Source organism: Pseudodesulfovibrio sp., assembly GCF_028692895.1.
In the GTDB taxonomy this organism is placed as follows: domain Bacteria; phylum Desulfobacterota; class Desulfovibrionia; order Desulfovibrionales; family Desulfovibrionaceae; genus Pseudodesulfovibrio.
Genome location: NZ_JAQUWN010000030.1, coordinates 1 through 41,004 on the forward strand (window position 1 = coordinate 1; position 41,004 = coordinate 41,004).

At 64.7% G+C, this 41,004-nt stretch carries 35 protein-coding genes and 2 tRNA genes; 16 read left to right on the top strand and 21 right to left on the bottom strand.

Annotation, left to right across the window (positions count from 1 at the left end; all coding sequences use genetic code 11):
- Window positions 1-458 precede the first annotated feature (458 nt).
- The 3 genes from PHP91_RS09190 (at window position 459) to nhaB (ending at window position 4,563) form a co-directional block, all read left to right on the top strand.
- Window positions 459-923 carry a universal stress protein gene (locus PHP91_RS09190; protein ID WP_300139805.1) on the top strand — a complete coding sequence of 155 codons (465 nt, stop codon included), beginning with the start codon at window positions 459-461 and terminating at the stop codon, window positions 921-923.
- A 47-nt stretch (window positions 924-970) separates the two neighbouring features.
- Window positions 971-2,770, top strand: a complete 1,800-nt coding sequence (locus tag PHP91_RS09195) for an SLC13 family permease (RefSeq protein ID WP_300139807.1) — start codon at window positions 971-973, stop codon at window positions 2,768-2,770.
- A 170-nt stretch (window positions 2,771-2,940) separates the two neighbouring features.
- Window positions 2,941-4,563, top strand: coding sequence for a sodium/proton antiporter NhaB (nhaB, locus tag PHP91_RS09200; protein ID WP_300139809.1), 1,623 nt, complete (start codon window positions 2,941-2,943; stop codon window positions 4,561-4,563).
- Between the two features lie 111 nt (window positions 4,564-4,674).
- Here the strand turns inward: nhaB and PHP91_RS09205 are convergent, their stop codons facing one another.
- The 10 genes from PHP91_RS09205 to PHP91_RS09250 form a co-directional block, all read right to left on the bottom strand.
- Window positions 4,675-5,853, bottom strand: a complete 1,179-nt coding sequence (locus tag PHP91_RS09205) for an ATP-grasp domain-containing protein (protein ID WP_300139811.1) — start codon at window positions 5,851-5,853, stop codon at window positions 4,675-4,677.
- A gap of 119 nt (window positions 5,854-5,972) precedes the next feature.
- Window positions 5,973-6,066, bottom strand: a tRNA-Ser gene (locus PHP91_RS09210).
- A gap of 84 nt (window positions 6,067-6,150) precedes the next feature.
- Window positions 6,151-7,650, bottom strand: a complete 1,500-nt coding sequence (gene der, locus PHP91_RS09215) for a ribosome biogenesis GTPase Der (RefSeq protein ID WP_300139813.1) — start codon at window positions 7,648-7,650, stop codon at window positions 6,151-6,153.
- A gap of 123 nt (window positions 7,651-7,773) precedes the next feature.
- The gene (locus PHP91_RS09220; protein WP_300139815.1) at window positions 7,774-10,092 is read right to left on the bottom strand and encodes a methyl-accepting chemotaxis protein; all 2,319 of its coding nucleotides are present in this window, start codon (window positions 10,090-10,092) and stop codon (window positions 7,774-7,776) included.
- Window positions 10,093-10,365: 273 nt separating this feature from the next.
- Window positions 10,366-12,687 carry a methyl-accepting chemotaxis protein gene (locus PHP91_RS09225; RefSeq protein WP_300139817.1) on the bottom strand — a complete coding sequence of 774 codons (2,322 nt, stop codon included), beginning with the start codon at window positions 12,685-12,687 and terminating at the stop codon, window positions 10,366-10,368.
- A gap of 182 nt (window positions 12,688-12,869) precedes the next feature.
- Window positions 12,870-13,907, bottom strand: a complete 1,038-nt coding sequence (gene mtnA / locus PHP91_RS09230) for an S-methyl-5-thioribose-1-phosphate isomerase (RefSeq protein ID WP_300139818.1) — start codon at window positions 13,905-13,907, stop codon at window positions 12,870-12,872.
- 50 nt (window positions 13,908-13,957) lie between these two features.
- Window positions 13,958-15,391, bottom strand: coding sequence for an Asp-tRNA(Asn)/Glu-tRNA(Gln) amidotransferase subunit GatB (gene gatB, locus PHP91_RS09235; RefSeq protein WP_300139820.1), 1,434 nt, complete (start codon window positions 15,389-15,391; stop codon window positions 13,958-13,960).
- A gap of 14 nt (window positions 15,392-15,405) precedes the next feature.
- On the bottom strand, window positions 15,406-16,047 hold the full coding sequence (locus tag PHP91_RS09240) for a DUF4254 domain-containing protein (protein ID WP_300139822.1): 642 nt from the start codon (window positions 16,045-16,047) through the stop codon (window positions 15,406-15,408).
- The gene (locus tag PHP91_RS09245; protein ID WP_300139824.1) at window positions 16,040-17,368 is read right to left on the bottom strand and encodes an MltA domain-containing protein; all 1,329 of its coding nucleotides are present in this window, start codon (window positions 17,366-17,368) and stop codon (window positions 16,040-16,042) included. The genes PHP91_RS09240 and PHP91_RS09245 overlap by 8 nt, the downstream gene beginning before the upstream one ends.
- Window positions 17,369-17,382: 14 nt before the next feature.
- Complete coding sequence (locus tag PHP91_RS09250) at window positions 17,383-19,152, bottom strand: hypothetical protein (protein ID WP_300139826.1); 1,770 nt, start codon at window positions 19,150-19,152, stop codon at window positions 17,383-17,385.
- Between the two features lie 217 nt (window positions 19,153-19,369).
- Here PHP91_RS09250 and PHP91_RS09255 point away from each other — a divergent pair, with 217 nt between their 5' ends.
- Together PHP91_RS09255 and flgM are read left to right on the top strand one after the other, a co-directional pair.
- Window positions 19,370-19,780 carry a DVU0524 family FlgM-associated protein gene (locus PHP91_RS09255; RefSeq protein WP_300139827.1) on the top strand — a complete coding sequence of 137 codons (411 nt, stop codon included), beginning with the start codon at window positions 19,370-19,372 and terminating at the stop codon, window positions 19,778-19,780.
- Between the two features lie 27 nt (window positions 19,781-19,807).
- A complete protein-coding gene (gene flgM / locus PHP91_RS09260) occupies window positions 19,808-20,119 on the top strand; it encodes a flagellar biosynthesis anti-sigma factor FlgM (RefSeq protein WP_300139829.1) in 312 nt (103 codons plus the stop codon).
- A 29-nt stretch (window positions 20,120-20,148) separates the two neighbouring features.
- On the opposite strand, the gene fliW is transcribed toward flgM, so the two are convergent.
- The 11 genes from fliW to PHP91_RS09315 form a co-directional block, all read right to left on the bottom strand.
- Window positions 20,149-20,595, bottom strand: a complete 447-nt coding sequence (gene fliW / locus PHP91_RS09265; protein WP_300139831.1) for a flagellar assembly protein FliW — start codon at window positions 20,593-20,595, stop codon at window positions 20,149-20,151.
- Window positions 20,568-20,810 carry a carbon storage regulator CsrA gene (gene csrA / locus PHP91_RS09270; RefSeq protein WP_300139866.1) on the bottom strand — a complete coding sequence of 81 codons (243 nt, stop codon included), beginning with the start codon at window positions 20,808-20,810 and terminating at the stop codon, window positions 20,568-20,570. The genes fliW and csrA overlap by 28 nt, the downstream gene beginning before the upstream one ends.
- 97 nt (window positions 20,811-20,907) lie before the next feature.
- A complete protein-coding gene (gene flgL, locus PHP91_RS09275; RefSeq protein ID WP_300139833.1) occupies window positions 20,908-22,575 on the bottom strand; it encodes a flagellar hook-associated protein FlgL in 1,668 nt (555 codons plus the stop codon).
- A gap of 17 nt (window positions 22,576-22,592) precedes the next feature.
- A complete protein-coding gene (gene flgK / locus PHP91_RS09280) occupies window positions 22,593-24,728 on the bottom strand; it encodes a flagellar hook-associated protein FlgK (RefSeq protein ID WP_300139835.1) in 2,136 nt (711 codons plus the stop codon).
- Window positions 24,729-25,211: a flagellar export chaperone FlgN gene (gene flgN / locus PHP91_RS09285; protein ID WP_300139837.1), complete on the bottom strand. Its 483-nt coding sequence runs from the start codon at window positions 25,209-25,211 to the stop codon at window positions 24,729-24,731. It lies immediately after the preceding gene.
- Window positions 25,212-25,282: 71 nt separating this feature from the next.
- Window positions 25,283-26,002, bottom strand: coding sequence for a rod-binding protein (locus PHP91_RS09290; RefSeq protein WP_300139839.1), 720 nt, complete (start codon window positions 26,000-26,002; stop codon window positions 25,283-25,285).
- Window position 26,003: 1 nt separating this feature from the next.
- Complete coding sequence (locus tag PHP91_RS09295; protein WP_300139841.1) at window positions 26,004-27,161, bottom strand: flagellar basal body P-ring protein FlgI; 1,158 nt, start codon at window positions 27,159-27,161, stop codon at window positions 26,004-26,006.
- 44 nt (window positions 27,162-27,205) lie between these two features.
- Window positions 27,206-27,901: a flagellar basal body L-ring protein FlgH gene (locus tag PHP91_RS09300; protein ID WP_300139842.1), complete on the bottom strand. Its 696-nt coding sequence runs from the start codon at window positions 27,899-27,901 to the stop codon at window positions 27,206-27,208.
- Between the two features lie 16 nt (window positions 27,902-27,917).
- The gene (gene flgA / locus PHP91_RS09305; RefSeq protein WP_300139844.1) at window positions 27,918-28,922 is read right to left on the bottom strand and encodes a flagellar basal body P-ring formation chaperone FlgA; all 1,005 of its coding nucleotides are present in this window, start codon (window positions 28,920-28,922) and stop codon (window positions 27,918-27,920) included.
- Between the two features lie 29 nt (window positions 28,923-28,951).
- The gene (gene flgG / locus PHP91_RS09310; protein ID WP_300139846.1) at window positions 28,952-29,734 is read right to left on the bottom strand and encodes a flagellar basal-body rod protein FlgG; all 783 of its coding nucleotides are present in this window, start codon (window positions 29,732-29,734) and stop codon (window positions 28,952-28,954) included.
- A gap of 17 nt (window positions 29,735-29,751) precedes the next feature.
- The gene (locus tag PHP91_RS09315) at window positions 29,752-30,534 is read right to left on the bottom strand and encodes a flagellar hook-basal body protein (protein WP_300139848.1); all 783 of its coding nucleotides are present in this window, start codon (window positions 30,532-30,534) and stop codon (window positions 29,752-29,754) included.
- A gap of 132 nt (window positions 30,535-30,666) precedes the next feature.
- Here PHP91_RS09315 and PHP91_RS09320 point away from each other — a divergent pair.
- The 11 genes from PHP91_RS09320 to pnp form a co-directional block, all read left to right on the top strand.
- Window positions 30,667-30,742 (top strand) — tRNA-Gly (locus tag PHP91_RS09320).
- 95 nt (window positions 30,743-30,837) lie between these two features.
- A complete protein-coding gene (rimP, locus tag PHP91_RS09325) occupies window positions 30,838-31,296 on the top strand; it encodes a ribosome maturation factor RimP (protein WP_300139850.1) in 459 nt (152 codons plus the stop codon).
- 84 nt (window positions 31,297-31,380) lie between these two features.
- Window positions 31,381-32,748: a transcription termination factor NusA gene (gene nusA / locus PHP91_RS09330; RefSeq protein ID WP_300139852.1), complete on the top strand. Its 1,368-nt coding sequence runs from the start codon at window positions 31,381-31,383 to the stop codon at window positions 32,746-32,748.
- 49 nt (window positions 32,749-32,797) lie between these two features.
- Window positions 32,798-33,016: a YlxR family protein gene (locus PHP91_RS09335; RefSeq protein WP_300139868.1), complete on the top strand. Its 219-nt coding sequence runs from the start codon at window positions 32,798-32,800 to the stop codon at window positions 33,014-33,016.
- Window positions 33,013-35,901: a translation initiation factor IF-2 gene (gene infB, locus PHP91_RS09340; protein WP_300139854.1), complete on the top strand. Its 2,889-nt coding sequence runs from the start codon at window positions 33,013-33,015 to the stop codon at window positions 35,899-35,901. The genes PHP91_RS09335 and infB overlap by 4 nt, the downstream gene beginning before the upstream one ends.
- Before the next feature lie 73 nt (window positions 35,902-35,974).
- Window positions 35,975-36,268, top strand: a complete 294-nt coding sequence (locus tag PHP91_RS09345) for a DUF503 domain-containing protein (protein ID WP_300139856.1) — start codon at window positions 35,975-35,977, stop codon at window positions 36,266-36,268.
- A gap of 10 nt (window positions 36,269-36,278) precedes the next feature.
- Entirely contained in the window at window positions 36,279-36,620 is a 342-nt protein-coding gene (gene rbfA / locus PHP91_RS09350; protein WP_300139858.1) for a 30S ribosome-binding factor RbfA, read from the top strand.
- Complete coding sequence (locus PHP91_RS09355; protein ID WP_300139860.1) at window positions 36,595-37,563, top strand: bifunctional oligoribonuclease/PAP phosphatase NrnA; 969 nt, start codon at window positions 36,595-36,597, stop codon at window positions 37,561-37,563. The genes rbfA and PHP91_RS09355 overlap by 26 nt, the downstream gene beginning before the upstream one ends.
- Window positions 37,564-38,502: a tRNA pseudouridine(55) synthase TruB gene (gene truB, locus PHP91_RS09360; protein ID WP_300139861.1), complete on the top strand. Its 939-nt coding sequence runs from the start codon at window positions 37,564-37,566 to the stop codon at window positions 38,500-38,502.
- A 54-nt stretch (window positions 38,503-38,556) separates the two neighbouring features.
- Window positions 38,557-38,826 (top strand): 30S ribosomal protein S15, encoded by a 270-nt coding sequence (rpsO, locus tag PHP91_RS09365; RefSeq protein ID WP_300139863.1) that lies wholly within the window; start codon window positions 38,557-38,559, stop codon window positions 38,824-38,826.
- 241 nt (window positions 38,827-39,067) lie between these two features.
- The coding region (pnp, locus tag PHP91_RS09370; protein WP_300139865.1) for a polyribonucleotide nucleotidyltransferase at window positions 39,068-41,004 on the top strand (1,937 nt) is incomplete at its 3' end.

Sequence of the window (41,004 nt, forward strand, 5' to 3'; positions counted from 1 at the left end):
TCCTCCCTGTTCCGCCCCCGATTTCCTGAGTGCCACCCCAAAAAGCCCTTATTCTGCCTCGCGAGCCGAATCTGCCGTTGCAGAGTGCATCACACAAAAATGTCGACAAGCGTGAATCTACGTGGCCATCCCCTTCTCCGTCCGGACAATCGTTGCAGACTGCATCACGAAGCACTGCAACCGAAGTGAAAAAATATTACTAATTCAATAAATACGGCATATTGCAAACCACATGAAAATTGGCATGTGTTTTGATTCGCAAGCCCAATGTCGGAAGGGTGGCATCGCCATCTCCAACCTCAAACAAGGAGTGAGACATGACCCTCTTCAGCGCATTGAGAAAAGTGGTCGACAACCATTACGAAACGCAGGCCGCGGCAAACTGCAACACATGCAACGTGGCCGCCTGGGTGGTCTGCCATGAACATCATCTTATGGAACAATCGGGAGGGAATCCGATGATGACTCTTTTCAAGCGGTTGGGCGCCTCCCGCCGGGAAAAGGCTCCCGCGCCCGCTCTCCGCGCCGCCGCGAAACCCAAGGTTTGCCCAGAAGGCCATCAGTGCAAGATCCTGATCGTCTGCAAGGGCGTCAATTTCTCTCGCGGCATGGCCGACTACGCCGTGAACATCGGCAAGAAGACCCGCAGTTCGCTGGTGGCCCTGAACGTGGACGAGTCCGGCAAGGACTTCGCCGGGTTCACCACCGAGGCGAAGCGCAACATCGAGTACTTCTCCCGCAAGGCGGCCGAGGCGGGCCTGAGCTTCAGCCACGAGATTCAGCAGGGGGACGAGGAAACCATCGTCGCCCGGATGCACGAGAGCGACTCCCGGTTCCGCTACGTGATGGACGACTCCGCCGTGGTGTCCCGCAACAGGGGAAGCATCCCGGTTTACACCCGGGCGACGCTGCACGCCAAATAGGGCGTCGCCCGAAGCAGAACCGATCCCCGGATTCACAAGGACTTCACATGACCCCTGAAATCATTATGGTGATGGCCGTCCTGGTCTTCGCCGTGCTCCTCTTCATCTTCGAGTGGGTCCGGGTGGACGTCGTGGGCATCATCATGATGGTGCTCCTTCCGCTGCTCGGCCTGGTAACCCCCAAACAGGCCATCAGCGGCCTGAGCAGCAACGCCGTCGTCTCCATCATCGCCGTCATCATCATCGGCGCGGGGCTCGACAAGACCGGCGTCATGAACTCCATGGCCCGCGTCATCCTCCGTTTTGCAGGCAAGAGCGAAACCCGGATAATGACGCTCATCGCGGGCACCGTGGCCTTCATCTCGGGCTTCATGCAGAACATCGGCGCGGCCGCGCTCTTCCTGCCCGCGGCCAAACGCATCGGCAACCAGACGGGCGTCCCGGTGGGCCGCCTGCTCATGCCCATGGGATTCTGCGCCATCATCGGCGGCTGCCTGACCCTGGTGGGCTCCAGCCCGCTCATCCTGCTCAACGACCTGATGGTCGTGGGCGGCAAGAAATACGAGGCCTTCGGCCTCTTCGGGGTCACGCCCATCGGCGTCCTGCTGGTCGTCTCCGCACTGGTCTACTTCATCCTGTTCGGCCGGTTCATCCTCCCGAACCGTGCGGAGGACGAGATGTCCGGCCCCATGTCCTCCATCCTGAGCAGCACCTACAACAACGTCGGCTCCCTCTTCGAGCTGTACGTGCCCGAGGGCTGGACCAACGCTGAAACCCTGAAGTCCCTGGACCTGCGCCCCATCTACTTCTGCACCCTGGTGGCCATAGCGCGCGACGGTGGCAAGACCCATGTCTTCGCCCCCACGGCCGAGGATACCATCCAGCCCGGCGACCACATCGTGGTGGTCGGCCCGCAGGAGTTCGTGGAGCACATGGCCGAGGACATGGGCTGGGAACTCCAGCCCGAGCTGGCCACCTTCGCCGAGGAGCTCTCGCCCAACAACGCGGGAATCATGGAGGGCATCGTCACCCCGCGTTCCGAGCTGATGGGCAAGACCCTGGGCGAGCTGCGCGTACGCCAGCGCTTCCAGGTCTCCCCCCTGGCCATCTTCCGGGGCGAGAAAATCTTCGTCAGCGGACTGAACGACATCGTCATCGAGTCCGGCGACGCCCTGCTGCTGCACGGCCGCTGGGAAATGTTCCACATGCTCAAGGGATTGCCCGACCTCGTCTTCACCGAGACGGTCAAGGGCGAACTGCTGCGCACCGAAAAGGCCAAGATGGCCCTGCTCTGGCTGGCCATCTCACTGGCCATGATCCTCGGCCTCCACGTCCAACTCTCCATCGCGCTGCTCACCGGCGCGCTGGGCATGATCCTGACCAAGGTCCTGACCATCGACGAGGCCTACCAGTCCGTGGACTGGATGACCGTATTCCTCCTGGGCGGCCTGATCCCCCTGGGCATGGCCTTCGAAAACACGGGCGCGGCCAAATACATCGCGGACACCATCATGGCCGCCTTGGGCTCTCCCACTCCCGTGATTCTGCTTATCGTTATAGGAATTCTGACTTCTTTTTTCACTTTAGTGGCTTCCAATGTGGGGGCCACGGTGCTATTGGTTCCCTTGTCCATGAATATGGCCCTCAATGCGGGCGTGGACCCACGCGTGGCGGCCCTGACCGTGGCTGTGGCGGCATCGAATACTTTCGTCCTGCCAACCCATCAGGTCAACGCGCTGATTATGCGCCCGGGAGGATATCGGACCATTGACTATGTCAGGAGCGGAGCGGGCATGACCATCATCTACATGGTCGTGATGATCACCGCGCTGATGATTTTCTACTAGCTCCAAGCAGGGCGTCGAGCCAGACCCGGCGCCCTTTTGGGGGATTCTGAGCCACCGATTTTCAATCCACCCACAACCGAATATTCCATCGACGCGACGCCTCGGCCCGGGAAGCAATCCTCCCGACCCGCCGCCATGAGGCGGTTTCGTCGTATCCAAGGAGACCGTGAATGAAAACGCCGCTTTCCCGAACCTTCATGGAGACGTTTCTCGGGAGCGCCCCCGGTTGGTACAAACTGACCATCATCGGATTCCTCGTAATCAACCCCGTACTCATGCTGACGGCCGGAACCTTTGTCGCGGGTTGGGCCCTTATCGCAGAGTTCATCTTCACGCTGGCCATGGCGCTCAAATGCTACCCGCTTCCGGCGGGCGGCCTGCTGGCCTTCGAGGCCATCGTCATGGGCTTGACCACGCCCGAAACCGTCTATCATGAAGCCCTGAAGAACTTCGAGGTCATCCTGCTCCTGATCTTCATGGTCGCGGGCATTTACTTCATGAAGGACTTCCTGCAGTTCACCTTCACCCGCATCCTGGTGCGGATTCAGTCCAAGAAGGTGATCTCCCTGCTCTTCTGCCTCGCGGGCGCTTTCCTCTCCGCCTTCCTGGACGCCCTGACCGTCACCGCGGTCATCATGGCGGTGGCCTTCGGGTTCTACAACGTCTACCACCGCTTCGTGTCCGGCTCCGCCCAGACCGACGCCCACGACCTCATCTCCGACGACGCCGTCAAGGAAGCCAACCGCAACGAACTGCTCCAGTTCCGGGGCTTCCTGCGCAACCTGATGATGCACGGCGCGGTGGGCACGGCCCTGGGCGGCGTGTGCACCCTGGTCGGCGAACCGCAGAACCTGCTGGTGGGCAGCGAGATGGGCTGGCACTTCGTGCCCTTCTTCCTGCACGCCGCGCCCGTGACCCTGCCCGTGCTGGCCATCGGCCTGCTGACCTGCCTGCTCGTGGAGCAGTTCCACATGTTCGGCTACGGCTACCAACTGCCCGGCAACATCCGCTCCTACCTGCTGGAGACCGCCATTGAAATGGAAAAGAAAGGCGGCAGCAAGGCCAAGCTGAAGCTGGCCCTCCAGATGCTGACCGGCATCTGGCTCATCCTGGCCCTGGCCTTCCACCTCGCGGCCGTCGGCCTCATCGGCCTGTCGGTCATCGTCCTGCTGACGGCCTTCACCGGCATCACCGAGGAGCATCAGCTCGGCCACGCCTTCATGGAGGCCCTGCCCTTCACCGCCCTGCTGGTGGTCTTCTTCTCCATCGTGGCCGTGATCCACTCCCAGGAGCTCTTCCACCCGATCATCAGCTTCGTGCTGAGCCTGCAGGGGCACGACCAGTTGGCGGCCTACTACATCGCCAACGGCCTGCTCTCCTCCATCTCGGACAACGTCTTCGTGGCCACGGTCTACATCTCGGAGACCAAGCTGCACTTCATCCAGGTCCTGAACGCCATTCCCGGCATCGGCATGACCGGCCAGGAACTGATGAGCAAGATGACCGACCCGCACCTGGCGCGGGCGGACGTCCTGGCCACCCTGCCCCCGGCCGTTGCCCAGCAGGTGTACGAGACCATGCATCACTTCGACAAGCTGGCCGTGGCCATCAACACGGGCACCAACATTCCGTCCGTGGCCACCCCCAACGGCCAGGCCGCGTTCCTCTTCCTGCTCACCAGCGCGCTCGCCCCGGTCATCCGCCTCTCCTACGGCCGGATGGTCATGCTGGCGCTGCCCTACACCATCACCATGTCCCTGACGGGCCTGTTCGCGGTCTACGCCTTCCTGTAGGCCCCGGTCCGCAACACAAACGCCAAGGGCCCCCGGACGATTGTCCGGGGGCCCTTCCTTTGGTCAGAATCTCAAGCGGGACGATGCGGGCCGCACGCCCTCGCCGCCCGCTTACGCCATTTTCAGATACACCCCGAAGTCCGCCGGGAGCAGGCGTTTCAGCTCGTCCAGGTTCTCCCGGTCCACCTCCGCGAAGACGAACGCGAAGACCGGATACTCCCGGTAGTCGATCCTGCGCAGCTCCAGCGGATTGCTGAAGGCCGACAGGAAGGCCGCATAGTCCACGGACGCGACGTTCGCGCGGTCCACGGACGCGTCGATGTCGCCGATGACCATGGCGTAGACCTTGCCCTGGCGCGCGGCGCAAATGGCGCGCCAGTCCGGGGCCTTCCCCTCCATGAAGCAGGTGTACGGATTGACTCCGTAGGCGTGCCACGCCAGGTCGGTGACGCACCAGCCGGCGAAACGCATGGGGTTGACCTCGATGACCCCGACATTGCCGCTCCCGTCCACGCGCACCTCGATGTGGAGGGGAAAATTCCGCAGATTCGCCCGGTTGCCGATCTGTTGCAACAGTTCAAGGAACCGGTCGTGATGCTCGGCGATGATCTCGGACGAGGTGAAGTAGCAGCGGTCGCCCACGTCGTCGCTCGACGCGAAGAGGTGGCTGAAGATGTTGAGGATGACCGGGGCCCCGGCCGCGTCGAAGTAGGCGTCCACGGCGAACTCCTCGCCCTCGATGCACTGCTCGATGATGAAGTTGTCCAGCTTGAGCACCTCGGCGGGATACATGGACCGGATGCGTCCGACTTCCTCCCGGACGGCCCGGACGGCCTTGCGGAACCCGTCAACGGACTCCACCATGTGCACCCCCAGGCTGAAGAACCCCACGCAGGGCTTCAGCACGCACGGGATCGGCACCTCCGCCGGGTCGACGTCCCCCAGGTCCTCGAAGCGCACGGTGCGGTAGCGGAAATCCGGCCACAGGTCCCGGACCAGGTCCCGGAACGCAGCCTTGTCCTTGAACAGCCCGATCCTGTCCGGCAGGTCGCCCCCGTCCAAATGGGCCTTCACCCATTCAATGGCGTTTTCGGAGTTGGAATAGACCGGCTGGACGGGATTCTCCCGGTACAACCGGATGAACGCCTCTTCCGGGCGGACGTTCAAGCCCTGCCCACTCTCCCGGCCCGCGGCTTCCCGCGCGACCTCGTTGTCCAGGACCGGCACGCCCATCTTCACAAGCGTCTCCAGCAACAGATCGGAAACATACGGCTTCTCAAGAATAACCATCACTCACTCCACGACCTTTTCAGCGCCCGGCAGGCCGATTGGGGACCGGATGCGCCAACGGGAAACAACGGTGTCGAACGAAGAAGGGGTTGCAGTTTTCACTGCAACCCCTTGATCTCTGGCGGAGAAGGAGGGATTTGAACCCTCGATACGGCTCTACACCGTATACACGCTTAGCAGGCGTGCGCCTTCGGCCAACTCGGCCACTTCTCCTGGATTGCCGCCGGACGAAAACCGTTCCGGCAGGCGAAAAAATGCCCTACCTTTTCGACCCGTTCTTGTCAATGAATCCGGGCGCTATTTCTCCTTTTTCTCGGCTTCGGCGTCGGCGCGGCGGCGCTTGCTCTTGAGCGCCTTGTACTTGAGCTCGTGGCGGCGCGTCTTGGCCCCGCCGATGCGCTCCCGGCCCGGGCCGCGCTTGCCGATGCCGGAGATGCCCCGGCTCTTCTCCCACTCCTTCTTGTCGTGGCTGGAGCGGAAGACCACGTTCACCGGCGCGGTCTTTATCCCGAGCATCTTGCGGAACTGGTTCTCCAGGTAGCGCGCGTAGGACTCCTTGACCAGCGTCTCGTCGTTGCAGAAGAAAACGAAGGTCGGAATGGGCTCGTCCGCCTGGGTGACGTAGAAGAACTTGGCCCGGCGGCGCTTGACCACCGGGGGCTGGAGCTTCTCCAGCACGGCGGCCAGGGAGCGGTTGAGGATGCCGGTGCCCACGCGGACCTCGCACTCCTTGCTCATGGCCTCGGCCATGGGCAGGAGCTTGCCGACGCCCACGCCCTTCATGGCCGAGGTCATGACCACGGGCACATGGGGCACGATCCTGAGTTCGTGCTCGAAGGCCTCCAGGGCCTTGCGGGTCTCGCCCCTGGGGATGAGGTCCGCCTTGTTCACCACCACGATGAACGGCACCTTCTCCTTGGCCAGAAATTCGATGAGCCGCTTGTCCTGCCGCCCCACGCCCAGGGTTATGTCGATGACCAGCACCGTCACGTCGGACCGCTTGGAGTTCTTGAGGGCGCGGATGACGCTGATTTTCTCCAGGTGGTCCTGGATGTTGGCCCGCTTGCGCACGCCGGCCGTGTCCACGAAGGTGTAGCGCTTGCCGCCCTTTTCGAAGGTGACGTCGATACTGTCGCGGGTGGTCCCGGCCACGTCGCTGACGATGAGCCGGTCCTTGCCGATCAGGGCGTTGACCAGGGAAGACTTGCCCGCGTTGGGGCGGCCGAGCATGGTCAGGCGCAGGCCGCGCTCCATTTCGTCCTCCGCGTCCGTGGGCAGCCCCAGGTCGACCACGAAGCGGCGGACCGCGTAGCGCACCTCGGCCAGGTTGTGGCCGTGGGCCGCGGAAACCGGCAGCATCTCGATGCCCAAGGCGTGGAAGTCCGCGAGCATGTGCGACTCGAACTCGCTGCCGTCCACCTTGTTGACCAGCATCAGGAGCGGCTTGCCGGACTTGCGCACGAACTCGGCCGCCTGCTGGTCCAGGGTGGTCAGCCCCTCCTTGCCGTCCACCACGAAAATGATGGCGTTGGCCTCCTCGATGGCCTCGCGGGCCTGCTCGAAGATCTCGTCCTCGAAGTCCTTGCTCAGCTCGGGCGTGGCCTCGGACTCCAGGACCATGCCGCCTGTGTCCACCAGGTCGAAGTGGACGCCGTCCATCTGGCACTCGCCGTAGATGCGGTCGCGCGTCACCCCCGGCATGTCGTGGGTGATGGAACGCGACTTGCGCAGCAGGCGGTTGAACAGGGTGGACTTGCCCACGTTGGGGCGTCCGACAAGTGCGACGATGGGCAGCATGATTCCGGCTCCGGCGGTTAATGGTCTGCGGGCGGCAAAAACCCGCGCTTCCCCGTGGGGGGAGGCGCGGGCTTACCGTAACTCAGGACAAATGTCGAGTCCACAGCCAGGCCCGCGTCGGGCCTAGCTGGTCATGTCCTCGATGACGCCGTTCAGGCGCGAGGCCATGGAGGAAACCTCCTGGATGGCCTGGGCCGCCTCGTTCATGACCAGGGAAGTCTCCGAGGAGATGCGGCTGATCTCCTCGGTGGCCCGGTTGATCTGCTCGCTGGTGGCGGACTGTTCCTCGGCCGCCGTGGCGATGGCCCGGACCTGGTCGGCCGCGTTGTCCACGTAGCCCACGATCTCCTTGAGCGCCCGGCCGGACTCGTTAGCCAGCTCGGTGCTGCGCTCAACGGACGTGGCGGCCGTTTCGGTGGCGGCCACGTTGTCCCTGGTCATGGCCTGGATCTTGCCGATGGCGCTCCCCACCTCGCTGGTGGCGGCCATGGTCTTCTCGGCCAGCTTGCGCACCTCGTCGGCCACCACGGCGAACCCGCGCCCGGCCTCGCCCGCGCGGGCGGCCTCGATGGCCGCGTTGAGGGCCAGCAGGTTGGTCTGGTCCGCAATGTCGGTGATGACCTCCAGGACCTTGCCGATGTCCGCGGCCTGGCTGCCCAGTTCCTCCATGGAGCGCTTGAGGCTGGCGGCCTGGGACTGCACGTCGGCCACGGCCTCGATGACCTGGCCAACGACCCTCTCGCCCGACTGGGCGTTGGACCGGGCCGTGTCCGCGTCCTCGGTGGCCAGGCTCGCGTTGCGCGCCACCTCCAGCACCGTGGAGTTCATCTGCTCCATGGCCACCGAGGTCTCGGCCGCGCGCTGCTTCTGGGCGTCGGAGCCCTGGCTGGCCCGCTGAATCTGGGCGGCCAGTTGCTCGGCCGCGCCGGACAGGTACTGGGAAATCTCCTCCGCCTCGCCCGCCGCCTTGGAGATGCGCGCATTCTGCTCCTCGATCCGCTTCTGCTGGGCGCGAATTTCGGTGACGTCCGCAATGATCGTCAGCGAACCCAGCAGGTTGTCGTCCATGTCATAGAATGGCGTGGACGCCACCTGGGCGTGGACGGTCCGGCCGCCGGGCAGCGGAATCTCCACCTCGCCCCGGGTGGCGGCCTGCTCGGAAAGGGCCTTGTCGGAAAGGGTCTTGCGGCTGTCGTCGCCATAGAAGAACCGGCCGGAGAGCTGGCCCACGTGGGATTCCGGATCGCCCTTCTTGTCCAGGAGCTCGCACATCTGCCGGTTGGTCCAGGTGATGAGATGATCCGGGCCGAGCACGACGCAGGGGAAGGTCAGTCCCTTGAGCACGCCCTGGGCGAAGCCGAGCTTGTTCTTGAGTTCGCCGACCATGAGCTCGATCTGATGGGCCAAGGTCTTGAACTCGAACCGGTAGGAGCCGTCAAGCCGGGCGTTGAGGTCGCCGGAGGCCACCACCGTGGCGTAGTCGAGAATGCCCTTGACCGGAGTGGTGACGATGCGGCGCACCAGGACCACCACGATGCAGATCAGCAGGACGGCGGCCAGCCCGCCGCCCACGGCCAGGATGTTGCGCTGCTGGAGCGCGGCCGCGATCAGGTCGTCCTCATAGGCGCTGACCACGACGATCCACCCGGTCTCCGGCTGGGTGTCGAAGGTCATGACCTTGTCCCGCCCCTGCCAGACGTAGTCGTACTCGCCCTTGCCCCGCTCGATGGCCGCCCTGACGAAGGCCTCCTTGCCGAGGTCCTTCATGAGCAGCCCCTTGTCCACGGCGTGGGCGATGATCCGGCCCTTCTTGTCCAGCATGTAGGGATAGCCGTTTTCGGCCACCCGGAACGGGTCGATGAACTGCTGGGTGAACGACGACCACTTGGGAAAGAGCCCCACGCCGCCAAGAACGTTGCCCTGGCCGTCGACCACGGCGTTGGCCGCGGCGAAAATCTGGATGCCGCCGCCGCTCTTGGAAACGAGGATGTCGTCGGAGACGAAGGTCTTGACCTTGCCCGCCACCACGTCCTTGACATACTGGCGACTGCTGCGGTCCGCACCGATGAGGTCCTTGCCCTTGTCGTTCCAGCCCGCCACGACCTTGCCGTTGCGGTCAAAGGCGAACGCCGCCCAATAGGCGGAGGTCGAATCAAGCAGCCCCCTGAAGAGAGCGGATGCGGACGCCGGGTCGCCGCCCTGCAGCGCGTCCACCACGGACGGCTGGGCCGCGAGCACCTGCACCAGGTTGCGCGACTGCTCCACGTACTGGTTCAGCCCGACCACGATCTGCTCGGTGACGGTGGACATGGCGGCCTTTTCCTCGCGGAAGACCACAGCCTTGGTGTCCTTGATGATCCACAGGATTCCGGCTCCCATGGACAAAAAAACGACCACGGCGACCAGCGCGGTGATCACCGTGTTGACACTTTTCATCTGCATGTGAATTCACCTGATCCCCTCTCCGCATCCGCACAGGGTCTCCTCCGAAACCGCAAACGGATGCGGACAGCTGTCCCGCTTCTTCCTCCCAGCCATACTGCCAAACTACCTTTTTGTATAACCCGAGAGGAATAAAAGAGTAAAGCGATTCCCGCAGCGATCAACGGGGATGCGCCGGGAGCGGCAATGCGAAAGGCCCGCGCCCTCCCCGGAGGGAGCGCGCGGGCCCGTTCATGCGCAATGGATATGGCCTTTTCGGAGGGCCGGGCCGGGTCAGCGGGTCATGTCCTCGATGACCGTGTTCAGCCGCGTGGCCATGGATGCGACCTCCTGGATGGCCTTGGCCGCCTCGTTCATGACCTGGGAGGTCTCCATGGAGATGCGGTTGATCTCCTCCGTGGCGTGGTTGATCTCGTCGCTGGTGGCGGACTGCTCCTCGGCGGCCGTGGCGATGCCGCGCACCTGGTCGGCGGCGTTCTCCACAAGGGCGACGATGTCGCCAAGGGCCCTGCCCGACGCATTGGCCAGCTCGGTGCTTCGGCCAACAGAAGCGGCCGCCGCATCCGTGGCGGCCACGTTGTCCCGGGTCATGACCTGAATCTTGCCGATGGCCTGGCCCACCTCGCTGGTGGCGGCCATGGTCTTCTCGGCCAGCTTGCGCACCTCGTCGGCCACCACGGCGAACCCGCGTCCGGCCTCGCCCGCACGGGCGGCCTCGATGGCCGCGTTGAGGGCCAGGAGGTTGGTCTGGTCAGCGATGTCGGAGATGACCTCCAGGACCTTGCCGATGTCCGCGGCCTGGCTGCCCAGATCCTCCATGGAGTGTTTGAGGCTTGCCGCCTGGGACTGCACGTCCGCCACGGCGCCGATGACCTGGCCTACGATGGACTCGCCGTTCTGGGCGTTGGCCCTGGCCGTGTCCGCGTCCGTCGCGGCCTGGCCCGCGTTGCGCGCCACTTCCAGCACCGTGGCGTTCATCTCCTCCATGGCCACGGAGGTCTCGCCCACGCGCGCACGCTGGTCCTCGGAGCCACGGCTGGCCTGCTCGATCTGGGTCGCCAGGCCCTCGGCCGCGCTGGAGAGGCGGCGGGAGATTTCCCCCGCCTCCTTGGCGGCGTTGGAGATGCGCCGGTGCTGCTCCTCGATCCGCTTGTGCTGCTCGCGAATCTCGGTGACGTCGGCCAGGATGGTCAGGGCCCCCAGCGGCCTGCCGTCCATGTCGTAGAACGGCGTGGAGGCGACCTGCACGTTCAGCGCGCGGCCGCCGCGCAGGGGAATCTCCACTTCGTCCTTCTTGGCCTTCTGCCCGGCGAGGACCTCGTCCGAGATGGTCCGCCGCCCGGCGTCGCCATAGAAGAACTCGCCGGAGTACTCCCCTGTCATGTCCCCGGGGTCGCCCCGCTTGCCCAGCAGGTCGCACATCTCCTGGTTGGTCCAGGTGATGCGGCGGTCCGGACCGAGCAGGATGCAGGGAAAGGTCAGCCCCTTGAGCACGCCCTCGGAAAATCCGAGTTTGGCCTTGAGTTCCCCGACCATGGCGGCGATCCGTTCGGAGAGCTCCTTGAACTCGAAATGATAGTCGCCCGACAGCTTCGCGGTCAGGTCGCCTTCGGCCACGCGGGTGGCGTAGCCGAGGATGCCCTTGACCGGAGAAAGGATGACCCGGCGCACCATGACCACCAGGACGGCAACGAGCAGCAGGGCCACCGCCAGGCCGCCCACGGCCAGGATGTTGCGCTGCTGCATGGCGGCCGCCTTCAGGTCGTCCTCATAGGCGCTGACCGCCACCACCCACCCGGTGTCCCGCTGGGTTTTGAAGGTCATGACCTTGTTGCGCCCGTCCCACGCGTACTCGTAGACCCCGTGCTTGCGGGCCAACGCCTCGCGCGTGAAGGCCTCGCCGCCGACGTCCTTCAGCCGCAGGTTCTCGTCCACGGCGTGGGCGATGAACCGTCCCCGCTGGTCCAGCATGAAGGGATAGCCGTGCTCCGCCACCCGGAAGGGATCGACGAACCGTTGCGTGAACTTCGACCAATTGGGAAAGATTCCCACGCCGCCGATCACCGCGCCGTTGGCGTCGAGGATGGCGTTGGAGGCCGCGAAGACCAGCAGGCCATCGCCGCTCTCGGACTTCAGTATCTCATTGGAGATATAGGTCTTCGCCCCGCCCCGGAGCGCTTCCTTGACGTACTGGCGGGAGCCGCGATCCGCCCCGGCGAGGCTCTGGCCCTGGTTGTTCCAGCCCGCCACGACCTTGCCGTCGCGGTCAAAGGCTAACGCGGCCCAGTAATCGTCCCCCGACGACGCCAGCAGGTGCTTGAAGAAACCGCTGGCGGCCGCCGGGTCCCCGCCTTCGATGGCATCGGCCACCTCGGGCTGCACGGCGAGCATCCGGACCATGTTGCGCGTCTGCTCCACATACTGGTCCAGGCTGACCACGATCTGCTTGGTCATGTTTTCCATGGACGCCTTTTCCCCATGGAACACGACGTCACCGGTGTCGCCGATGATCCACAGGATGCCGCCCCCCATTGCCAGAAAGACGACCGCCGCAACCAATGCGGTGATAACTGTATTGACGCTCTTGATCCTCAATTGAATTCTCCGTGGTTCATCATGACTACAAGCCTCGACTCAAACAACAGCCGCGACGTCCCGCCGTAGGACGAACGTGCGGCCCGGTCCCCCGGAACGCATGTTCCGGGAACGGACCCGATACAAAAAACAGGCGAAACCGCAAACGCGATTTCGCCTGACCAGCCACTATGCAATGAGAGTTAGGCGAACAGTTTCCTGATGGACTCCGAATAAGGCGGATAGAGCACGCCCTTCTCCGTGATGATGCCCGCGATGAGCTCTGCCGGGGTGGGATCGAAGGCGAGGTTGTAGACCTCAACGCCTTCGGGCGGGATGCGGTGGTCGCCGATGTGCGTCACCTCGCGCGGGTCGCGGTCCTCGATGGGCACGTCGTCGCCCGTGGGCGTCTCGGGATCGATGGTGTAGACCGGGGCGGCCACGTAGAAGGGCACGCCGAACCGCTTGGCGATGATGGCCACGCCGAAGGTGCCGATCTTGTTCACCGCGTCGCCGTTGGCGGCGATGCGGTCCGCGCCGACAACCACCTTGTCCACCAGGCCGCGCTTCATGAGCAGGGCGCAGGCGTTGTCGCAGGCCACCTTGACCGGGATGCCGTCCTTGTGCAGCTCGTAGGCGGTCAGCCGCGCGCCCTGCAGAAACGGCCGGGTCTCGTTGGCGATGACCGAAATCTTCTTGCCCTGGTCGATGGCCCCCCGGATCACGCCCAGGGCCGTGCCGTAACCGGCCGTGGCCAGGGCGCCCGCGTTGCAGTGGGTCATCACCGTGTCGCCGTCGTCCAGCAGCTCGCCGCCGAACTTGCCGATCAGCTCGCACATGCGGATGTCGCCCGCATGAATCTCCTTGGCCCGCTCAAGCCAGACTCCGCACAGCTCGTCCAGAGAGACGTCGCCCGCCTCGCGCCAGACCCGGCGCATCTCGCGCACGGCCCAGCGCAGGTTCACGGCCGTGGGCCGGGCGTCGTGAATCTGGTCCAGCTTGGCTTCCAGGTTGGCCTTCCAGTCCCCGTCCATGCCCTGCGTCTCGCGGCCCGCCAGGTAGCAGCCGTAGGCCGCGGTCACGCCGATGGCGGGCGCGCCGCGCACGACCATGACCACCAGGGCGTAGCAGATCTGGTCCGTGGTCCTGCACTCGAACCAGTCCTCGCGGTTGGGCAGGTAGCGCTGGTCCAGCAGGACGAGCGCATCTTTTTCCGGGGAATACTGGATATGTTCGGTCATGTGAAAGTCTCCGGGGACAGGGAACCACATCCGGGCCCCCCGGTCATTGCTTATGAAAGTTTTTCCTGAATCAGCCTGGTGACGATGCCGGGGTTGGCCTGACCCTTGGAGAGGCGCATGACCTGGCCCATGAAGAAGCCCATGAGCTTGGTCTTGCCGCCCTTGTAGGCCTCGACCTCGGACGGGTTGTCGGCCAGGACCTTGTCCACCATGGCCTCCAGCTCGCCGGTGTCGGACACCTGGACCATTCCCTTGGCCTCGACGTAGGCGGCCGGTTCGTCGCCGGACTCGCACAGATCGCGGAAGGCGTCCTTGCCGATCTTGACCGAGATGGTGCCGTCGTCCACCAGCTTGAGAAGGGCCGCCAGCCTCACGGGGGTGAGCTTGCACTCCCCTGCCGGGACGCCCGTCTCGTGGCAATATGGCAGCAGGTCGCCCGCCACCCAGTTGGCCACCTTCTTGGCCTCGCCCGCATAGGCCCCCACCGCCGCCTCGAAGTATTCGGCCACGGCCAGCTCGCCGGTGAGCAGGTCGGCGTCGTAGTCGGCCAGGCCGTAGCTCTCCATGAACCGGACGCGCTTGGCCTGGGGCAGTTCGGGCAGCTCGGAGCGCCACTTCTCGATCCACGCCTCCTCCAGCACCAGCGGCACCAGGTCCGGGTCCGGGAAATAGCGGTAGTCGTGGGCCTCCTCCTTGCCGCGCATGGAATGGGTGGTGCCCTTCTCCACGTTGTAGAGCCGGGTCTCCTGGACCACGGCGTCGCCGTCCTCGACCAGGTCGATCTGGCGGGCCACCTCGTACTCGATGGCCTTCTGGATGTGCTTGAACGAGTTGAGGTTCTTGAGCTCGGCGCGGGTGCCGAACGCCTCCTGGCCAAAGGGCCGGATGGAGACGTTGGCGTCGCAGCGGAAGCTCCCCTCCTCCATGTTGCCGTCGCAGATGCCGAGGTAGAGCAGGATGGAGCGCAGCTCCTTGAGGTAGGCCACGGCCTCCTCGGCCGAGCGCATGTCCGGCTCGGACACGATCTCGATGAGCGGCACGCCGGTGCGGTTCAGGTCCACAAAGCTGGCGTTGTCCGCGGCGGAGTGGATGTTCTTGCCCGCGTCCTCTTCCATGTGGATGCGGGTCAGCCCCACCCGCTTCTTCGCGCCGTCCACCTCGATGTCCACGTGGCCGTGCTCGCAGATGGGCCGCTCGAACTGGGAAATCTGATATCCCTTGGGCAGGTCGGGATAGAAGTAGTTCTTGCGCGCGAACACGGAGGTGCGGTTGATCTCGCAGTCGGTGGCCAGTCCCATCTTGGCGGCATATTCGGCCACCTTCTCGTTCAGCACGGGCAGGACGCCGGGCATGCCGGAGCACACGGCGCAGACGTTCTCGTTGGGATCGTTGCCGAAGGTGGTGGAGCAGGAGCAGAAGATCTTGCTCCTGGTCTTGAGCTGGGCGTGCACTTCCAGCCCGATGACGGTTTCGTAACGGGACATGGCTTCCTTCGCCGCTAGGACTTGTTTTGGTACAGCTCCGGGTTGAGGGCCGGGTCGTTGTACATCTTGAACTGGAAATAGACCTTGGGCTTCTTGGTCCCTGCCGCATACTCGTCGATAAGCTCCAGCACGGCCCGCTCCAGGTCCACATGCTGGCGCGTCAGGGTCAGGACCTTCTCGCCGCAGGCGTTGCGGTGCCGCTCGTCGACGTCCTTGCGGCGGCACTGCTCGTCCATGTGGTAGATCTTGAGGGCCTGGATGGACAGCCGATCCAAGGCCGCGCCCACGGTCTCGGTGTTGTAGCGCTCGGCCGCGTCGGCCGGGAGCAGCGGGCCGAGCATGTCGAGGAGGCATTCGTCCACGCGCTCGATGAGGTCGTTGCGCCGCTGGTTGAGCTTGTCGATGGCGTACTTGCAGTCCGCGATGACATGGGCGTCCACGTCCTTGCGCCGCGCCCGGTCCTCCACATGCCACAGCCGGAAATTCGTCCAGTGCTGGCGGGCCACCAGCTCGCGCAGGCCGCTCTCGCCCAGCAGCACGCCGGGCTCCCCTTCGTACACGGGTTCGCCGAAGTGCCAGTCCATGACGGACCGCTTCTGGTGCGCCACGGATTCCTTGATGATCTTCTTGACTTGTTCGTAAGTTATGTCAGCCATTTATCAATGCTTCTTTGCTTATGAGGAGATAGACGGTGGCCTCGGTCATGATGTTGCTGGCCACGGGCTCCACCTCGCGCCCCTCGCCAACGTAGTAGTCGAGCCGGGTGCCCCGGATGGCCGTGCCCGTGTCCTGGGCCAGGCCGATGCCGGTCACCCTGCGGGTGCCCACGGCCCGGCCGTTCTCCGCCCTCGGGATTTCCGCCTCGAAGGCGAGCAGGCTCCCGAGGGGCAGGAGCTCCCGGTCTGTAGCCAGTGAAACCATCGGCGTCAACGGCTTTCCTATGGCGCCCTCGGGCGGGGCGTCCTCCAGGCGGAAGAACACGTAGCTCCGGTTCTCGGCCATGAGTTCAAACATCTTTTCGGGATGCTTGGAAAAATACTCGCGCACATGGGCCTTGGAGAGGCGCCCGCGGTCCAGCAGCCCCCTGGCGTTCAGGATGCGGCCCAGGCTGCGGAACCCATGGCCGTTCTTGCCCCCGTAGAGGACATTGCGGGTGGTGCCGTCGGGCAGCCGGAGCCGGCCGCACCCCTCCACCTGCATGTAGAAGACGTCCACCGGGTCCTTGGCCCAGGCGATCTCCAGCCCCTTGCCCCTGAGCACGCCCTTCACGTCCATGTCGCGCCGCTCGTAGTACGGCCTGACCCGGCCGTTCTCCACGCGATAGGCGCGCTTGCGGCCGCGCACCATGCCGTAGCGCAGGTCCGGCGGCACGCCGTAGATGGGAAACTCGTAGCCGGGGCGGCGGGTCAGGCTGGCCTCGATCTCGGCCGTGTAGTAGCCGGTCATGAGCGGACGCCGCCGCATGCCGTACCAGACAAAACGGCGGGCCAGGAGCTCGGGATGTTCGTCCAGATGGGGCAGCAGGTCCAGGAACTCCTCCAGGCTGCGCACCACCTGGCCCCAGGTCAGGGCCATGCCGGGCCGGGCCAGTGCGGGCTCGTCCTTGGGCATGTTCAGGGCGTATTCCAGGCTGCGCTGCACCGGCCCCTCCAAGGCGGTCCAGGAGGGCAGCCCCTGGGTCTTGATGTCGAGCCGGGCCGTGGTCTCCAGCCCCTCGGACGAGGAGAGCGGAAAGAACAGGTCGCACACGGGCAACTGGCCCGGCTCCTTGAGCGGGCGCAGGGTCAGCCCTTTGGCCGCGTCCGGACGGCACAGCCCCACCACCCTGTCGCCCCGCTCGGGCGCGGCGGGCGGAGCGGCCTCGCCCCGAAAGACCGAGTCCTCCTTCATGCAGGCGCAGAGCAGCCCCAGGCAGAGGCAGAGCAGGACCAGCCGCGCGGGGTGCGCGCCGGGGAAGAAGTGGCGTTTCGTTCCCATCATTCCCAAAGAGGCTATGCGTTGCACGAATCGATGGCCACGTCGCAGAACTTGCCCACGCCGTATTCCCGCCGCCGGAAGAACTTTTCCGGGTTGGGGCCGATGATCTGTAGCTCCGGGTGCGTCCGCTGCACGTCGAGGGCGATGTGCATCTCCTTGGTGCAGCCGGTGGAATAGGTGGCGTCCTTGCCCGTCCACACGGGCGGCACCTTGCGGCCCATGAGCTCGAAGCTCTTCTCAATATCGAAATACGTCTGAAAACGCCAGACGTTGATGTAGCCGCTGCGCTGGACCTTCTCCCACATGAACATCAGATCGTCCGCGTCCATCCCCTCCTCGAAATGCTCGCCGGGGTTGATGATGAACACGTCGTCCAACTGCTCGCGCAGATGGTCCACGAAGGTGGTGATGACCCCGATGGCCGCCTTGGTCTGGCCGGGCACGCTGCCGATGATGCCGGAATAGAAGATGACCGTCCGGCCCTGCTCCCTGGCCTCGCGCATCTGGGCGATGATCTCGTCCGCCTTGCCTGCGATGTAGCGCTCGCTGAACTTGTGCACGCGCTCCGGCTTGGGCTTGTGGTGCAGGTGGAAGTGATTGGCCCCGTCGCGGAAGAAGTTGATGACGTCCCGTGTGAAGTTGTGGCTGATCTGGATGAGCCGGTTGTGCAGCCCCTCGCCCTTGGCCAGGATCACGTCGCACTCCTTCCAGGCCCGGGCGAAGGTCACGGAGCAGCGGTAGGGGTTGAACTTCTCCCGCGTACCGTCGGAGATGACCACGAACTGGTGCTTGGACATGATCTCCAGCAGCGCGTTCTTGGAGAGCCGGTCCTCGGGCACGAAATACGCCCCGTTGAAGGCCTCGGTCAGTTCGGGCTCGCTGTCCCGGTCCCAAAAGGTCGGCTCCTCGAAGAAGAACCCCTCCTTGAGGGCCATGACCACGCGGTGGCCGAGCCGGAGCAGGGTCATGACCACCTGGAGGTCGAAGATGAGGCCGCCCGCCCGGTTGGGCATATAGAGGATGCGCTTGGGATCGGTGCTCCCGTCCTTGCCCAGCAACTCGCGCATGGGGCCGAACAGGTCGGGGCCGGCGGCGATCTCGCCGTTGATGTCCGCCCGGACCAGCGCATCCTCGTCAAAAGATTCCGGCGACCAGTTGTCGGTCAGGGTGGAGATGCGCATGAGCCGCTCGATCTCCAGCATGTCCAGCCGGTAGCGCAGGTCGTCGATGCGCGGGCAGTCCGCCATCCCGCCCGGGCAGGTGTTGACGATGGCGTCGAAGGTCCGGCTCTTGACCACCAAGGCCGCGCGCCGGTTGAGCGCCTTGCGGATGCCCCGGTAGGGATCGTCGATGCCGCTCTGGGTCATGAAGATGGTCACCAACCGCTTGAGCAGGCGGGCGGGGATGACGATGGGCGAGGCCAGGACCATGCGGAACTTGTGGCGCGCCAGTTGGAGGAACCGGCTCGCCTGCTTGCGGTCGGCGCAGAAGTTGCGGGTCAGGTGGACGAAGGTCTTCCATTGGATAAGGTATTCATCGAGCAGCAGGCGGGGCATCCCCTCCTTGAGCAGCATGAGGAACATCCAGTCCGAGCAAGGGGCGTAAAATTCCCGCTCGTCCAGGTCGAGCATGAATTTGAGCTGCTCGCGCGAGCCGTTCTTGTCGGGATCGATGGTGTATTCGAGGTGATTCTCGGTCATGAAGTGCAGCAACAGGGCGTCCAGGGAGACGTCCTTGCCGTAGGTGATGTCCAGGACCGAATTGAAATTCCGCTCAAAGCTCATGTGCACTCCGTCGCCGCGCCAGGCCTTCCGGCAGTTGTCCGTTCGTTCGCCCACTCTTTTCAGTCGTAGTTAAAAAGTCGGGAACATTCAACGTTTTTCCCGGTCTCAGCCGTCGCCCCGGCCGCGCGACCCCATACTTTTCTAGATTTTTTTCCGCTTTCACCCTAAAGTTATTTTCACGGGAGCCGATCCTATCCATCAAGGAGGGAGTAATACCGTGAGTTCGCAATCAGCCACAGTTCGGACGATGCTGCGCACCTATGGGAAGCAGTTGACGAGCGCCAAGCGCCTGGCCCGGTTCCGTCAGGCCCTGGGAGCCGCCCAGCCCATGGACGACGTGGCGCGCCAGACCCGTAGACGGGAGCTGGTGGAAAGGATTGCGCACGAGGTCATTGAAAATTTGATCGTCAACACCGCCCACTCACCCGTGGTGACCGCCATTCTGCAGCAGCTTGAGCGGGAATTCGGGCCGGGATATTTGTTCGAGTATCCGGTGGATGGGGACGACGTTCAGATACTGCGGGAGACGCCGCGCGGACCGAATACCGTCTCAGGCCCCGAGCGGGACCGGATCATGCGGCGTCTATGGGAGATAACCCTGTCAAAGGTGGATGACACCATGCTTTGATAGGCCCGACCATTCGGGAGGAATGACATGGTTATCAAGAATATTGCGGGGGAAATGAACCCCTACGCCAACCAGAAGGTCAAGACAAAGCGTCAGGCCGACACGCAGCAGCGCACGCAGGAGTCCGTGAAGACCTCCGGCGAAGCCGCCGACCGGGTCGTCCTCTCCTCCGAGGCGCGGCTGCGCGGCGCGGCCCTGCAGACCGCCAACGAGGCGCCCGACGTCCGCCGGGAAAAGGTGGACCGCCTGAAGCAGCAGGTCAAGGACGGGACGTACCAGCCCGACCTGAAGAAGGCCGCCGCGAACCTGATCCGCGACGACCTCGATCTTCTCGTGTAGTGTAGGGAGGGATTGCCCTAGGAAACGGCTTAGCGTTGCACCGGTCGGAAGTGCGTGGGGTATCCCGCTTCCGACTGGGGAACTTGGAGACCGATCCTCGCCTGGGTGTTGATGACAATCGGCCCCTGGAGATTGAGGGTGGTCTCTTCCGGCTTGTTCGGCGGAATGGTCACTGTCACCAGGATGGCCAGTTGCCGGACATTTTCTATTTTGAGCGTTTTGCGGTCCGGATTTTCCAGCTTCACGTCGTAGCTTTCAATAAAGGAATAGGGATCGGCCACCAAGAGGCCGAGGCCGGGGTCCGTGACGCATTGCAGAAGCAGGAAGGGGGATTCGCCCTCGCGGACGCTGAGCAGCACGAAATCCCGCTTGTCCTCCAGGCCGATGAGCCCCCGGGGGAAGTAGACGGTGCTGTCCAGGTTGATCACCCGTTCGCCGAGCCTGGTCCTTATTTTTTTCGTTCTGTCTTTTGCCATAGCGCAGCTGCCGCGAGCAGGTCCTGCTGGCTGGTTTCCAGCGCCTGCTTGTTCTGTTCCTTGACCTTGAGATACACCTCTTCCCGATAGACGGTCATGTCCTCGGGCACGTCCAGGCCGATCTTTATCTGCTTCCCCTGAACGCTCAGGATCTTCAGTTTTATTCCATCGCCCAGGTAAAGGCTTTCTCCCGGTCGCCGGGTCAATATCAGCATATTGCCACCAAATCCGTTTTCGGCCGGGTTCAGCTTCCCGCGGCCCATATCAGGCGATTACATCACCCGTCGCCGCAAGTCCAGCTTTTGCGGGGAATTAGATGAACTTGCTCAGGTTGAGCTGCATGATGGTGGAGGTCGACCGGAGCACGGCCTCGTACACGATCTGCTGCTGGGCGAGTTCGGTCATCAGTTCGCTCACGTCCGCGTCCTCGATGGAGCTGAGCAGGGTGTCCTCGTTAAGCTTGAGGCCGTCGAGGATGGACCCGCCGATGGTCAGCCGGTTCTCCCGGCCGCCCACGTCGGCCTCGTTGTTCATGAGCTGCCCCTGGGCCTTCTCCAGGTTGGCGAGGCACTGCTGGATGCCGGTCTGGTTGTTGGTCTCCGCAAAGGCCACCAGGTTGCCCAGCACCTCGAATATGTTCTTGGTCTCCTCGTCCTGGCCCTGGATGGTCACGGCCATCTTGGGCGCGCCGTTCGACATGAAGGCCCGCGACGAATTCTCGCTGCTCAGGGTCACGATGGAGCCGTCGGCGGCCAGGACCGCGTCCGGATCAGTGTAGATGCCGCCGAAGATGCTCTTGCCCACGTTGTTGATGGTGATCTGCTCGTTGGCGGAGATGTCGAGGTTGATGTCGGCCGAACGGGGCCGGACCACGAACTGCGCGCCGGGCTGGAGCTTGTTGGAGCCGTTCGAGGCCAGGGTCAGGATGCCGCCGTTGGCCACGCTCAGCACGGCCGCGTTGGAGGTGGTGTCCGCCTGGGCCACGTTGCCCGTCACCCAGTTGATGCCGCCGTCCAGGCTGTAGGAATACTCGATGTCCTCGTTCATGGCGACTTCCGAGCCGTTGTCGATGCGGATGGTCACGTTCTTGTTCAGAAACGAGCCAGAGGCCGAGGCGTCCACCAGAGTCGTGCCGGGGCCGAAGGAATCCACCAGTGGCGGCATGTCCTTGTCGTCGCCGATGTACCGGGCCGTGGGCCGGACCCACAGCCATGTGCCGTCGGCCGCGCCCTCGTCGGTGGGATCGTTGACCTTGACCGTGGCGTCGCTGTGAAAGACCACGTTGGTGCCGGACGAGGCCATGTCGAGGACGTAGCCGCCCGAACCGTCGGGCGTGAGGGCCGCCCCGCTGGTCCAGGTCTCGCCGCCGTCCGTGGAATAGCGCGCCCGCAGGTCTGCGTCGGAAAGATTCATGTCCCCGCCCAGGGCCGTTGCGCCGGACCGGTCGTAGAACTGGACCAGCACGGTGTTGTCCGAGGAGCCCTGCACCGTGAAATCGGTGGTGGCGAACCGGTCGTCGTTGGTGGTCAGCCACATGATCTGCTCATAGGCGTCGCCGTCCACCTTGTGCCCGGCGAAGATCGACTTGCCCTCGAACTCCGTGTTGGCCAGGCCGATCATCTGCTCGAAGACGCTGCGCAGCTCGTAACTGATCTGCTCGCGGTTGTCGCCGTCCACGGTGCCTGTGGCGGCCTGGGTGGCCAGTTCCTTGGCCCTGGTCAGCAGGGTCGAGGCCTGGAGGAACGCCTCGTCCTGGCTGGAGAGCCAGCCCTTGGCCGTGGCGATGTTCTCCTTGTACTGGGCGATGGAGCTGAGGGTATCCCGGTGGCTGAGGATGCGGGTCATGCCCGTGGGATCGTCGCTCGGCCTGTTGACCTTCTTCTGGGTCTGGGACTGGGTGTTCAGGTCGATGAGCGAGGTCAACGACTTGTTGATGTTGCCCACGTACCTGTTGAAAAGCATCTGCTGGGTGACTCGCATGTCACATTCCCCCGTTCCTAAGACTTGAGCGACAAAATGGTTTGCAGCATCTCGTCCGCCGTTGAAATGAGCTTGGCGGCCGCGGTGTAGGACGCCTGGTACTTGATCAGGTCGGTCATCTCCTCGTCGAGGTTGACGCCCGAGACTTCCTGTTGCCGGTCGTTGAGATCGCTGGCCAGGGTGGAATAGTAGTTCATGTTGAACTTGGCTGTGCTGGTGTCCGTGCCCACGTTGCCCACCAGGCTGTTGTAGTAGTCGAGCAGCGTGGTCCGGCCCGTGCCCTCGGACGCGGAGGAGATGGTCACCTCGTCGTCGCGCAGGGCGTAGAGCGAGAGCGCGGTGGTGTTGTCGCCGCTGTTCATCTCGCCCGCGCCGTTGACGTGGCCCACGGCCAGGTAGTCGAGGTCGCCGGTGATCTTGTCGTTGAGGCCGATGTCGTCGGCCCCGGAGCCGGTGAAGAAGGTGTTGACGCCCAGGGCCGCATTGAGCCCGGAGGTGTCCGTGCCGAAGGCGAAGTTGTAGCCGGACGCGGCCTGGAGGACGAGCTTGTTGTTGACGACGCTGGCGTTGATGGCCCCGGCGAAGGTCGTGTTGTAGGCGTCGCAGACGTCCTGCAGGGTATGGACGTTCGGGTCGAAGGTCGCCCCGCCGCCGAAGTTCAGGGCTGCCGAGGAAGCCAGCAGGCCGGTGTTCGCGTTGTAGACGTAAACCATGGAGCTGCCGGACTGGAGCCGGTCGCCGAAGGCCAGGCCCGTCGAGTCGCTGGCCAGGGCCTTGTCCTTGTCGTTGACCGAGTAGGCGCCCTGGAGGGAGGTGAAGGTCTGGAGGCCCGCGCCCTGGCTGTGCCGCCGGTTGGTCTCCCAGATCAGGCTCTCGGTGAAGCTTTCGAGCTTGTCGCGGTACTTGCCCACGTAGCTGTCGCGGAAGGACAGCAGGGCCGCGATGGAGCCGCCGGTCAGCCGCTTGGTGTTCTCCTCGCCGTTCATGGCGATCTGGGGGGTGATGTTCTCCTTGTTGGAGGTGTTCTGGACCCAGTACACGCTCGGATGCGGGCTGAGGATGAAGCGGTCGCCCGCCTGGAAGTCGCCGGTGGCGACGCCCTTGGACTCCGTGCCCGAGCCGAACCAGATGCCCAGCCCTTCGACGGTGACGCGGGAGTCGTAGTCGCGGGCGTAGAAAAGCTTGTCGTCGCCGTTCTCGTCGGAGAGCCAGGTCCGCCCGCCGTCCAGGGAGACGCGGAAGCGCGCGGCCGACGTGCCGCTGGTGACCGTGCCCGCCGAGGTGGAACCCGTGCTGGAGGCCACGAATTCGATGGTGTATTCGAAGTCGTCGCTGCCCTCGTAGTAGATGTCGCCCGCGAAATTGGTGCTGCCTGCGAGGTCCCTGGTCTTGCCGTCAATGGTGAATTCCAGGGAGAAGTGGTTGGCGCCGTCCACCAGGTTCTGGCCGGCCTTGGTCATGACGATGAAGTCGCCGCCGCCGTTGTCGAGGGTGGTGATGTCGATGAGTTCGCCCAGGGCGCGGACCTTTCGCGCCCGCTCGTCGAACAGCGAATTGGTGTTGTCCTGGCCCTTGATGTTGTGAATCTGGATCTGGTTGTTGATGTCCGAGATTTGCTCCAGCAGGGTGTTGACGTCGCCCACCTGCCCGCGGACCGTGTCGTTGATCTGCTGCTGCATGGTGGCCATGCTGGCGTCCAGTTGGCTGAGCACAGAGATCATGGTGTTGGAGTTGTCCACCACGGTCTTGCGCGCGCCGTAATCGTCCGGATACTGGGACACCTTGTTCCAGGACTCGAAATAGTTCGACAGCGACGCGGACACGCCGTAGCCGCTCGACTCGTTGAGCAGGTTCTCGACCCCGCGCAACTGCTCGTAGAGGGTCCCCCATTTCTCGCTCAGGGACGCCTGCTCCAGGTACAGCGTTTCGACCAGGTCGTCGAAGTGCCGGATGACCTCCTTGGCCACGACGCCGGTGCCCATCTGGCCCGGGTTGTAGTCGATGGAGATTCCCTCCTCCAACACCACCGAGCGGCGGGAATACCCCTCGGTGTTGACGTTGGAGATGTTCTCGCCGGTGACCTGCAACTGCACCTGCGAGGCGAACATGGCCCAACGGCCCATGTCGAGGATGGAGTTGGCCCCAAAGGACATCTAGAGCCTCCCGGTCAGGATGCGGGCGTCGGAGCGGGCCCGCGCGAACCGCCCGGTGGCGGCGTAGGAGGAGGTGTTCTTGGGCTTGATCTGGTCGTGCATGAAGGTGAGCAGCTTCTTGCTCTGGTCGAAGAGCGCCCGGGCCAGCGCGCCGTTCTTGGACGCCTGCACCGCGCACTTCTGCTCGGTCTGGTCCAACATGCCGAGGAGTCGCTCGAAGGTAGTGCGCACCTCGCCGGAGACGGCGGCGAACAGATGGGCCACCCGCTCCGCGCCGGGGGAGAAGGCCCCCACCAGCCGACGCAGGGAGAACCGCTCGGCCGCGATCTGGCGCATGAGCTCCTGAATGGACAGCTCGATGAGGGAAACCTGCTGGGGCGCGCCCTGCTGCAGACGGGAAAATTCTTCCTCCAACAGCACGGAGAGCAGGACCATGGCCTTGTTCTGCCGGACCAAATTTTCCTCGATCAGTTGCAAACTCATATTCGCCTCGAAGGTAACTTGTTGAATCTACTCGCCTAAACCAACGTCCCCATATTTATGCTTCTTGAGGTTCATCCGTTTTTTGCAATTTCCCGGCCAACCCGTTCGACGCTCGCGCCGCCCTGGCGGCCATAGGTCCCGGCGGCCTCGCCCGAACCCAGCAGGCCGGTCTTGATCCGCTCGGCCTCCAGGTGGCGGACCAGGGTCTCCAGCCGCGCCTTGACCTCCACGTCGCTCAGGGCCCGCTCCCCGGCCGGCGCCACGGACGCGGCCCCGGCTTCGGAAACGTCGCCTTCCTGACGCCGCCCGCCCCACTGCTCCAGGGTCATGCCCTCCTGCTTCTTCGGCAGGGCGATGGGTTCGTGGCCCTGGTTCAGGGCGATGGCCTCCCCGTGCAGGGGCTTGATGGGCACGCCGCCCTCCAGGGTGGTGCGGCTGGTGTTCTTCAGCTTCTCGCTGAGCTGGTCGTAGATCATGTCCGCCAGGCCTATGCCGCCGCTTGACGCCATCTTCTCGGCGAAGTCGCGGTCGAACATGGACAGGTACTGCTCCTCCTGCTTGGCGTGCAGGTAGCCCTCCTTGGGCACGGTCTTGCGCATCTCCTGCCAGAGCTTGCTGATGAACACGGCCTCGAACTTCTCGCACGCCTGGCGGAGCTCCTTGGCCTGGTTCTTGTCCGCGTCGCCTGCCAGGCGCTGCTTGAGGTCGTCCATCTGCCGCTTGAAGCGGACCATGTCGCTGGTGTCCGCCTGGCGGGCGGCCAACTGCGCGTCGATTCCGGAATCCAGCATCTTAGATCACCTCCACTTCCGCGTGCAGGGAGCCCGCGGCCTTGAGGGCGCGGATGATGGAAATAAGGTCGCGCGGGTCCGCGCCCATGGAGTTCAGGCCGTCCACCAGCTCCTGCAGCGTCGCGCCCTCCATGAGCATGAGCTGCTTGTTCTGCTGGACCACCTGAAGGTCGGTCTGGGGCGAAACCACGGTGGAGCCGTCGGAGAACGGGCCGGGCTGGCTGACGTTCTGGGACTCGGTGATGACGATCTGGAGGTTGCCGTGGGCCACGGCCACCTTGCTCAGGCGGACGTCCTGGCCCAGGACCACGGTGCCGGTCTTTTCATCAACCACGACCTTGGCCTTGCCGTCGGGCGAAATGTCCAGGTTTTCCAGGGAGGCCATGAGCGGCACCATGTTGCCCCGAAACTTCTCGGGCAGCCGCAGGTCGATGGTGGAGATGTCGCGCGCCTCGGCGAAGTCGCCGCCCATGGACGCGTTGATCTTGTTGACCACCTGCATGGTGGTGCCGAAATCGCGCACCGAAAGGTTCAGGGTCATCTTGTCCTGGCTGTTGAACTGAAAGGGCACGCCCCGCTCCACCACCGCGCCGTTGGGGATGAGGCCCACGGTGGGAATGTTCTGCTGGGCCGAGGCCGCCGTGCCGGACACGGCGAAGCCGCCGATGGTCAGGGAGCCCTGGGCCACGGCATAGACCCGGCCGTCCAGTCCCTTCATCGGGGTGACGAGCAGGATGCCGCCGAGCAGGCTCTTGGCGTCGCCCAGGGAGGAGACGGTGACGTCGAGCTGCGAGCCCGGCTTGGCCGAAACGGGCAGCTTGGCCGTGACCATGACAGCGGCCACGTTCTTGGGCTTGAGGGTGTCGGGATTGGCTTCCACGCCCATCTTCTCCAGCATGTTGGCCATGGAGCGCATGGTGAAGGTCGACGAGGTGCCGTCGCCCGTGCCGCTCAGGCCGACCACCAGGCCGTAGCCGACCAGGTCGTTACTGCGCACGCCGCTGAAGTTGGCGATGTCCTTGAGCCGGGCGGCCCCGGCCTCCACGGGCGCCAGCAGCCCGGCCCCGAAGGCGAGCGTCACGCCGAACAGGATGGCCAGGACCAGGGTCCGGACAGTTTCGGCGGTATCGACGACGGCGGTGTTCCGATTCATACGCATGGCTCTCACTCCTCTACCCTCTGCAACTTCGCTTCGAGCCTTCCTTAGAAGGGATACAGGTTGTCCAGCAGTCTCGACAGCCAGCCGGGCCGCTGCTTCTCGGAGAGCACGCCCTGGCCGTAAATTTCGATCTGCGCCTCGGCCAGCTTGGTCGAGGATATGGTGTTGTCGGAATCGATGTCGCGCTGGCGAATCAGGCCGCGCACCACCAGGAACTGTGTCTCGTGATTGACCCGGATGCGCCGTGCGCCCTCGACCTGGAGCAGGTTGCCGGGCAGCCGCCGGACGATGCGGGTGGCCACGGTGGCGTCGAAGGTGTTCTCCTGCTTGGTCTCGCCGTTGCCCTTGAAGTCCGTGGACTGAGAGGCTCCGATGTTCGCCCCGACCTTGACGCCCAGGGTGGAGGCCAGCGGCACGTTGCCCACCAGGCCGGTGGACGGCATGGCGGAAACGCCGTTGGCCACGGTGTTCTCCTTCTTGGCCGTGGTCTCGGACTTCAGCTTGGTGGTGGCGGACTCGGCCACCTGGACAAGCACGATGTCGCCCACGCGGGCGGCGCGGTTGTCGTCGTACAGGAACTCCGACCGGTTCACGTCGTAGAGGGAGCCCGGGTTGGCCGCCGGGTTCTGCTCCTCGTAGACCGGGGGAGTCAGGATGGGCATGGGCTGCTCCTCGTATTTGGCGGCGCATCCCGCCAGCAGGATGATGGACGCCATCGCTATGAGAAAATATCGCCTCATGAAAGGCCTCCTCGCGTTATCGGACCATGACCAGGTCGTCGCCGACGACCGTGGCCACCACCGTCTTCTTGCTTTGCAAATTCCTTACCTGAATCTGCTGCCCCATGGAGGCGTCTTCCAGGGCCTCCACCTTCATGGTCAGTTGGACGCGCTTGCCGCGATAGACCAGATCCACGCGCTCGCCCTTCTCGATGACCGGCACCGGCTCCAGGTGAGACAACATGAAAGGCTGGCCGCGCCCCAGGGTGCGAACCATCCGCCAGGGGCCGCCGACGCCGTCCCACAAGCCCGGATTGTAGGCCAGGTTGACGCGCCGGAAGCCGACCTTGTCGCGGGTGACGCGCTCGCCCCGGTTCAGGGGGGCGGCGGCCACGGGCACGGCTTTCCAGACGTTCAGGAACACGGTCCCGGCCTTGCCCGCCACGACCTTGCCCTGGCTGTTCACGGTGCGCAGCCGGATGGTGTTGCGGCCGGGCCGGACATCGCCGTTCACCTCAATGGTCAGGGTGTCGGTCACGTTGTCGAAAAAGTAGTGATCGGGCAGGTCCAGGTCCTTCATCTCGACCTGGTCGCCCAGCCCCCGGCTCCGGGGCGTCAAGAATTCGACGACCTCCGAACGGAGCTGATTGGCGTTCAGAACCTTGCCCCCGGTCTGGACCGTGAGCTGCATGGGCAGGACCAGGTGGCTCGCCTCGTCGCCCATGTAGTGGCGCAGCACCTTGGCCAGGCGGTCGCGGTCGATGCTCACCGGGTGGCCCCGCTTGTCCGAGGCCTTCCAAAGCGCGATCTGCGACAGGGTCCGCCAGGTGCGCTGGTCCGCGCCCTGGACCGGGTCGGCGATCTCGCCGAGCAGGACGGTGGGCCCCTGCACGCAGGCCACGCTGCGCACGGCGGCTTTCCACCCGTCCGGGACGGAAGCGCCCATGGCGGCCACGGTCCCGGCGACGAGCAGGCAGACCGCCATGGCGGCCATGACGACGGCCCTGACAGGTCCCTTCCTTCCGCTCTTCCCGCTTGGCATGCGATGCTCCTTTGCTCCGGACTCGGCCGTTAGCGCTTGACGTTGATGGCGGTCTGCAACATGCCGTCCGAGGTGGTGATGGCCTTTGAGTTGATCTCGTAGGCGCGCTGGCCAACGATCAGGCCGACCATCTCGTCCACCATTTCGACGTTGGACCCTTCCAGGTAGCCCTGGGCGATGGTCCCGAAGTTCTCGTCGCCCGGCGTTCCGGCCACGGCGTCGCCCGAGGCGTCGGTCTCGCGGTAGAAATTGCGTCCCACGGCGTTGAGGCCCGCCGGGTTCTGGAAGCGGTAGATTTCGATGTCGGTCTCGGCCAGGGTGGCCCCGTTCTTGTCCAGGGCGGCGATGTGGCCGGTCTCGGTGACGGTGACGCTGGAGGTCTCGGCCGGGACGGTGAACTCGGGCTGGAGCACGTGCCCGCCCGCCGTGACCACGCGGCCGTCGTTGTCCAGCTTGAAGGCCCCGGCGCGCGTGTAGACGTCGTCGCCGTTCATGTCGACCTTGAAGAAGCCCTCGCCCTCGATGGCCATGTCGAACGGGTTGCCGGTGTTCTTGTAGTCGCCCTGGGTAAAGAACTTGTGCACCGTGACCGGGCGCACGCCCATGCCGATCTGCATGCCCACGGGCAACCGGCCGCCGTTCTGGGTCTGCGTGCCAGCGATCTGCAGGGTCTGGTACATGAGGTCCTCGAATTCGGCGCGGCTTTTCTTGAAACCCGTGGTGTTCACGTTGGCCAGGTTGTTGGAAAGGGTGTCGATGTGGGTCTGCATGGCGATCATGCCGGTCGCGGCAGTCCAAAGGGAACGCATCATGGCGGTCAGCCTCCTTGTTATCCTGTAATCCTGCCGAGACGGCTAATCATTGTCTTATCGAGCGAGTCCGTGCTCTGGAGCATCTTGGCGTACATCTCGAAGGCGCGCTGGGTCTCCAGCATCTCCACCATCTCGGTGACGACCTCCACGTTGCCCTGCTCCACGTAGCCCTGCCGGACCACCAGGTCGTCGGGCACGGGCGCTTCGGCCGCGTTGTCGGCCGCGCTGTACATGTTGCCCCCGACCCGCTCCATGCTGCCCAGGTCCTCGAAGGTGGTCAGGTCGAAGGCGCCGGCGGGCTCGCCGTTGACCGAGACGTTGCCGCCGTCGTCCACGCTCATCTTGGCCCCGGGCGGCAGGACCAGCGGGCCTCCGTCCACCATCACCGGGAACCCCTGCTGGTTGACCAGGGTTCCGGTGGAATCCACCAGGAAGGAGCCCGCCCGCGTGTAGAGGTCGCCGCCGTCCGGCGACTGGACCCGGAAGAACCCCTCGCCGGAGAGCGCGATGTCGAGCTGGTCGCCGGTCTGCTTGAGACTGCCCTGGGTGAAGTCCACGGCCTGCGCGGAAAGGCGCGCCTTGGCCATGATCTTGGGATCGGGAAACATGTCCTTGCCGCGCAGGAACCCCTTCGTCGTCACCACGTAGTCGTGGGCGAACCGGGTGAAGGTGTCGTGGAAGGCCATGACATCCTTTTTATAGGCGGTGGTGTTCACGTTCGCCAAATTATTGGCGACCGTCGCCATCCTCATTTCATTGGATAAAGCGCCGAATAACGCGCTGATACTGCTGTCCCGCATGGCGGCGTCCTCCTGTTCGCCGGGACGGTTGCACCTTGCGTGCCAAATCCGATTTGGAAAAAATCCGCACCGGGGGGATGGGTCGCCTGTTGACAAGGGCCGTGGATATGTATAAATAGGCTCGGTTTCAAAGCGGGTGTAGCTCAGTTGGTAGAGTACAAGCTTCCCAAGCTTGGTGTCGCGGGTTCGACCCCCGTCACCCGCTCCAACGCCTTTCGCAGGGTTCGATCCAGGACCTTGCGGGGTTCGCACCAAAATGGGTGAGCTCGGGCTCACCTTTTTTATTTGCATCGGGGGAAGACCGTGCGCCGTACGTTTGAAGAGACGCTGGCCGAACTGATCCGGCCCGAAGTGGAATCCATGGGCTTTGTCCTGTGGGGGCTGGCCGCTCCCGCCAAGGGGCGCAAACGCCTTATAAGGATATACATCGACGGCAAGGACGGCGTGAACATCGACCAGTGCGCCGACGTCAGCCGCCAGGTGGGGCTGATGCTCGACGTGGAGGACATCGTTCCGGGCGCATACGACCTGGAGGTCTCCTCCCCCGGTCTGGAGCGCCGGTTCTTCTCGCCGGAGCAACTGCGCGACTATCTGGGCCGCACCGTCACCGCCCAGGCATGGGAGGCGCGGGAAGGCCGCCGCCGGTACACCGGGGTCCTCACCGCCTGTTTCGACGACGGCTTCACCCTGGAAGAGGACGGGGAACCGACCACCCTGGCGTGGACGGACCTCAAGGAAGTCCGCCTGGTGCATGAATTTTAGGCCGACCTGCCGGTCGCCACGAGCCATAACGAGAACTTCACCGGCCCAAACGGGACCGAGCGCCGGAAGAAGCGGAGGTTAGACATGTCGGAGCTGAAAAGAGCCATCGACCAGATTAGCAAGGACAGGGGCATCGACCGCGACCTGCTCATCGACACCCTGGAGGAGGCCGTGCGCAGCGCCGTCGCGCGCAAGTACGGCGACACCATGGACATCGAGGTCGCCTTCAACGAGGACTCCGGCGAAATCGAGGTCTTCGAGTTCAAGGTGGTGGTCGAGGAAGTCCACGATCCCGTCAGCGAAATTTCCCTGGAAGACGCCCGCGAGCACGACCCCAACGCCCGGCTCGACGACGAAATGGGCTTCCCTGTCAAGGTCGAGGACCTGGGCCGCATCGCCGCCCAGTCCGCCAAGCAGGTCATCATCCAGCGCATGCGCGACGCCGAGCAGGAAATCATCTACGAGGAATACAAGGACCGCGTGGGCGAGATTTCGAGCGGCATCATCCAGCGGCGCGACCGCACCGGCTGGATCATCAACCTCGGCCGCACCGAGGCCCTGCTGCCCAAGGACGAGCAGATCCCCAGAGAGCGCTACAAGCGCGGGGACCGCGTCCAGGCCTACATCATCGACGTGCTCAAGGAGTCGCGCGGCCCGCAGGTCGTCGTCTCCCGCTCCCACCCGGACTACATGATCGAGCTCTTCAAGCGCGAAGTGCCCGAGGTGGCCGACGGCACGGTCAAGATCATGGGCGTCGCCCGCGACCCCGGCCTGCGCGCCAAGGTTGCGGTCATGTCCCGCGACCGCGACGTGGACCCGGTGGGCGCCTGCGTCGGCATCCGCGGCTCCCGCATCCAAAACGTGGTGCAGGAGCTCAAGGGCGAACGCATCGACATCGTGGTCTGGAGCCCGGACATCGCCATGTACGCCCAGCACGCCCTCTCCCCGGCCACCATCTCCCGCATCCTCGTGGATGAGGAGGACGAGTCCCTGGAAGTGGTCTGCCCCGACGATCAGTTGACCCTGGCCATCGGCCGCAAGGGCCAAAACGTCAAGCTGGCCGCCAAACTGCTCGGCTGGAAGATCGACATTTTCACGGAATCCCGCTACGCGGAACTCAACGTGGCGCGCAAGGGCATGGACCAGATCGCGGCCGTTGCCGAAGTGCCCATGGAGAACTTCTTCAGCGCGGGCTTCGAGTCCCTGGAATCCATCGTCCAGGCCACGGACGAGGAACTCCTGGCCGTTTCCGGCCTCACCGGGACCAAGATCGCGGACATCCGCGTGGCCATCAACATGCTCGCTCCCGAGGTCGTGTCGGCCGTCGAGGCCGCGTCCGCCCAGGATGCTTCCGCAGAGGAATCGCATTCCGAGGAAGCGCCCGCCGTGGATACGCCCGCCGGAGAGGCGAGCGAGCCGGAATCTCCCGCCCAGGGCGAGGGTTCCGAGTAGAAGCACGCGACCACGCATGGACACGGCCTTGAAGCACGAACCGGTCCGCATGTGCGTGGTCTGCCGCCAGCGCCTCCCCAAGGAGGAGCTTGAGCGGTACGTCCGTCCGGCAGCCGCGCCGGACGGGGAACCGGACGGTCCGGTTCCGGACCCGGACAAGATCATGCCGGGACGCGGTTACTACGTATGCGTCCAGGACCGCTGCCGGGAGCTTTTCCCAAAAGTTGCGCGGGGCCTGATGAATAAACGCAAGGGGGATTGTAAATGACGGCAAGTGTTCGGGTAGAAGACCTGGCTGCCGAGCTCGGGCTCAGCACCAAGGACATCATTCAGCACCTGCGCGAGATCGGGGTCCAGGCCAAGAGCCAGAAGACCGTGGTCGACGCGGAGGATGTGGACCGCCTCAAGGCGGAACTGAAAAGGGACGGCGCCTCCCGCAGGGAAGTGCGCATGGTCACCGACTCCGGCGTCATCGTCCGGCGTCGGCGCAGCAAGGTCCGTGGCCAGGAGGCGGAAGCCGAGGCCGCGGAGGCCGAAGCCGAAACCGCATCCATAGATGCCGAGGAGGCCGAGGAGACCGAGGCCCCCGGGGCCCCGGAGCCCGAAGCCGTACCCGTGGCCGCCGACGCGCCCGCCCAGGAACCTACCCCCGAGGAGCCTGAGGAGAAGCCCGTCGCCAAGGCCAAGCCCAAGGCCCCCAAGGTCCGCATCATCACCCCCGCGCCGGAGGAGACCCCGGCCGAGGCACCCGTGCTGGAAGCGCCCGCGAAGGAAGAGCCCGCCCCCGAACCCGAGCCCGAATCCGCCCCCGCGCCCGAAGCGGTCGCCGCCCCCGAACAGGCCGCCCAGCCCGAACCCGAGGCGGCCCCCGAACCGGAAAAGCCCGCCGAACCCAAGGCCAAGGCCCGCATCGCCGCGCCTGCGGCTGCGAGCGAGGCCGAGGAAGGGGACGACGCCGACAAGCGCCCGAAAAAGAAGAAGCGCCGGGAGCACGAGGCCCCCAAGGTCAAGATCATTTCCATGCCCGACCCGGCGGAGGTCCAGGCCCGCGAGGCCGCCAGGACCGCCGAGCCCGCTCGCCGCCCCGCCGGAGGCCGCCCCGCCGGAGGCCGCCCCGCCGGAGGCCGCCCCACGGGCGGACGCCCCGCCCCGCAGCAGGACAACAACTCGTTCACGCCCGGCGGTCCGGATGTGCCCGATGGCCGCAGCAAGAAGAAAAAGGGCAAGAAGGACCGTCGCGTGGTGGAGTTCTCCACCGCCCAGAGCGACGGCCAGGTGAACCGTTTCGAGGAGGAGGGAGGATTCCCCGGCCGCAAGGGCCGTCGCCGCAAGGGAGGCCGCAAGCCGATGGCCCAGCAGGTGAACCATCCCGATCAGGCCGCCCCGATGAAGGCCGCCAAGCGCAAGATCAAATTCGACGAGGCCATCCGGCTGTCCGACATGGCCCACCAGATGGGCATCAAGGCCCAGGACCTTATCAAGGCCCTGTTCGGCATGGGCGTCATGGCCACCATCAACCAGTCCCTGGACCTGGACACCGCCTCCCTGCTCGCCAGCGAGTTCGGCTACGAGGTCGAAAACGTCTCCTTTGACGAGACCACCTTCCTGGCCCCGGTCGAGGAGGACAAGAGCGAGGACCTGAAGCCGCGTCCGCCCGTGGTCACCATCATGGGCCACGTCGACCACGGCAAGACCTCCCTGCTCGACGCCATCCGCATGACCAACGTCACCGAGGGCGAGGCGGGCGGCATCACCCAGCACATCGGCGCCTACCACGTCAACACCGACCGTGGCGAGATCGTGTTCCTGGATACCCCGGGCCACGAGGCCTTCACCACCATGCGCATGCGCGGCGCCCAGGTGACGGACATCGTCATCCTGGTGGTCGCCGCCGACGACGGCGTCATGGACCAGACCCGCGAGGCCATCAGCCACTCCCGCGCGGCGGGCGTGCCCATCGTGGTCGCTGTGAACAAGATCGACAAGGAAGGGGCCAACCCTGACAACGTCAAGCGAGAACTGGCCGAGCTCGGCTTGGTTCCCGAGGAATGGGGCGGCGACACCATCTTCGCCCACGTCTCGGCCAAGATGCGCATCGGCCTCGACGAACTGCTCGAAATGGTCCTGCTCCAGGCCGAGGTCATGGAGCTCAAGGCCAACCCGGACAAGCTCGCGCGCGGCCACATCGTGGAAGCCAAGCTGGACAAGGGCCGCGGCCCGGTGGGCACAATGCTCATCTCCGAGGGCACCCTGCGCCAGGGCGACAGCTTCGTCTGCGGCGTGCAGTTCGGCAAGGTCCGCGCCATGTTCAACGACCAGGGCAAGAAGATCAAGGAGGCCGGTCCGGCCATGCCCGTGGAGATCCAGGGCTTCGACGGCCTGCCCGAGGCCGGCGACGAACTCTTCGTGGTCGAAGAGGAAAAGGTCGCCCGCCGCATCGCCCAGTCGCGCGCCATGAAGCAGCGCGAGAAGATCCTCTCCGCCAAGACCAAGGTCACCCTGGAGTCCTTCCTGGCCAGCAAGCCGGACGACGAGGCCCAGACCCTGAACCTGGTGCTCAAGGCGGACGTGCAGGGCTCGCTTGAAGCCGTCACCGAGGCTCTGAACAAGCTCTCCACCGACGAGGTCAAGATCAGCGTGGTCCACGGCGGCGCCGGCGCCATCACCGAGTCCGACATCCTGCTGGCGGGCGCGTCCGAGGCCATCATCATCGGCTTCAACGTGCGGCCGACCCTCAAGGTCAAGCAGATCGCGGACCAGGAAGGCGTGGAGGTCCGCTTCTACGACATCATCTACAAGCTGGTGAACGAGGTGAAGGACGCCATGAGCGGCATGCTCGCCCCGGACATCGAAGAGGTCTACCTCGGCCAGGCCGAAGTGCGCCAGACCTTCACCGTGCCCAAGGTCGGCACCATTGCGGGCAGCTTCGTCGCCGACGGCAAGATCACCCGCACCGCCAACATCCGCCTGCTGCGCGACGGCGTGGTCATCTACACCGGCCAGGTCGCGTCGCTCCGCCGCATCAAGGACGACGTCAAGGAAGTGGCCAAGGGCTACGAGTGCGGCATCGGCCTTGAGAAGTTCAACGACATCAAGATCGGCGACGTGATCGAGGCCTTCATGACCAAGGAAGTGGCCCGCACCATCGACTAGGCATAGAAACAACAAGTGACGGGCGGCCCGTTGCCTTTCGGGCCGCCCGTCTTATTTTACAGGCTGTAGCGTCATGATATTCGGCGTCCTGACCCTGGAATTCCGCCTCCACGGCAACCGGTCCCTCAAGGACAAGCGAAAGGTCGCCCTCAGCCTGAAACAAAAGCTGCGCAACAAGTTCAACGTGGCGGTGGCCGAGGTGGACGCCCTGGACGTCCACGACAAGCTGGTCCTGGCGGTGGCCACAGTGGCCAACGAGACCAAGCGGGTGGAAAGCAGCCTCGCCAAGGCCCTGGCCATGGTCGAAGCCATCTCCCCGGCGGAGCTGACGCGCTGCAACACGGAAATTTTCAGCGAAAGCGACTGAGGAAACGACAATGAAAGCATCCACTTCCCGCCGCGCCGTGCGCCTGGGCGACCAGATCATGCGCGAGATCGGCACCCTGCTGGTGGAAGAGGCCCAGGACCCGCGCCTGCAACTGGTCACCCTCTCCGGCGTGCGCATGAACGCCAACCTGCGCATCGCGGAAATCTTCTACACCGTCTCCGGCGACGCCGAGCACCGGGCCGAGGTCCAGTCGGGCCTGGTCCAGGCCACCGGCTTCCTGCGCTCCCGCCTGGGACGCGCCCTCAAGCTCCAGTTCGTGCCCGAACTCCGCTTCGTCTTCGACGAATTCCTGGAGGACATGGTCTATGGCCACGCCCCTCAAAAGGATTAGCGACATCCTGCGCGACGGGGACGACTTCATGGTCGCCTCCCACTACAATCCCGACGGCGACGCCATCGGGGCCATGTGCGGCGTGGGCCACCTGCTGAGGAGCCTGGGCAAGCATTTCCGCCTGTACAACCCCTCCGGCCTGCCCGCCCGCTACGACTTCACGCCCCTGCCCGCCCCGGTCCTGACCGAGCTGCCCGACACCCTGCCCCGCTGGACCATCGTCCTGGACTGCGGCTCGGCCGAACGCATGGGCGAACCCCTCGTGGCCCGCGCGGGAGAAACCCGGATCATCAACATCGACCACCATCTGGGCAACAGCGAGTTCGGCGAGGAAAACTGGGTGGACATGCACCAGCCCGCCGTGGGCTGCATGGTCGCCCTGCTGGCCGAGGCGCTCGGCATCCCCCTGACCGGCGAGCTGGCCGAGTGCGTCTACCTGGCCGTGGCCACGGACACGGGCTTCTTCTCCTACGGCTCCACCACCCCGGAGTCGCTGGAGCTGGCCGCCCGCCTGCTGCGCGACGGCCTGAACATCGCCGACATGAACCGGCGCATCACCAAGCAGTGGTCCGAGGAACGCATGCACCTGTGGACCGAGGTGATGGGCACGGTTGAGCTCCACCTGGACAGACAGGTGGCCATCGGAATCATCACCCGCGAGATGTTCGAACGCACGGGCACGGGCTCCGACGACACCGAAAACATCATCAACTTCATCCGGCGTCTCAAGAGCGTGCGCATGGCCGCCATCCTGCGCGAGGAAGGGCCGGACACCTTCAAGTTCAGCCTGCGCTCCTACGGCGAGGACAACGTCCAGGCCGTGGCCGCCCGGTTCGGGGGCGGCGGGCACAAGAACGCCTCCGGCGGCACGATCCGGGCCCCGCTTAAAGCGGCCAAGACCATGCTCGTCGAGGTGGCGGGCGACGTGCTGGGGATTCGCTAGATGGGCCGCAAACGCAAGCGCAGCGACGAGCAACTGGATGGCGTGCTCGTGCTCGACAAGCCGTCGGGCCCGACTTCGGCCGCCTGCCTCAACGACATCAAGCGGGAGCTGAAACAGTTCAAGATCGGCCACGCCGGGACCCTGGACCCCATGGCGCGCGGCGTGCTCCTGGTCATGCTCGGCCAGGCCACCAAGCTCGCGTCGTACCTGACCGAAGGGCTCAAGACCTACACCGGCACGCTCCGGCTTGGAATTTCGACTGACACTCTTGATATTCAAGGCAAAATACTGCAAGAATGCGAAGTGGCGGCCTCGCCTGCGGATGTCGAGCGCGAAATTTTGCATTGGAAAGAGTTGACAGAGCAGGAAGTTCCGGCCTATTCGGCTGCCAAACACGAGGGCAAGCCGCTCTACGCCCTGGCCCGTGCGGGCGAGGACGTGCCGGTGAAAACCAAGCCCATTGTTATTTCTCATGTGGAAGTGCTGGACGTGAACATGCCCGAGGCATCGTTCAGGGTCAGTTGTTCCGCGGGCACCTACATACGTTCCCTGGTCCACAGCTTGGGGATACGAATGGGGTGCGGCGCGGCGCTGACCAGCCTGAACCGGGAGCGCAGCGAGCCCTTTGGACTCGACATGGCGCACCCACTCGCGGATGTCCTTTCGCAACCCTCGTCCCTGGCGGACAAGGTGATCCCCCTTGCGGACACCCTGCCCCACTGGCCGAGGTTCGTGCTGACCGACGCGCTGACCGGACTCGTCAAGAACGGGGCCTGGCTGCCTGTCGGCGACGAACCCGGCGAAGTGCTGGCGGGGACCGTGGGCGATCGCGCCATGCTGCTCGACCCCGATGGTCGGCCGCTGGCCCTGGTGGAGGCGAAGCTACAGGACAACCGGCCCAAATGGGCCATCCTGCGGGGCCTGTGGGAACAGGACTGAACAGGGCGTTCACCGACGGCAAACGGATAAACCCCCAACCAGGAGGATATCGCTGTGGTTATGACGGCTGACGACAAGAAAAAAATCATCGAAGAGTACAAGACCTGCGAAGGCGACACCGGCTCCCCGGAAGTCCAGGTGGCCCTGCTGACCGCCCGCATCGAGTACCTGTCCGAACACTTCAAGACCCACAAGAAGGACCACCACTCCCGCACCGGTCTGCTGAAGCTGGTCGGCCAGCGCAGGAAACTGCTGAAGTACCTGCAGGACAAGGACATCCAGCGCTACCGCGACCTCATCGGCCGCCTCGGCCTGCGCAAGTAGTTCTTTTACAACTGAGTTCTGGGGGGAGACTTCGGTCTCCCCCACCCTTTTTCTCACTTTCTGCGGCGGAGCCGTCTTTCTCCCGCTCCGTTTCTCCCCCCGCGATGTTTAGTTGGCTGCGGAAGGCGTTTTTGGGCCCCACGGGTTCCATGACTCCCAAGAGCTCCTCCCCAAGCCGGCTAACCCTTCAGGGGAATCTCGCAGAAAGTGACTCACCTATTACATTAAGGTAGGAAATCACATGACAATGATTCCTTTTGACGCCACGCGCGTCGCCACAACGGTAGGCGGCATCGACATCTCCATCGAGACCGGTAAATACGCTCGCCAGGCCTCCGGCGCCGTGACCATCTCGTCGGGCAACACCACCGTGCTGGTCACCGCCGTGACCCAGCCCCTGGAGGAGGACCGCGGCTTCTTCCCGCTGACCTGCAACTACCAGGAAATGGCCTACGCCGCCGGTCGCGTGCCGGGCAACTACTTCCGCCGCGAGGGCCGTCCCTCCGAGCACGAGACCCTGGTCTCCCGGCTCATCGACCGTCCCATCCGCCCGCTGTTCGCCAAGGGCTTTTCCGACGAGGTCCAGATCATCGCCACCGTCCTGTCCGCCGACAAGCGGGTCAACCCGGACGTCCTGGCCCTGACCGGCGCTTCCGCCGCCTGCCACATCTCCAAGATGCCGTTCATGGGCCCCATCGTGGGGGCGCGCGTCGGCTACGTGGAGGGCGAGTTCGTGCTCTACCCCACCTACAAGGGGATCGAGGAGCGCTCCTCCCTGAACCTGATCTTCGCCGCCACCCGCGACGCCATCGTCATGGTCGAGGGCGGCGCCAACTTCATCGGTGAGGACATCGTGGCCGACGCCCTGGCCTGGGGCCAGGAGCAGATCGTCCCGCTTCTCGACATCCAGGACGAACTGCGCGAGAAGGTCGGCGTGCCCAAGCTGGAGGTCACCCCGCCCAAGCAGGACGAGGAGCTGGTCGCCTTCCTGGGCGATTTCATCAGCGACGACCTGAAGACCGCCCTGGCCATTCCGCAGAAGATGCAGCGCTACGCCGCCAAGGATGCGGCCAAGGACAAGGCCAAGGCCGCAGTCGCCGAGAAATTCCCCGAGGACGCCGCCAAGCTGAAGGCCGTGGGCGACGTGCTGGGCGACATGACCAAGAAGATCGTGCGCGAGCGCATCGTCAAGGAAGGCACCCGCATCGACGGCCGCGACACCAAGACGGTCCGTCCGCTGTCCATCGAGGTCGGCGTGCTGGCCCAGACCCACGGCTCCGCGCTCTTCCGGCGCGGCGAGACGGCCTCCCTGGCCGTCGCCACCCTGGGCTCCACCCGCGACGAGCAGCGCTACGACTCCCTGCTGGGCGACGCCACCAAGCGGTTCATGCTCCACTACAACTTCCCGCCCTACTGCGTGGGCGAGGCCCGCATGTTGCGCGGCACCTCCCGCCGCGAAGTGGGCCACGGCGCCCTGGCCGAACGGGCCATCGCCCCGGTCCTGCCGGATCCCGAGTCCTTCCCGTTCACCATCCGCGTGGTCTCGGAAATCATGGAGTCCAACGGCTCCTCCTCCATGGCCAGCGTCTGCGGCGGCACCCTGTCCCTGATGGACGCGGGCGTGCCCATCAGCGCGCCGGTGGCGGGCATCGCCATGGGCCTGTGCAAGGAAGGGGATGAATACTACGTCCTGACCGACATCCTCGGCGACGAGGACGCCCTTGGCGACATGGACTTCAAGGTGGCCGGCACCCGCGACGGCGTCACCGCCATCCAGATGGACATCAAGATCTCCGGCATCCCGCAGGAAGTGCTCAAGAAGGCCCTTGCCCAGGCCAAGGAGGCCCGGACCCTGATCCTCGACCACATGGCCGAGGTCCTGCCCGAGCCGCGCTCCGAGCTCTCCGACCTGGCCCCGCAGATGGCCGTGGTCTACATCGATCCCGAGAAGATCCGCTCCGTCATCGGACCCGGCGGCAAGAACATCAAGGCCATCACCGCCGAGACCGAGGCTGACATCGACATCGAGGATTCCGGCAAGATCTCCATCTTCGCCCCGACCCTGTCCTCCATGGAGAAGGCCAAGGAAATGGTCCTCTACTACGACCAGAAGCCGGAGCCGGGCAAGAACTACCTCGGCACCGTGCGCAAGATCCTCGAAGTGGGCGCCCTGGTGGA

Excerpts from the sequence above, each read along its gene's own strand:
- PHP91_RS09190 (WP_300139805.1), top strand. The coding sequence starts at position 459 with ATGATGACTCTTTTCAAGCGGTTGGGCGCCTCCCGCCGGGAAAAGGCT.
- PHP91_RS09195 (WP_300139807.1), top strand. The coding sequence starts at position 971 with ATGACCCCTGAAATCATTATGGTGATGGCCGTCCTGGTCTTCGCCGTG.
- nhaB (WP_300139809.1), top strand. The coding sequence starts at position 2,941 with ATGAAAACGCCGCTTTCCCGAACCTTCATGGAGACGTTTCTCGGGAGC.
- PHP91_RS09205 (WP_300139811.1), bottom strand. The coding sequence starts at position 5,853 with ATGGTTATTCTTGAGAAGCCGTATGTTTCCGATCTGTTGCTGGAGACG.
- der (WP_300139813.1), bottom strand. The coding sequence starts at position 7,650 with ATGCTGCCCATCGTCGCACTTGTCGGACGCCCCAACGTGGGCAAGTCC.
- PHP91_RS09220 (WP_300139815.1), bottom strand. The coding sequence starts at position 10,092 with ATGCAGATGAAAAGTGTCAACACGGTGATCACCGCGCTGGTCGCCGTG.
- mtnA (WP_300139818.1), bottom strand. The coding sequence starts at position 13,907 with ATGACCGAACATATCCAGTATTCCCCGGAAAAAGATGCGCTCGTCCTG.
- gatB (WP_300139820.1), bottom strand. The coding sequence starts at position 15,391 with ATGTCCCGTTACGAAACCGTCATCGGGCTGGAAGTGCACGCCCAGCTC.
- PHP91_RS09240 (WP_300139822.1), bottom strand. The coding sequence starts at position 16,047 with ATGGCTGACATAACTTACGAACAAGTCAAGAAGATCATCAAGGAATCC.
- PHP91_RS09245 (WP_300139824.1), bottom strand. The coding sequence starts at position 17,368 with ATGGGAACGAAACGCCACTTCTTCCCCGGCGCGCACCCCGCGCGGCTG.
- PHP91_RS09250 (WP_300139826.1), bottom strand. The coding sequence starts at position 19,152 with ATGAGCTTTGAGCGGAATTTCAATTCGGTCCTGGACATCACCTACGGC.
- flgM (WP_300139829.1), top strand. The coding sequence starts at position 19,808 with ATGGTTATCAAGAATATTGCGGGGGAAATGAACCCCTACGCCAACCAG.
- fliW (WP_300139831.1), bottom strand. The coding sequence starts at position 20,595 with ATGGCAAAAGACAGAACGAAAAAAATAAGGACCAGGCTCGGCGAACGG.
- csrA (WP_300139866.1), bottom strand. The coding sequence starts at position 20,810 with ATGCTGATATTGACCCGGCGACCGGGAGAAAGCCTTTACCTGGGCGAT.
- flgL (WP_300139833.1), bottom strand. The coding sequence starts at position 22,575 with ATGCGAGTCACCCAGCAGATGCTTTTCAACAGGTACGTGGGCAACATC.
- flgK (WP_300139835.1), bottom strand. The coding sequence starts at position 24,728 with ATGTCCTTTGGGGCCAACTCCATCCTCGACATGGGCCGTTGGGCCATG.
- flgN (WP_300139837.1), bottom strand. The coding sequence starts at position 25,211 with ATGAGTTTGCAACTGATCGAGGAAAATTTGGTCCGGCAGAACAAGGCC.
- PHP91_RS09290 (WP_300139839.1), bottom strand. The coding sequence starts at position 26,002 with ATGCTGGATTCCGGAATCGACGCGCAGTTGGCCGCCCGCCAGGCGGAC.
- PHP91_RS09295 (WP_300139841.1), bottom strand. The coding sequence starts at position 27,161 with ATGCGTATGAATCGGAACACCGCCGTCGTCGATACCGCCGAAACTGTC.
- PHP91_RS09300 (WP_300139842.1), bottom strand. The coding sequence starts at position 27,901 with ATGAGGCGATATTTTCTCATAGCGATGGCGTCCATCATCCTGCTGGCG.
- flgA (WP_300139844.1), bottom strand. The coding sequence starts at position 28,922 with ATGCCAAGCGGGAAGAGCGGAAGGAAGGGACCTGTCAGGGCCGTCGTC.
- flgG (WP_300139846.1), bottom strand. The coding sequence starts at position 29,734 with ATGATGCGTTCCCTTTGGACTGCCGCGACCGGCATGATCGCCATGCAG.
- PHP91_RS09315 (WP_300139848.1), bottom strand. The coding sequence starts at position 30,534 with ATGCGGGACAGCAGTATCAGCGCGTTATTCGGCGCTTTATCCAATGAA.
- nusA (WP_300139852.1), top strand. The coding sequence starts at position 31,381 with ATGTCGGAGCTGAAAAGAGCCATCGACCAGATTAGCAAGGACAGGGGC.
- PHP91_RS09335 (WP_300139868.1), top strand. The coding sequence starts at position 32,798 with ATGTGCGTGGTCTGCCGCCAGCGCCTCCCCAAGGAGGAGCTTGAGCGG.
- infB (WP_300139854.1), top strand. The coding sequence starts at position 33,013 with ATGACGGCAAGTGTTCGGGTAGAAGACCTGGCTGCCGAGCTCGGGCTC.
- PHP91_RS09345 (WP_300139856.1), top strand. The coding sequence starts at position 35,975 with ATGATATTCGGCGTCCTGACCCTGGAATTCCGCCTCCACGGCAACCGG.
- rbfA (WP_300139858.1), top strand. The coding sequence starts at position 36,279 with ATGAAAGCATCCACTTCCCGCCGCGCCGTGCGCCTGGGCGACCAGATC.
- PHP91_RS09355 (WP_300139860.1), top strand. The coding sequence starts at position 36,595 with ATGGCCACGCCCCTCAAAAGGATTAGCGACATCCTGCGCGACGGGGAC.
- truB (WP_300139861.1), top strand. The coding sequence starts at position 37,564 with ATGGGCCGCAAACGCAAGCGCAGCGACGAGCAACTGGATGGCGTGCTC.